58 protein-coding genes (2 of these 58 cut by a window edge) are annotated in these 53,330 nt (G+C 72.7%); 36 read left to right on the top strand and 22 right to left on the bottom strand.

Going from position 1 to position 53,330, the window contains the following annotated elements:
- A protein-coding gene (locus tag ACLIYP_RS03260; protein WP_412711619.1) for an MFS transporter crosses the window boundary here: on the bottom strand, positions 1-701 show its 5' portion. The gene continues 466 nt to the left of window position 1, outside the view; the window shows 701 of its 1,167 coding nt (coding positions 1-701); it begins with the start codon at positions 699-701; its stop codon lies off the left edge, out of view.
- A gap of 276 nt (positions 702-977) precedes the next feature.
- Between ACLIYP_RS03260 and ACLIYP_RS03255 the strand changes: the two genes are divergently transcribed.
- Positions 978-1,124, top strand: coding sequence for a hypothetical protein (locus ACLIYP_RS03255; RefSeq protein ID WP_412711618.1), 147 nt, complete (start codon positions 978-980; stop codon positions 1,122-1,124).
- A gap of 60 nt (positions 1,125-1,184) precedes the next feature.
- Here the strand turns inward: ACLIYP_RS03255 and ACLIYP_RS03250 are convergent, their stop codons facing one another.
- Together ACLIYP_RS03250 and ACLIYP_RS03245 are read right to left on the bottom strand one after the other, a co-directional pair.
- Complete coding sequence (locus ACLIYP_RS03250) at positions 1,185-1,460, bottom strand: hypothetical protein (protein ID WP_412711633.1); 276 nt, start codon at positions 1,458-1,460, stop codon at positions 1,185-1,187.
- A gap of 5 nt (positions 1,461-1,465) precedes the next feature.
- Positions 1,466-1,981, bottom strand: coding sequence for a hypothetical protein (locus tag ACLIYP_RS03245; RefSeq protein WP_412711617.1), 516 nt, complete (start codon positions 1,979-1,981; stop codon positions 1,466-1,468).
- 83 nt (positions 1,982-2,064) lie between these two features.
- Here ACLIYP_RS03245 and ACLIYP_RS03240 point away from each other — a divergent pair, with 83 nt between their 5' ends.
- From ACLIYP_RS03240 to ACLIYP_RS03230, 3 genes are all read left to right on the top strand, one after another.
- Positions 2,065-2,406 carry a PadR family transcriptional regulator gene (locus ACLIYP_RS03240; protein ID WP_412711616.1) on the top strand — a complete coding sequence of 114 codons (342 nt, stop codon included), beginning with the start codon at positions 2,065-2,067 and terminating at the stop codon, positions 2,404-2,406.
- Positions 2,403-3,095 carry a permease prefix domain 1-containing protein gene (locus ACLIYP_RS03235; RefSeq protein ID WP_412711615.1) on the top strand — a complete coding sequence of 231 codons (693 nt, stop codon included), beginning with the start codon at positions 2,403-2,405 and terminating at the stop codon, positions 3,093-3,095. The genes ACLIYP_RS03240 and ACLIYP_RS03235 overlap by 4 nt, the downstream gene beginning before the upstream one ends.
- 162 nt (positions 3,096-3,257) lie before the next feature.
- On the top strand, positions 3,258-3,614 hold the full coding sequence (locus tag ACLIYP_RS03230) for a hypothetical protein (protein WP_412711614.1): 357 nt from the start codon (positions 3,258-3,260) through the stop codon (positions 3,612-3,614).
- A gap of 79 nt (positions 3,615-3,693) precedes the next feature.
- Here ACLIYP_RS03230 and ACLIYP_RS03225 read toward each other — a convergent pair whose 3' ends face one another.
- Together ACLIYP_RS03225 and ACLIYP_RS03220 are read right to left on the bottom strand one after the other, a co-directional pair.
- On the bottom strand, positions 3,694-4,224 hold the full coding sequence (locus tag ACLIYP_RS03225) for a nucleoside deaminase (protein WP_412711613.1): 531 nt from the start codon (positions 4,222-4,224) through the stop codon (positions 3,694-3,696).
- Between the two features lie 129 nt (positions 4,225-4,353).
- Positions 4,354-5,358 (bottom strand): GlxA family transcriptional regulator, encoded by a 1,005-nt coding sequence (locus ACLIYP_RS03220; RefSeq protein ID WP_412711612.1) that lies wholly within the window; start codon positions 5,356-5,358, stop codon positions 4,354-4,356.
- A gap of 71 nt (positions 5,359-5,429) precedes the next feature.
- Here ACLIYP_RS03220 and ACLIYP_RS03215 point away from each other — a divergent pair, with 71 nt between their 5' ends.
- The 4 genes from ACLIYP_RS03215 to ACLIYP_RS03200 all read left to right on the top strand — a co-directional run bounded on the left by ACLIYP_RS03215 (position 5,430) and on the right by ACLIYP_RS03200 (position 9,020).
- Positions 5,430-6,818, top strand: a complete 1,389-nt coding sequence (locus tag ACLIYP_RS03215; protein ID WP_412711611.1) for an MFS transporter — start codon at positions 5,430-5,432, stop codon at positions 6,816-6,818.
- A 39-nt stretch (positions 6,819-6,857) separates the two neighbouring features.
- Positions 6,858-7,529 (top strand): signal peptidase I, encoded by a 672-nt coding sequence (gene lepB / locus ACLIYP_RS03210; protein ID WP_412711610.1) that lies wholly within the window; start codon positions 6,858-6,860, stop codon positions 7,527-7,529.
- Positions 7,530-7,661: 132 nt separating this feature from the next.
- Complete coding sequence (locus tag ACLIYP_RS03205) at positions 7,662-8,399, top strand: hypothetical protein (RefSeq protein WP_412711609.1); 738 nt, start codon at positions 7,662-7,664, stop codon at positions 8,397-8,399.
- Positions 8,400-8,795: 396 nt separating this feature from the next.
- The gene (locus ACLIYP_RS03200; RefSeq protein ID WP_412711608.1) at positions 8,796-9,020 is read left to right on the top strand and encodes a hypothetical protein; all 225 of its coding nucleotides are present in this window, start codon (positions 8,796-8,798) and stop codon (positions 9,018-9,020) included.
- Positions 9,021-9,333: 313 nt separating this feature from the next.
- Here the strand turns inward: ACLIYP_RS03200 and ACLIYP_RS03195 are convergent, their stop codons facing one another.
- Positions 9,334-9,597, bottom strand: a complete 264-nt coding sequence (locus ACLIYP_RS03195) for a GlsB/YeaQ/YmgE family stress response membrane protein (RefSeq protein ID WP_412711607.1) — start codon at positions 9,595-9,597, stop codon at positions 9,334-9,336.
- A 216-nt stretch (positions 9,598-9,813) separates the two neighbouring features.
- Complete coding sequence (locus ACLIYP_RS03190) at positions 9,814-11,901, bottom strand: PhoX family protein (protein WP_412711606.1); 2,088 nt, start codon at positions 11,899-11,901, stop codon at positions 9,814-9,816.
- A gap of 296 nt (positions 11,902-12,197) precedes the next feature.
- On the opposite strand from ACLIYP_RS03190, the gene metG reads away from it, so the two are divergent.
- From metG to ACLIYP_RS03170, 4 genes are all read left to right on the top strand, one after another.
- Positions 12,198-13,814 (top strand): methionine--tRNA ligase, encoded by a 1,617-nt coding sequence (gene metG, locus ACLIYP_RS03185; protein ID WP_412711605.1) that lies wholly within the window; start codon positions 12,198-12,200, stop codon positions 13,812-13,814.
- Positions 13,815-13,993: 179 nt separating this feature from the next.
- Positions 13,994-15,082 carry a helix-turn-helix domain-containing protein gene (locus ACLIYP_RS03180; RefSeq protein WP_412711604.1) on the top strand — a complete coding sequence of 363 codons (1,089 nt, stop codon included), beginning with the start codon at positions 13,994-13,996 and terminating at the stop codon, positions 15,080-15,082.
- A 1-nt stretch (position 15,083) separates the two neighbouring features.
- Positions 15,084-15,515 (top strand): hypothetical protein, encoded by a 432-nt coding sequence (locus tag ACLIYP_RS03175; RefSeq protein ID WP_412711603.1) that lies wholly within the window; start codon positions 15,084-15,086, stop codon positions 15,513-15,515.
- A gap of 224 nt (positions 15,516-15,739) precedes the next feature.
- On the top strand, positions 15,740-16,939 hold the full coding sequence (locus ACLIYP_RS03170) for a serine hydrolase domain-containing protein (RefSeq protein WP_412711602.1): 1,200 nt from the start codon (positions 15,740-15,742) through the stop codon (positions 16,937-16,939).
- A 31-nt stretch (positions 16,940-16,970) separates the two neighbouring features.
- Here the strand turns inward: ACLIYP_RS03170 and ACLIYP_RS03165 are convergent, their stop codons facing one another.
- Positions 16,971-17,447, bottom strand: a complete 477-nt coding sequence (locus ACLIYP_RS03165) for a hypothetical protein (protein WP_412711601.1) — start codon at positions 17,445-17,447, stop codon at positions 16,971-16,973.
- A 178-nt stretch (positions 17,448-17,625) separates the two neighbouring features.
- On the opposite strand from ACLIYP_RS03165, the gene ACLIYP_RS03160 reads away from it, so the two are divergent.
- From ACLIYP_RS03160 to ACLIYP_RS03150, 3 genes are all read left to right on the top strand, one after another.
- Entirely contained in the window at positions 17,626-18,153 is a 528-nt protein-coding gene (locus ACLIYP_RS03160) for a hypothetical protein (protein ID WP_412711600.1), read from the top strand.
- 158 nt (positions 18,154-18,311) lie between these two features.
- Positions 18,312-18,716: a hypothetical protein gene (locus ACLIYP_RS03155; protein ID WP_412711599.1), complete on the top strand. Its 405-nt coding sequence runs from the start codon at positions 18,312-18,314 to the stop codon at positions 18,714-18,716.
- A 137-nt stretch (positions 18,717-18,853) separates the two neighbouring features.
- Complete coding sequence (locus ACLIYP_RS03150; RefSeq protein WP_412711598.1) at positions 18,854-19,786, top strand: MBL fold metallo-hydrolase; 933 nt, start codon at positions 18,854-18,856, stop codon at positions 19,784-19,786.
- A 93-nt stretch (positions 19,787-19,879) separates the two neighbouring features.
- On the opposite strand, the gene ACLIYP_RS03145 is transcribed toward ACLIYP_RS03150, so the two are convergent.
- Positions 19,880-20,467 (bottom strand): TetR/AcrR family transcriptional regulator, encoded by a 588-nt coding sequence (locus ACLIYP_RS03145; RefSeq protein ID WP_412711597.1) that lies wholly within the window; start codon positions 20,465-20,467, stop codon positions 19,880-19,882.
- Between the two features lie 91 nt (positions 20,468-20,558).
- Between ACLIYP_RS03145 and ACLIYP_RS03140 the strand changes: the two genes are divergently transcribed.
- Positions 20,559-21,401 (top strand): alpha/beta fold hydrolase, encoded by an 843-nt coding sequence (locus tag ACLIYP_RS03140; protein WP_412711596.1) that lies wholly within the window; start codon positions 20,559-20,561, stop codon positions 21,399-21,401.
- 99 nt (positions 21,402-21,500) lie between these two features.
- Here ACLIYP_RS03140 and ACLIYP_RS03135 read toward each other — a convergent pair whose 3' ends face one another.
- Positions 21,501-21,998 (bottom strand): hypothetical protein, encoded by a 498-nt coding sequence (locus ACLIYP_RS03135; RefSeq protein ID WP_412711595.1) that lies wholly within the window; start codon positions 21,996-21,998, stop codon positions 21,501-21,503.
- Positions 21,995-22,426 (bottom strand): ATP-binding protein, encoded by a 432-nt coding sequence (locus tag ACLIYP_RS03130; protein ID WP_412711594.1) that lies wholly within the window; start codon positions 22,424-22,426, stop codon positions 21,995-21,997. Before ACLIYP_RS03130 ends, ACLIYP_RS03135 begins: the two co-directional genes overlap by 4 nt.
- A gap of 253 nt (positions 22,427-22,679) precedes the next feature.
- On the opposite strand from ACLIYP_RS03130, the gene ACLIYP_RS03125 reads away from it, so the two are divergent.
- The 4 genes from ACLIYP_RS03125 (at position 22,680) to ACLIYP_RS03110 (ending at position 24,798) form a co-directional block, all read left to right on the top strand.
- Entirely contained in the window at positions 22,680-23,531 is an 852-nt protein-coding gene (locus tag ACLIYP_RS03125) for a helix-turn-helix domain-containing protein (RefSeq protein WP_412711593.1), read from the top strand.
- A gap of 12 nt (positions 23,532-23,543) precedes the next feature.
- Entirely contained in the window at positions 23,544-23,741 is a 198-nt protein-coding gene (locus ACLIYP_RS03120; protein ID WP_412711592.1) for a DUF397 domain-containing protein, read from the top strand.
- Positions 23,742-23,762: 21 nt separating this feature from the next.
- Entirely contained in the window at positions 23,763-23,978 is a 216-nt protein-coding gene (locus ACLIYP_RS03115) for a DUF397 domain-containing protein (protein WP_412711591.1), read from the top strand.
- Positions 23,979-24,144: 166 nt separating this feature from the next.
- Entirely contained in the window at positions 24,145-24,798 is a 654-nt protein-coding gene (locus ACLIYP_RS03110; RefSeq protein WP_412711590.1) for a hypothetical protein, read from the top strand.
- Positions 24,799-25,141: 343 nt separating this feature from the next.
- Here ACLIYP_RS03110 and ACLIYP_RS03105 read toward each other — a convergent pair whose 3' ends face one another.
- Positions 25,142-25,522, bottom strand: a complete 381-nt coding sequence (locus ACLIYP_RS03105; RefSeq protein WP_412711589.1) for a winged helix-turn-helix transcriptional regulator — start codon at positions 25,520-25,522, stop codon at positions 25,142-25,144.
- 121 nt (positions 25,523-25,643) lie between these two features.
- Between ACLIYP_RS03105 and ACLIYP_RS03100 the strand changes: the two genes are divergently transcribed.
- On the top strand, positions 25,644-26,051 hold the full coding sequence (locus tag ACLIYP_RS03100; protein ID WP_412711588.1) for a RidA family protein: 408 nt from the start codon (positions 25,644-25,646) through the stop codon (positions 26,049-26,051).
- Positions 26,052-26,089: 38 nt separating this feature from the next.
- On the opposite strand, the gene ACLIYP_RS03095 is transcribed toward ACLIYP_RS03100, so the two are convergent.
- The 3 genes from ACLIYP_RS03095 to ACLIYP_RS03085 all read right to left on the bottom strand — a co-directional run bounded on the left by ACLIYP_RS03095 (position 26,090) and on the right by ACLIYP_RS03085 (position 27,960).
- On the bottom strand, positions 26,090-26,557 hold the full coding sequence (locus ACLIYP_RS03095) for an NUDIX hydrolase (protein ID WP_412711587.1): 468 nt from the start codon (positions 26,555-26,557) through the stop codon (positions 26,090-26,092).
- 121 nt (positions 26,558-26,678) lie between these two features.
- The gene (locus ACLIYP_RS03090; protein WP_412711586.1) at positions 26,679-27,176 is read right to left on the bottom strand and encodes an N-acetyltransferase; all 498 of its coding nucleotides are present in this window, start codon (positions 27,174-27,176) and stop codon (positions 26,679-26,681) included.
- 163 nt (positions 27,177-27,339) lie between these two features.
- Positions 27,340-27,960: a TetR/AcrR family transcriptional regulator gene (locus ACLIYP_RS03085; protein ID WP_412711585.1), complete on the bottom strand. Its 621-nt coding sequence runs from the start codon at positions 27,958-27,960 to the stop codon at positions 27,340-27,342.
- A gap of 109 nt (positions 27,961-28,069) precedes the next feature.
- On the opposite strand from ACLIYP_RS03085, the gene ACLIYP_RS03080 reads away from it, so the two are divergent.
- The 6 genes from ACLIYP_RS03080 (at position 28,070) to ACLIYP_RS03055 (ending at position 34,329) form a co-directional block, all read left to right on the top strand.
- Positions 28,070-28,954: an NAD(P)-dependent oxidoreductase gene (locus ACLIYP_RS03080; RefSeq protein WP_412711584.1), complete on the top strand. Its 885-nt coding sequence runs from the start codon at positions 28,070-28,072 to the stop codon at positions 28,952-28,954.
- Positions 28,955-29,180: 226 nt separating this feature from the next.
- A complete protein-coding gene (locus ACLIYP_RS03075; protein ID WP_412711583.1) occupies positions 29,181-29,378 on the top strand; it encodes a hypothetical protein in 198 nt (65 codons plus the stop codon).
- 74 nt (positions 29,379-29,452) lie between these two features.
- Entirely contained in the window at positions 29,453-30,142 is a 690-nt protein-coding gene (locus tag ACLIYP_RS03070; protein WP_412711582.1) for a hypothetical protein, read from the top strand.
- Between the two features lie 236 nt (positions 30,143-30,378).
- Positions 30,379-31,254 (top strand): TIGR02452 family protein, encoded by an 876-nt coding sequence (locus ACLIYP_RS03065; RefSeq protein WP_412711581.1) that lies wholly within the window; start codon positions 30,379-30,381, stop codon positions 31,252-31,254.
- Positions 31,255-31,372: 118 nt separating this feature from the next.
- Positions 31,373-31,972 carry a TetR/AcrR family transcriptional regulator gene (locus ACLIYP_RS03060; protein ID WP_412711580.1) on the top strand — a complete coding sequence of 200 codons (600 nt, stop codon included), beginning with the start codon at positions 31,373-31,375 and terminating at the stop codon, positions 31,970-31,972.
- A 128-nt stretch (positions 31,973-32,100) separates the two neighbouring features.
- On the top strand, positions 32,101-34,329 hold the full coding sequence (locus tag ACLIYP_RS03055; RefSeq protein WP_412711579.1) for an MMPL family transporter: 2,229 nt from the start codon (positions 32,101-32,103) through the stop codon (positions 34,327-34,329).
- Positions 34,330-34,653: 324 nt separating this feature from the next.
- On the opposite strand, the gene ACLIYP_RS03050 is transcribed toward ACLIYP_RS03055, so the two are convergent.
- A complete protein-coding gene (locus tag ACLIYP_RS03050) occupies positions 34,654-34,812 on the bottom strand; it encodes a hypothetical protein (RefSeq protein ID WP_412711578.1) in 159 nt (52 codons plus the stop codon).
- 96 nt (positions 34,813-34,908) lie between these two features.
- The gene (locus ACLIYP_RS03045; RefSeq protein WP_412711577.1) at positions 34,909-35,151 is read right to left on the bottom strand and encodes a DUF6411 family protein; all 243 of its coding nucleotides are present in this window, start codon (positions 35,149-35,151) and stop codon (positions 34,909-34,911) included.
- A gap of 205 nt (positions 35,152-35,356) precedes the next feature.
- Here ACLIYP_RS03045 and ACLIYP_RS03040 point away from each other — a divergent pair, with 205 nt between their 5' ends.
- Together ACLIYP_RS03040 and ACLIYP_RS03035 are read left to right on the top strand one after the other, a co-directional pair.
- Positions 35,357-37,621 carry an NACHT domain-containing protein gene (locus tag ACLIYP_RS03040; RefSeq protein ID WP_412711576.1) on the top strand — a complete coding sequence of 755 codons (2,265 nt, stop codon included), beginning with the start codon at positions 35,357-35,359 and terminating at the stop codon, positions 37,619-37,621.
- A gap of 78 nt (positions 37,622-37,699) precedes the next feature.
- Positions 37,700-38,938: a phospholipase D-like domain-containing protein gene (locus ACLIYP_RS03035; protein ID WP_412711575.1), complete on the top strand. Its 1,239-nt coding sequence runs from the start codon at positions 37,700-37,702 to the stop codon at positions 38,936-38,938.
- 79 nt (positions 38,939-39,017) lie between these two features.
- Here ACLIYP_RS03035 and aspS read toward each other — a convergent pair whose 3' ends face one another.
- Positions 39,018-40,793, bottom strand: a complete 1,776-nt coding sequence (gene aspS, locus ACLIYP_RS03030; RefSeq protein WP_412711632.1) for an aspartate--tRNA ligase — start codon at positions 40,791-40,793, stop codon at positions 39,018-39,020.
- A 140-nt stretch (positions 40,794-40,933) separates the two neighbouring features.
- On the opposite strand from aspS, the gene ACLIYP_RS03025 reads away from it, so the two are divergent.
- Positions 40,934-43,198, top strand: a complete 2,265-nt coding sequence (locus ACLIYP_RS03025) for a SpoIIE family protein phosphatase (RefSeq protein ID WP_412711574.1) — start codon at positions 40,934-40,936, stop codon at positions 43,196-43,198.
- Positions 43,199-43,217: 19 nt separating this feature from the next.
- On the opposite strand, the gene ACLIYP_RS03020 is transcribed toward ACLIYP_RS03025, so the two are convergent.
- Positions 43,218-44,171 carry a pirin family protein gene (locus ACLIYP_RS03020; protein ID WP_412711573.1) on the bottom strand — a complete coding sequence of 318 codons (954 nt, stop codon included), beginning with the start codon at positions 44,169-44,171 and terminating at the stop codon, positions 43,218-43,220.
- A gap of 146 nt (positions 44,172-44,317) precedes the next feature.
- Positions 44,318-44,875 carry an SseB family protein gene (locus ACLIYP_RS03015; RefSeq protein WP_412711572.1) on the bottom strand — a complete coding sequence of 186 codons (558 nt, stop codon included), beginning with the start codon at positions 44,873-44,875 and terminating at the stop codon, positions 44,318-44,320.
- A gap of 220 nt (positions 44,876-45,095) precedes the next feature.
- Between ACLIYP_RS03015 and ACLIYP_RS03010 the strand changes: the two genes are divergently transcribed.
- From ACLIYP_RS03010 to ACLIYP_RS02995, 4 genes are all read left to right on the top strand, one after another.
- The gene (locus tag ACLIYP_RS03010; protein ID WP_412711571.1) at positions 45,096-46,922 is read left to right on the top strand and encodes an acyl-CoA dehydrogenase; all 1,827 of its coding nucleotides are present in this window, start codon (positions 45,096-45,098) and stop codon (positions 46,920-46,922) included.
- A 176-nt stretch (positions 46,923-47,098) separates the two neighbouring features.
- Positions 47,099-48,388: a M18 family aminopeptidase gene (locus tag ACLIYP_RS03005; protein ID WP_412711570.1), complete on the top strand. Its 1,290-nt coding sequence runs from the start codon at positions 47,099-47,101 to the stop codon at positions 48,386-48,388.
- Between the two features lie 122 nt (positions 48,389-48,510).
- The gene (locus ACLIYP_RS03000) at positions 48,511-48,741 is read left to right on the top strand and encodes a DUF6458 family protein (protein ID WP_412711569.1); all 231 of its coding nucleotides are present in this window, start codon (positions 48,511-48,513) and stop codon (positions 48,739-48,741) included.
- Positions 48,742-49,037: 296 nt separating this feature from the next.
- Positions 49,038-49,802, top strand: a complete 765-nt coding sequence (locus ACLIYP_RS02995) for a glucose 1-dehydrogenase (protein ID WP_412711568.1) — start codon at positions 49,038-49,040, stop codon at positions 49,800-49,802.
- A 74-nt stretch (positions 49,803-49,876) separates the two neighbouring features.
- On the opposite strand, the gene ACLIYP_RS02990 is transcribed toward ACLIYP_RS02995, so the two are convergent.
- Positions 49,877-50,773, bottom strand: coding sequence for a ScbA/BarX family gamma-butyrolactone biosynthesis protein (locus ACLIYP_RS02990; RefSeq protein WP_412711567.1), 897 nt, complete (start codon positions 50,771-50,773; stop codon positions 49,877-49,879).
- Positions 50,774-50,963: 190 nt separating this feature from the next.
- Here ACLIYP_RS02990 and ACLIYP_RS02985 point away from each other — a divergent pair, with 190 nt between their 5' ends.
- Both ACLIYP_RS02985 and ACLIYP_RS02980 read left to right on the top strand, forming a co-directional pair.
- Positions 50,964-51,563 (top strand): ScbR family autoregulator-binding transcription factor, encoded by a 600-nt coding sequence (locus tag ACLIYP_RS02985; protein ID WP_412711566.1) that lies wholly within the window; start codon positions 50,964-50,966, stop codon positions 51,561-51,563.
- Between the two features lie 370 nt (positions 51,564-51,933).
- Positions 51,934-52,692: a response regulator transcription factor gene (locus ACLIYP_RS02980; RefSeq protein ID WP_412711565.1), complete on the top strand. Its 759-nt coding sequence runs from the start codon at positions 51,934-51,936 to the stop codon at positions 52,690-52,692.
- Positions 52,693-52,841: 149 nt separating this feature from the next.
- Here ACLIYP_RS02980 and ACLIYP_RS02975 read toward each other — a convergent pair whose 3' ends face one another.
- On the bottom strand, positions 52,842-53,330 hold the final stretch of the coding sequence (locus tag ACLIYP_RS02975) for an acyl-CoA dehydrogenase family protein (protein WP_412711564.1). Its footprint extends 732 nt past the window's final position; the window shows 489 of its 1,221 coding nt (coding positions 733-1,221); its start codon lies off the right edge, out of view — the gene reads right to left on this strand; it ends in the stop codon at positions 52,842-52,844.

Here is a 53,330-nt window from a genome sequence, read left to right as displayed (position 1 = left end):
AGGTCGCGGGAGACGACGTCGGCGGCGTAGGTGAAGTAGATGATGATGACCGCGAAGTAGACGGCGGAGTAGGCGGCCGGGACCCGCAGCGCCCTCGCGAGCGAGGAGGCCCCCTGCCGTCCGTCCGGCCGGGGGACCGGCCCGGTCCGCGGCGTCAGGCGGAGGTTCACCACGGCGGCGGCCGCGGCGGCGAGGGCGATGCAGCCCCAGACCAGGCGCCATGACCCCAGTGCGGCCAGGGCCGCCAGGCCGCCCAGCACCACCAGTCCGCCGCTGGTCCCGGTCGTGATGATCGCCAGCGCTCTCGGCCGCTGCCGCGGGGACACCGTACGCGTCACGATGTCGGAGTAGGGCGCCCAGACCCAGCCGCCGGCGCTGCCGGCCAGGACGGCGCCGACGGCGAGCAGCCAGGGGTGCTGCGCGAAGGTCACGGTCACCGCGCCCGCCGCGCCGCAGACCCCGCCCACGGTCGTCGGCGCCCGCGAGCCGCGGCGGGCGGCGAGCGGCCCCGCGAGCACCAGGCCGGCCAGATAGCCGGCGAACGTGGCGCTGGCGACGAGTCCGAGTACCAGCTCGGAGAGTTCCAGGGCCTGCCGGATGTCGGGCAGCGTCAGGCCGTAGGCGTACCGGGCCATGCCGAAGGCGACCCCCACCACCGCCGCTCCGGCCAGGCCGATCCGGTTGCCCGTGGAGAGCGTCAAGGCTGCCCCCTTCTCCTGTTGCCCTGCGGCGTGCACCGGAGCCGCTGCCCGACGCGGCGTCGGAAGGGACCGGAGGAGATCCGACCGTACGGTTCGTCCCGGTTTGAGATTACATCGACGACTCACCGGCCCCGAGGGGGCGGAACCGGCCCGGCGGACCCCTGTTCCTGCCGTTACCGCAGGTCGTCGTGCCGGTGCGAGGAAGCGGGCGGCCAGGTCGGCGCCGTCGAGGGCGAAGGACTGGTCGCCGTCGCCCTCCGGGATGAGCCCCGCGTCGTGCAGGACGCAGCCCAGGAAGAGGAGTTCGCCGTCGTGGCCGCGGCCGGGCGGCAGGCCGCGCCGCTCGCCAAAGGCGCGCCCGTGGAGGTAGGGCCGGAGGCTGTGGTTGAGGATCGCCGGATGCTCGGTCCCTTCGCGCGGTGAAGGGCCTCCGGCGCCAACTCGGTTCGCGGCAGCGTCAGTTCCTCGTATACGTCCGTCATGTCATCCCTTCTGGGTGCCGGACGCCGGGGCGGGGGTCTTGCGGACGCGGCGCAGGGCGAGCAGTCCGCCGACGCCGGGGACGAGGGTGTACCACCGTGCGCCCGCGTCCGCGGTGGTCGTGACCTGCCATGCGGCGGCGATGACGACCAGGTACGCGGTGCCGTGCAGCGGGCCGGCGAGCGAGGTGACCGGCCGCGCGTGGACGGTGAGCAGGTTGGCCAGCAGCACGGCCAGGGTGGCGGCCTCGGCGGCGGCGGCGATCCGCAGGGTGCGCACGCCGGTCACACCCCCGTGGTGGAGCCGGGACGGACGATCATCAGGACGACGACGACCGCCCACAGCAGGTTGAAGACGCCGGTGAGCATGGACAGCCGGGCCGCCGCCGAGCGCGCCTCTCCGTCATCCGCAGCGTCGTCCGCCGCCGTACGCGCCCCCGCGCCACCCGCCGACCGGAGCATCCGCCGCTGGCCGGGGACGATCGCCAGGACCAGGACGGCCGCGGCGATCGCGGTCAGGACGAGGGAGGCGACCAGCCAGGCGTCGGCGAGGACGCCGAGCCGCGCGCCCGTGGCGATTCCGAAGACCGGTACGGCGATGCCGGCGACGGCGTAGTTCCGGCAGATCCGGTGCAGGAACGCGGCGATCCACGCGTCCCGTCCCTCCCCCGGCTCCCCGGGCGCGCCCCCGGACCCGGCGGCCTGCCGCGCGTGGCGCGGGAAGAGGGAGGCGGCGACGGTGATCGGCCCGATCACCACGATCGCCGCCAGGACGTGGACGGACAGCAGCACCTTGGTCACCACGGTCTCCTCACCCCGATGATGAATATGTTGGCTGCCAATACATAGCACGCCCACACAAGCGTTGTGTAGGCTGCCTACTCATGAAGGCCGACGCCGTACGCGGACACCTGGACGGACTGCTGCTGGCCGTGCTGGAGCCGGGACCGCTGCACGGGTACGCGATCATCACCGCCGTACAGCGGCGCAGCGCGGGCGCGCTCGAACTGCGCACCGGCACGGTCTACCCCGCGCTGAACCGCCTGGAGCGGACCGGACTGCTGCGCAGCAGTTGGGACTCCACCGGCGAGCGGAAGCGGCGCCGCTACGAACTCACCGACGCCGGACGGCGCGCCCTGGCCGAGGAGCGGACGGCCTGGCAGGCGTTCACGGCGGCGATCGGCTCCGTCCTGGAACCGGCCCCGCACCCCGGGCACGCCGGATGAGCGGCGCCGGACGGCGGGCGGGCCCCACCGGGGAACGCCCCGAGGAGTACACCGACCGATACGCCGACGAGTACGCCGCGGCCCTGGCGTCCGCCCTGCGCGGCCCGGTCCGCGCCAAGGCCCGCCTGGTGGCGGAGATGCGCGACGGCCTGGCCGACACGGTGGCCGCGTACGCCGAGGAGGGGCTGCCCCGCGACCTCGCCGTCCGGCGGGCCGTGCGCGAGTTCGGCACCGTGGCGGAGGTGGCTCCCGCCTGCCAGCGGGAGCTGACCGTCGCCCAGGTCCGCCACACCGCCCGCGCCGTCGCCCTGGCCGCCCCGCTGCTGACCGTCTGCTGGTACCTGTTCCTGACCTCCGGGCACGGCGGCCAACTGCCCCTGGCCACCCGTCTGCTGGCGTTCTCCCTGGCCGGGTCCGCGGCCGTCGCCGCGCTGCTCGCGACGGCCGCGCTGGCCGCCACCGGCCCCCTCGCCCGGCGGCTGCCCACCCCGCGACGGCTCCCCCGGGCGACCGCCTGGGCCGGCACGACGGCCGGTGTGTGCCTGGGTGCGTCCGCGCTCACCCTCGCCGCGTCCTCCCCCCTGTCGGGGAACTGGCTCCCGGTCGCGCTCGCGGGCGCCCTCGCAGCCGCGCTCCACACCGTGGTGGCGTCCTCCGCCCGCGCCTGCCGCGACTGCGCCCGCGCATAGCCACCCCTCCGGCGGCGCCCGCAACCCCGTTCCCCGATTACCCCTTTCGTACTGTTCGCCGCCGAAAGCGAGAAGTCGACACATCTCCTTCCCAGACTTGAAGGAGCGGGCCGCCCGGCCCGTGTGCAACGCACCGACCGCAATCGACCGCAAGGGGGAAACATGACGAAGACGACCGGGAGGACGAGGAGAGTCGCGCGTACGGCCGCCGTGTTCGGCGGTGCGATCCTGCTGGCCCTGACCACCGCCACGTCCGCGTCGGCGACCGTGACGCTCTACCACGGCAGCGACGCCGCCCAGGCGACCGCCTACGCGATGCGCGCCTACGACGGCGAGCGCGACGGCAACGGCGTCTACGCCGACGCCTACCTGGCCAACGGCGCCCACGTCTCCCAGTGGGACGGCAACGGCGCGGACGGCAACTGGGGCCCGTGGGCGAGCTACAGCTCCCGCATCAAGCAGTTCCGGGTCTGCGAGGACCATGTGGGCTGCTCCGGCTGGTCCTACTGGCCGAGCTGACCGGCACGCTCCGGCCCCCGTGCACCACGGCCCGCCCCTCCCGGGGCGGGCCGCTCGCACACGCCCGGGGCCGCCCGCCTCAGCGGCGCCCCGCCGCACCGCCCACCGGGGCCTGCCGGGTGGCCTTCCGGGTGGTGAGGGGGAAGAGTTCCAGGCATTCGTCCCGGCGGACCCCCTCGTGCACCTCCAGCCGCGGGTGCCCGGCCCGGACCACGTCGCGGGCACGGAGGTCGATCTGCCGCCAGGTGAACGTCTCGTCGGGGTGCTCGGACGCCCAGCTCCGGGCGTCCTCCTGGGTGGCGCCGAAGGCGATGCCGCGCATCTTGGCCCAGATCGCGGCGGCGGTGCACATCGGGCACGGCTCCAGCGTCGTCAGCAGGAAGGCGCCGGCGAGGTAGCGGGAGCCGACCCGTTCGGCCGCCCGGCGGATGGCCTGCACCTCCGGGTGTGCGGTCGGGTCGTGGCCCTGGACGAGTCCGCTGCCCGACTCCCCGAGGACGACGCCGTCCCGGATCACCACCGCCCCCAGTCCGTAGTTTCCGGAGAGCGCCGCCTCACGGGCCAGCCGAAGGCACCTCAGCATCCCCGCGTCGATCTCCCGGTCCGTCATCCCGCCTCCACAGGGCGCTTCCGAAGCGGACATATGGAACCTCCTTTCACGGATGGGCGGAAAGGTACCGGCTCAACGGTGTCGGACGACGGCTTTCAGCCGCTCCGGGTGAACGGCGCGCAACCCCGGTCACACCCCGGCCGGGCGGGTGGCGGGGCCGCGGAAGGTGGCGCGGTAGCCGGTGGGGGTGACGCCGAGGGCACGCTGCATGTGCTGGCGCAGCGAGGCGGCCGTGCCGAAGCCGGTGTCGGCGGCGACCCGGTCGACGGACAGGTCGGTCTCCTCCAGCAGTTGCCGGGCCCGCTCGATGCGCTGCCGGTTCAGCCACTGGACGGCGGTGACGCCCGCCTCCTCCTTGAAGCGGCGGGTGAAGGTGCGCACGCTCATCGACTCGCGCGCGGCCAGTTCGGCCAGTGTGATGGGCCGGTCCAGGTTCTCCAGCGCCCAGGCGCGGGCGGCACCGGTGGAGGAGCGGCGCGGCTCGGCGACCGGCCGGGGGATGTACTGGGCCTGCCCGCCGTCGCGGTGCGGCGGTACGACCGTGCTGCGGGCCGCCCGGTTGGCGACGGCCGCGCCGTGGTCGCGGCGGATCATGTGCAGGCACAGGTCGATCCCGGCCGCCTCACCCGCGGAGGTGAGCACGTCGCCCTCGTCGGTGTAGAGGACGTTCGGGTCGAGCCGCACGGCCGGGTGGAGCCGCCGGAAGTGCTCGGCGGACTTCCAGTGGGTGGTGGCCCGGCGGCCGTCGAGGAGCCCGGCGGCGGCCAGCACGAAGGCGCCGGTGCAGACCGAGGCGATCCGGGTGCCGGGCCGGATGCGGGCGAGGGCGTCGGCGAGCTGGGCGGGCAGCCGCCCGCCGGGATACGTCCCGTCCTCCTCGTGGCTGGCCGGGACGATCACCGTCCCGGCCTCGGCCAGCGCCTGCGGGCCGTGCCCGACGAGGACGGGGAAGTCGGCGTCGGTGCGGACCGTGCCGGGCTCGGGCGCGCAGGTCACGACCTCGTACAGCGGTGTGCCGGAGGCCGACTCGGCCGCGCGGAACAGCTGGTGGACCAGGCCCAGCTCCATCGGCAGCACCCCGTGGCGGACCAGGACCGCCACCCGGTGCCGCCCCGGGTGCGTGAAGACGTCCATGGCCAGATTCTTTCAGATGTCGGCCATCCGGCCACTCGTTCGGCCCGGCCGGTCCGAACAGCATCGGAGGCATGACGCACACGACCCGCACCACCACCGAGCACGTCCCCACCGGCCGGGCCGCCCCGCGCACCGCCCGTGGGCGGGGCGTGCACCGGGCCTGGTGGGTCGCCGCCGTGGCCGCGCCGGCGGTCATGGGCGCGGGCGCCTTCGCCACCATGCCCGGGCTGCTGGTCGAGCCGCTCCACCACGATCTGGGCTGGTCGCGCGGCTCCATCGGTCTCGCGGTCTGGGTGAACATGGCGGCCTCCGGACTGGTCGCGCCCTTCGCCACCGCGCTCATGGGCCGCTTCGGGCTGCGGCGCGTCGCCGCCGGGGCGCTGGCGGCCGTCGCCGCCGGGGCGGCGCTCACCACGCTCATGACCCAGCCCTGGCAGCTGGCCCTCTACTGGGGCCTGCTGGTGGGGCTGGGCTGCGGTTCCGTGGCGATGGGCTTCGCGGCCGTGGTGGTGGAGCGCTGGTTCGCCGCCCGGCGCGGTCTGGTCACCGGTCTGCTGACGGCGGCGAGCGTATTCGGGCAGTTCGTCTTCCTGCCGCTGCTGTCCTGGTCGATCGAGCGGCACCAGTGGCGCCCGACCACGGTGACGGTCGCGCTGGCGGCGCTCGCCCTCGTCCCACTGGCGGGGCTGCTGCTGCGCGACCACCCCGCCGATCTCGGCCTGCGCCCCTACGGCGCCCGGGAGTACGTCCCGCGCCCGGCGCCGGCCCCGGGCGCGGCCCGCCACGCGCTGCGGGTGCTGCGCTCGGCGGCCCGTACCCGCCCGTTCTGGCTGCTGGCGGGCACCTTCGCCGTCTGCGGCGCCTCCACCAACGGGATCATGTGGAGCGGTTTCGTGCCCGCCGCCCACGACCACGGGATGCCGCCCACCGTCGCGGCCTCGCTGCTCGCGCTCATCGGGGTCTTCAACGTGGCGGGCACGGTCGTCTCCGGCTGGCTCACCGACCGCCACGACCCGCGCCTGCTGCTGGCGCTCTACTACGGGATGCGCGGGGGCTCGCTGCTGCTCCTGCCCTCCCTCCTGGGGCCCGAGGCCGACTGGCCGCTGATCGTCTTCGTGGTCTTCTTCGGGCTGCTCGACGTGGCCACCGTCCCGCCGACGATCGCCCTGACGGCCGTCCGCGGGATCTACGGGGAGGGCGGCGGTGCGATCGTCTTCGGCTGGACGCTCGCCTTCCACCAGCTCGGCGCCGGGGTGATGGCGTTCGCGGGCGGCGCCCTGCGCGACGTCCTCGGCTCCTACGACGCCGCCTGGATCGCCTCCGGCGCGCTGTGCGCGGTCGCCGCCGTGCTGGCCCCGGCGATCGGCGGGCCTGGACGTGACCGCAAGCGCCGGGCCGCGGCCGGCCGGGACGGTCACCGCGCGGGCCCTGGCGCGCCGTCCCGGCGCGGGGCCTCCTAACCTCTACCGGTACCCCGGAGGACGACGGCAGGAGACGCGGTGCGGGACACGGACGGGCGAGGAGCCGGACGGGGAGCGAGGCGGTGGACGGCCGGGCGCGTCGCCCCGGTCCTGCTGGTCGTGGGGCTGGGCACGGTGGTGGCGGGCGCCGTCTGGCTCCGCGCCGGCTACATCGTCGCCGTCCAGTCCGCCGACTCGATGTCGCCGGCGTACCGGCAGGGCGAGCGGATCGCCGCCGAGCGGATCGACGGGGACGGGGTCCGCGCCGGCGATGTGGTCCTCTTCGCCGACCCGCGGTGGTTCCCGAACGGGGAACTGGCGATGAAGCGGGTCGTCGGCACCGGCGGCGACCGGGTGACGTGCTGCGCCGGGGGCCGGGTGAGCGTCGACGGCGAGCCGCTGTCCGAACCGTACGTCAAGGACGGCGACCCGGTCGGCATGGGACCGAGCTTCGACGTGACGGTGCCCGAGGGGCGGCTGTTCCTGCTCGGCGACCACCGCGCCAACTCGCACGACTCCCGCTTCCGCCTCTCCGACGGGCAATCGGGCACGGTCGCCGCCGACGCCGTGCGCGGCAGGCTGCTGGACGGCGACGGCGCCGCCGGGCCGCTGCTCCCGCTCGCCACCGCGCTGTCCGGGGCGGTGCTCACGGTGGTCGCGGGGGTCCTCGGCGCCGTCGCGCTGATCGGCCGGCGGCGGGCCGCGGGGTAGACCGCCGCGCCTGTACGCGAGGCGGCGCAGCGGGGCCGGAGCCCGGTCCCGCTGCGCCGAACGGGCTCCGGCCCCGGCCCCGGCGGGCGTGCCCGGCCGGCTCCGTGCACGGGGCCGGTACACACTGCCCGCATGCCCGACGACCAGCACGGGGACGGAGCGCCCTCCGCCCCTCCCGAGCCGCTGCTGCGCATGATCGACAACCTCGCGCGGTTCCACCGCGAGCACGAGGAGTTCTACGCGCAGGCGCCCCTGCGGCAGGCGGCCGGGCTCCAGGCGCACTCGCGGGTGCTGAAGGCGCTCGCCGACCGGTGGAGCGCTGTCGGCGCAGGCGAGCCGGTGGAGGGCCTGGCGTTCACCGGCGCGGAGGACCTGAACGCCCCCGGGCTCGTCGCCGAGGCCGGGGTCCTCTTCATGGAGGGCGAGGAGGAGCCGACCGAGCTGAAGCGGCTCAAGCGCGACATCGGTCTGCTCGCCGACGACAGCGAGCAGACCGGCACCTGGCTGTCGGGCGCCATGGAGCGGTCGTGGGAGACGGCCGGGAGTCTGGCCGCCCATCCATCGCTCGCCGACCTGGCCGGGGAGCGGCACCGGATCATCGCCGACGACTGGCAGGCCGCCGGCCTGCTGTCCCTGATCGCACGGCTGCTGCGCCGCGCCCTGGAGCTGCTGGCCCGCGTCGACTTCTCCCCGGCCGCCCTCCGGTCCGACCTGGCCGGCGGGCGTACGGCGCCCGCCTACCTCTACTCGGCCTCCGAACTGCTCGACCGCGCGGCGGACCTGCTGGCCGAGTCGGCGGCGCTCGTCCACGGCAACGAGCGCCGCTGGCGGACCTTCCGCGCCCGGGTCCGCGAACTCCTCCCCGAGTAGGCCCGGATGCGGGCGCGGGGGCCGGGTCGGCCATGAGCGCAGCACCGGCCTGGTACCGGACCACCCCGCCCTGCCCGGTCTCCGGTAGGTGCGGGAAGGGAAGGGTTCCATCTGTGAGGGTTCCAAAGTTGGAACCCTCACAGATGGAACCCTTCCCCGCCCCCGTCTCCTCGGCCGTCCGTCCCGCGCGTAGCGGCGCCTGGCGGACGGCCGAAGCGGCTTCGGCGGCTCCGGCGGCTTCGCGGGCACGGGCGCTCCCCGGAGCGCGCGACGGGGCGCACAGCGGGGCACCGTAGGACAGATCCACAATCCGTTCGTAACTTTTCCGCTCACCGGCAGATATGCACGGCGGACGGCGTTCGGCCGTGACCGGATGAGGGCGAGAGGAGAAACACGGTGAGGCGGAACCGGACGATGCGCGGGTGCGTGGTGGCGGCGGGGGCGGCCGTGGTGGCGGTCGCGCTGCCCGGCGGGGCCTCGTCGGCCTGGGCCGACGAGACGAACCACGGGTCGCGCAACGGGCCCACCGTCGCGCTGATCTCCACGGGGCAGATCGACGACCCGATGGAGGACGTGCTGGAGCACGCCGCGCTCGTCCAGCGGGACCACCACACGGGCTGAGCCCGGATTCGGACACCGGCTCCGGGGCGAGGGAGCCGGTCCCGCCCGGTGGGTTCGGACGGAGCCGGGCGAGACCGCCGCGCCGGAGGCGGCGGAGGCCGGGGCGCGCACACGCACCGCCCCCGGCCTCCCGGCTGTCCGGGTCCGGAGGGCCGGAAGGCAGGAGGCCCGAAGGCCGCTAGCCCGGCCCCGGACAGCCGAGAGCCCGGCGGAAAGCGGCTGTGGGGGCCGCTTTCCGCCGGGCAGGTGCACCACCCGGGTTACGTGTCGGAGGGGTCGGCGACGCGGGACCCGCGTACCGTCCGGCCGTCCGTCAGGCGCGGACCTTGGCGCGGTCCACGGCTGCGACACCCACCGCGGCCAGGCCGATCTGGATGAACAGCTCGATCCAGTCGACACCGCGGGTGTCCGCGACACCGATTCCGGCCGCGATGAACGTACCGATCAGGGCGGCGGCGATACCGACCACGATCGTCCACAGGACACCGATGTGCTGGCGGCCCGGCAGGACCAGCCGCCCCAGCACACCGACGACGATGCCGATGATGATCGCGGTGATGATGCCGGTTATCTCCATGACTTCACCCTTTCGGGTCGGTTCCTTGCCTTCCTCCTTCCCTGTCCCGGCTCGGGCACACAAGGACATGTCAAGTCGTCAAAGAGGATCGCCGGGAACCGGCCGCCCCTCCGGCCGCCGTACCGGTCGGTACGGCGGTCGGAGGGGCGTGCTCGGACGCCGATGGCCTCGGACTCCGACGGCATCGAACTCCGACGGCATCGGACTCCGACGGCCTCAGACTCCGATGCCGCGGCCGTCCTCGCGCCAGACTGCGACGACCGACGGGCGGACGACCTTGCCCGGCCCGTCGGGCCAGGACGAGGCGGGCTGCTCGTAGCTGGCGCCGTCCACCTCGCCCGGGTGCTGCACCGCGACCAGCACCCGGCGGTCCTGGATGATCGGGCCGCAGGTCTCGGCGCCGGCCGGGACGGTGAGGAACTGCCGCACCTCGCCGCGCCGCCCGCCCGCCGTGGCCACGCCGAACAGGCCGTCGTGGGAGCCCAGCGCGTTGCCGTCCGTGGACAGCCACAGGTTGCCGTAGGGGTCGAAGGCGATGTTGTCCGGGCAGGAGATCGGGCTGACCTGGTCCTTGGGGAAGCCGCCGTAGTAGGTGGAGGGGTCCTCCGGGTCGCCGCAGACCAGGAACAGGCGCCAGGCGAAGCCGTCGGCCGCCGGGTCGTCCCAGTGCTCGGCCAGCTCCAGCACCTGGCCGTGCTTGTTGGCGTTGCGCGGGTTGGCCTCGTCGGCGGCCGGGTTGGAGTCCACGCCGCGCCGGGAGTTGTTGGTCAGCGCGACGTAGACGCGGCCGGTGCGCGGGCTGGGCTCGACGTCCTCGGGGCGGTCCATCTTGGTGGCGCCCACCTTGTCGGCGGCCAGCCGGGTGTGGACGTAGACCTCCTCGGCACTCATGCCGGGGACGTGGGAGGTGTTGCCGGTGGCCAGCGGGATCCACACGCCGGAGCCGTCGAACTCGCCGTCGGAGGGGAGCTTCCCGCTGCCGTCGATCTCGGCGGCCGGGCTGTCGCCGGTCAGCTTCGCCACGTAGAGGGTGCCCTCGTCCAGCAGCGTCAGGTTGTGCTCGCGGGCGGCGCGGCTGTCGCCCTTCATCATCCGCCTGGAGGAGACGAACTTGTAGAAGTAGTCGAAGCGCTCGTCGTCGCCCATGTAGACGACCGGGCGGCCGTCGGCGGTCAGGCGGGGCTCGGCGGCCTCGTGCTTGAAGCGGCCGAGCGCGGTGCGCTTGCGCGGCACGGAGTCGGGGTCGTACGGGTCCACCTCGACGACCCAGCCGAAGCGGTTGGCCTCGTTGGGCTCCTTGGTGAGGTCGAAGCGGTCGTCGAACCGCTCCCACTTGCGTCCCGACGCTCCGCCGCTCATGCCGTACCGCCTGAGCCTGGCCCTCACCTCCGGGTCGGCGACGGAGGCGGCATTGCCGAAGTACTGGTTGAAGTTCTCCTCGCCCGACAGGGCCGTGCCCCAGGGGGTGGTGCCGCCCGCGCAGTTGTTGAGGGTGCCCAGCACCTTCGTGCCGGTGGGGTCGGCGGAGGTCTTCAGCAGGTCGGACCCGGCGGCCGGGCCGGTGAGGCGGAACTCGCTGGTGGCGGTGAAGCGGCGGTTGAGGTGGTGGCGGGGCACGGCCGTGAGCCTGCCCGTGCGGCGGTCCTCCTCCACCACGACGACGGACAGGCCGTGCGCGGCCCAGGCGATCTCCACCTGCTCGCGCGTGGGGTCGGCCGCGTCGTAGCCGGGGAACATCAGCTCTTCGTCGGTGTACTCGTGGTTGGCGAACAGCACCTGGCGCCCGCGCTCGCCGTCAAGCGGCAGCAGGGTGAGGAAGTCGTTGTTGTAGCCGAACTGGCCGGCCTGCGCCTTCGCGCTCTGATTCTCCGGGTCGAAGGCGGGCGCGCCGCGCAGGATCGGGTCGCCCCAGCGGATGACGACGTTCTGCGCGTAGCCCTCGGGGACGGTCACCGCGTCGGCGGTGTTCGGCGCGACGGGCGCGAAGCGCAGGCCGCGCGCCGCCCCGCGGACCTTGCCGCTCCCCTTCTCCCAGCCCTTGGCCGGTACGGCGGCGGGCGCCGCGGCGGCGCCGGGCGCCTGGCCGAAACCGACCGCCGTGCCGGCAGCGGCGGCGGCGCCGACCACGGCGCCGGCGCGCAGCACCGAGCGGCGCGAGAGGGCGGCGGCGATGACGTCGCCGGCGTACTCGTTGCCGCTGGTGTTGGGCACCTCGTGGAAGCAGGCGTCGCCGCAGCGGTAGCGGCAGGTCAGGGCGGCTCTCCCGCCGGGGTGCGAACCGATCAGCGGCAGCAGCTTGCGCATGGTCCCCTCCGGATGTTCCGTGTCTACGCGTGTCGGACGCTAGGCGCGCAGGCACGACGGAGGGCGACCTCGCGGTGAACGCGGGGTGAATCCGGCCCGTGGAGTCGGCAGGCCGCCCGGCGGCCACCGGCGCGCCCGCCGTGGCCGGATCCGTACGGTGCCCGCACCGGCACACCCGGTGCCCGAAACCCTCTCCCCCGGCCGTCCCGGCACCCTTCCCGGGCCCCTTTCCGGCGCCCTCCGCGCACGGCGATATCCGGACCGGCGGCCGGCCCCGGACCGTTAGGATTTCTCCCATGGCGGCCACTGGAAAAGAGCAGCAGGGGGCGAAGGCGTTCTACGTCACGACCCCCATCTACTACGTCAACGACGCTCCGCACCTGGGCCACGCCTACACGACCGTCGCAGGCGACGTGCTCACGCGCTGGCACCGCCAGCGCGGCGAGAAGGTGTGGTACCTCACCGGCACGGACGAGCACGGTCAGAAGATCATGCGCACCGCCGAGGCCAACGGGGTCACCCCGCAGGAGTGGTGCGACAAGCTCGTGGAGGAGGCGTGGAAGCCCCTCTGGGAGCACCTGGAGATCGCCAACGACGACTTCATCCGCACCACGCAGGAGCGGCACACCGCCCGCGTCCAGGAGTTCGTGCAGGACCTGTACGACAAGGGCGAGATCTACAAGGGCGAGTACGAGGGCCCGTACTGCGTGGGCTGCGAGGAGTACAAGTCCCCCGGCGACCTGCTGGAGGGCGAGGGGGACTTCGCCGGCGAGAAGCTCTGCCCGATCCACAAGAAGCCCGTGGAGATGCTCCAGGAGGAGAACTACTTCTTCAAGCTCTCCGAGTACGGGCCCAGGCTCCTGGAGCACTACGAGAGGCACCCGGAGTTCATCCAGCCCGAGTCGGCGCGCAACGAGGTCGTCAACATCGTCCGCCAGGGCCTGGAGGACCTGTCGATCTCCCGCTCCACCTTCGACTGGGGCGTGAAGATCCCCTGGGACGACAAGCACGTCATCTACGTGTGGATCGACGCCCTGATGAACTACGCCACCGCCGTCGGCTACGGCTCCGACCAGAAGAAGTTCGAGGAGACCTTCCCCGCCGACGTCCACCTCGTCGGCAAGGACATCCTCCGCTTCCACGCGGTGATCTGGCCCGCGATGCTGATGGCGCAGGGCCTGCCGCTGCCGGGCAGGGTGGCCGCCAACGGCTGGCTGATGGTCGGCGGCGAGAAGATGAGCAAGTCCAACCTGACGGGCATCTCGCCGCAGCAGCTCACCGGGCACTTCGGCGTGGACGCCTACCGCTGGTACTTCCTGCGCGCCATCGCCTTCGGCCAGGACGGCTCCTTCTCCTGGGAGGACTTCTCCGCCCGCTACACCAGCGAGCTGGCCAACGACTACGGCAACCTCGCCTCGCGCCTGGCCGCCATGGTGAACAAGTACTTCGACGGGCTGCTGCCCGAGTCCAAGGCGGACGGCGAGGCCGAGCAGGCCGTCCGGGAGGGCATGGCGAAGGCCGTGGCCGAGGCCGACCGCCGCATCGGCGACGAGCTGGACTTCGCGGGCGGCATCGCGGCGGTCTTCGACTTCATCAAGCAGGTCAACGGCTACCTCACCGAGCAGGAGCCGTGGAAGGTCGCCAAGGACACCTCGCCCGAGGCCCAGGAGCGGCTGGCGACGATCCTCTACACCGCCGCCGAGTCGCTGCGCGCCTGCGCCGTCCTGCTCAACCCGGTGATGCCGCGCACCTCCGGCCTGCTGTGGGACTCGCTGGGCGCGGAGCCCGCGCTGGGCGCCCTGGCCGACCAGCGCGTCCAGGACGCCGGCGCCTGGGGCCTGCTCCCTGCGGGCACCCGGGTCACCAAGGGCCCGGCGCTCTTCCCGCGCCTGGAGGAGCCCAAGAACGCGTAGGGCCGCGCCCGCCCGCCCCCGCTTCCCGGCCCCCGGCCGCCCCGCTCCGGCGGGAGCGGCCGGGGGCCGCGGCGCGTCCGCCGGCCGCGCGCCCCGGACAACGCGCCCGCGCGCCCGTGCGCCTGCCGGAGTCCGCTTACGGCGGCGCCCCGCGCCGGGCGATGTGCCAAAATCGCACCATGGCGTCTGAGGTGAGCTGGCAGGACATCGGTGCACGGGTTGGCGAGGCCCGGCGAGCCGCCGCCCTCACCCAGGAACGGCTCGCCGAGCTGCTCGGCATGGAGCGGACGACCCTCTCCAAGATCGAGAGCGGGACCCGCAGAATCAGCGCCCTGGAGCTGACGAGCCTGGCGGACGCCCTGGATGTTCCGTTCTCCTACTTCGTCTGCGCCCCGGCACCGGTCCTGTCCAACCGGCAGCCCTTGGTGGAGGAGGACGAGTCGGAGGCGACCCGGTCCGCCTTCCAGGTCCGGGTGCGCCTGAACGCCTGGCTCCGGGACGTACGCCAGCTTCTGGACCTGGGAGTCCTGAGTCCGCGCCCGCCGTGGGCCTATCCCGGCCGGGCGACCGGCGTCGACACCTACAGGGACGCGGCCCGCTGGGTCCGCGACCGGCTGGAGGCGGGTGACGGGCCTCTCGGCCCGATGGCCGCGGTCTGCGCCGAGGCCGGGCAGTGGCCCCTGGCCACCGACATCCCCGGTGACGGCGCGTCGCTGATCGACGGGGACGTCGCGGTGTCCGTCATCAGCCTCCGGGGCGATCCGGGCCGCCGCCGCGCCACGGCCGCTCACGAGCTGGGGCACATGGTCATGGGGGACGCCTACTCCAACGACCTCGGTGTGCACGCCTCGGCGGAGGAGCGCGAGCGGGCGATCGAGGCGTTCGCCGCCGAACTGCTGCTGCCCGCCACCGCGATCGCCCGGGCCTGGTCCCCGGGCGAGGACGTCCGGGAACAGCTCGTCGGCCACGCCGCACGGTACCGGGTGTCCTGGACGCTTGCGCTGATCCAGGCGGAACGGGCCGAGGTGATCGACCGGTCCGCACGGAACGGGCTGATGGCGCGGAAGCCCACACGCGCCGAGTTCATGCAGGCACTGGGCTGGCTTCCGGAACCCGACCTGGAGGCGGTCAGGGTGGCACCGGACTACGCCAGTGCCGTGATGTCGGCGCTCGGACGCGGAAGCATCACCCGCGCCCGGGCCGTGGAGATGATGCACGGGCAGGTGTCGTTGGACGACCTGCCCGCGGGGGACGAGACCGACCTCTGACATGTCCGACACGCATCACGGCGTCCTCGTGCTGGACACGACCCTGCTGAACCACTCCGCCCGCGCGGACTACATCGACCTGCTGGGGAGTTACCTCCAGGATTTCGAGTGCTGGACGACCACGACCGTGGTCTCCGAGTTGCGGGCCGGGCTGCCCCGTTTCCCCGCTTTACAGCGGGCGATCACGGCCGACTGGCTACGGGTCGACGCTCTCGACACCATCGAAGGTCTGATGGCGTACGGCCGGTGGGGTGAGAGGGTCGGTGCGTCCGACAACCGACACCGGGGGGAGGCGAGTGTGTTCGCCTGCGCCGAGCTCCGTCACGGGACCGCCGTCACCGACGACCGGACGGCGGCGAGGACTGCCCGCGCGTACGGCGTCGAAGCCCACGGCACCCTGGGCCGCTCGCCCGCCTCGGCCGGGAGGGTGTGATGACCCTGGCGGCGGCCGGCAGCTACGTCGAAGCGCTCAGGGCCGAAGAGGCCCGGCTTCCCTGTCGCGGAAGCGGTTTCGCCCGGTGGTGCTCCATGCAGGGGATTCCGCTCCAGCGAAGCTGACCGGATCTGCGGCCGGGGAAAGCGGCAGGGCGGACCCGCGGACGGTTCCGGGGGCGCGCCGGATGGTCCGGCGGCCGGGGCGCCCCTACGGTCGGTTCCATGACGACGACCACACGGCGCAGAACCTTACGCCGGGCACCGGCGGCCCTGCTCGCCGCGCTCCTCGCGGCGCTCGTGCCCGCGCAGGCCGAAGCGGCCCCCGGCCACCGGCCCGACCCCCGCGCCGGTTCCCTCCAGGAGGGCGCCGACGCGCTGCGCGACGCCGGGGTGACCGGGGTGTCCGTCCGGCTGGACGCCCACGGCGGCGTCCGCACCGCCCGCAGCGGGGTGGGCGACCCGCGCACCGGGCGGCCCGTACCGGCGAACGGATACCTGCGGATCGGCAGCGCCACCAAGACGTTCACCGCCACCGTGGTGCTCCAGCTCGCCGGGGAGGGGCGGCTGTCGCTGGACGACACGGTGGAGCGGTGGCTGCCGGGCACGGTGCGCGGCAGCGGCAACGACGGCCGCCGGATCACCCTGCGCCGGCTCCTCCAGCACACCAGCGGCATCCCCGACTACGCCGCGACCGAGGAGACCGTCCCCGACCCCACCGCCGCCGGATACCGCGAGCACCGCTGGACCGCCCGCACCTCCGAGGAGCGCGTCGCCGTCGCCATGGCGTATCCGCCGACCTCAAAGCCCGGCGGTCCCATGGAGTACTCCAACACCAACTACGTCCTGGCGGGCATGGTGATCGAGGCCGTCACCGGCCGCACCTGGGAGGAGGAGGTACGGAGCAGGATCCTGCGCCCGCTGCGCCTGACCCGCACCACCGCCCCCGGTGACGACCCGTTCCTGCCGCGCCCCCACGCCCGCAACCACCAGCAGTTCGCCCCGGACGGCCCGATGACCGACACCACCGTCGCCTACCTCCCCTTCGACGGGGACGCCGACGGGGGCATGATCAGCACGGCGAGGGACGTCAACCGGTTCTTCGCCGCCCTGCTGCGCGGCGAACTGCTCGCCCCCGCCCAGCTCGCCGAGATGCGGCGCACCGTCCCCGTCCCCGACGGCCACGGCAGCCCGCCCGGCACCCGCTACGGCCTCGGCCTGAGCTGGACGCCGCTGTCCTGCGGCGGCGGGTACTGGGGGCACGGCGGCACCGGCTTCGGCTACGTCGTCCAGCCCGCCGCCACCGCAGGCGGGCGGGCGGCCGTCACCGTCTCCGCCCACAGCCGCCCAGGCGACCACGCCACCGCACTGCGGCAGTTGGAGGGCGTCACCGGTCTGGCCGACCGCGCCCTGTGCGCCGGCTGACGCGGCACCGGACGGACACGGTCCGGGCTCCTCAGTCGCCCGAGTAACCGAAGATCCCCAGGTGGGTCGGCTCGTCGCCGGTGTACAGCAGGACGTAGCGACCGGTCCACCGCATGGTGCACTCGTCCAGCAGCGTGCCGCCCGGCCCGGCCGGGGAGGCGTAGGTCCGGTAGGCGCGGTCGATCAGCTCCCGGAACCGGTCCGGTGACGGCCGCTCGGTGCCGAAGTGGTGCACGATCCGGTCGCGCGCCAGCGGGCGCAGCGTCCCGTAGTCCTCGACACCGCGCGGAGACGGAGTGTCGGAGGTGTGGACGACCCGCCGGATGTCGAGGACCGAGTGGGTCCCCTCCCCCCACATGTACTGCTCGTCCGCCCACAGCTCCTCGACCGAGCGGTACTCGCCGCCCTCGCCGTACTCCTCCTGGAAGACCCCCGCGTGGAGCGCCGCCAGCGACTCCTCGACCGTGCCCTCGTACGGGGTGACGTACTCCCAGCCGCTGGCGCCCATCCCGTTCCCGTCCCTCTCCGGTGTTGCCGCACGAACCGGCGCCACCCTAGACGCGGGCACCGACACCGCGACCCGGCCGCTTGCCCGAAATGATCATTTCCGCCGGTTTCGCGGCTCCGGTGTCCGGCTACTCCTGTACAGGCAGAGAGCCGCCGGCACGGTGAGAGGACCCGAGGACATGCGCCACAGCACGAAGAGCCGCCGACCGCGCGGGGCCGTCGCCCTGCCGTTCGCCCTTCTGATCGGCGTCACGGGTCTGGCGGGGTGCGGCGGCGGGGACTCGCCCGCGCCCGAGGCGTCCGTGCACGTCGAGGAGACGGACGGCGGCGACGAGTACGACTTCGTGTACGGGGACCTGGCCGACGCGGAGTTCTGGAACGACGTCAGCACCTGGGTGGGCAAACGGGTGACCATCAGGGCGGACGTCGACGAGGTCATCGACGAGCACGCCTTCAGCATCGCCGCGGCGGAGGACGACGCCGGCACCGACCGGAGGGTCAGGAGCCTCCTGGTCGTCTCCCGGGAAGCCCGGCAGGTGGAGGAGGGCGGCACCGTACGGGTGACCGGGACGGTCAGGGAGGGTTTCGTACCCGAGGACGTGGCGGAAGGGCTCGCCGTGGACTGGGAGGAGGACCTCTTCGGCGACTGGGAGCAGGAGCAGTACGTCGTGGCCACCTCCGTCGACACATCGGCCGACGGGGCATGAGGGTGCCCGGCCTCCCTGGCCGCGCCCTTCCCCACCGGCGCGACAGCGGTGGAGAACCACCGGAGGACGACCGGTCATCCGGCGCCCGCGGTCCGGCAGAACCCTGGAGGGAGACATAGATGTGGTGTACCCGAGGCCTTCGGCGACGGTCGGCGGCGGTGCTCGTCCTGACGCCTCTGCTCCTCGGACTGCCGGGATGCGGAGGCGGGGATCCCGAGGGCATCACCGAGATCCGCGACGCCTTCGAGAGCGGTGACGCCGGGTCCGTGATCGGACAGGAGCGCACGGTGGAGGGCTGGGTCCAGGAAGTCATCTCCCCGTGGGCCTTCACCGTCGGCGGTGAGGAGCCCAGCGACGTCGAACCGCTGCTGGTCATCGAGAAGGACATGCCGCCCGTCGACCAGGACGACCCGGTCCGTGTCACGGGCCCCGTGGGCGAGTTCGACCTCGACGAGGTCCAGGAGGAACTCGGGAGGGACCTCGCGGAGAACCTGTACGACCAGTACCGGGGCGAGCCCTACGTCATGGCCGAGAGCATCGCCGAGGACGTGGAGATCGACTGACCGGGCCTCGGGCTCCGAAGGACCCCGGGGACGCGGCCGGGGCCCGCGCGCCCCTCGCCCCCTTTCCCCGGCGGTACGGCGTGGGATACCCCTGGGGTGTGCGTCCGGTGGGCGGACGCGCCGGGAGGGGAGCGGACATGGCCGGGGAGCGGTTGGCGGACGGCTGGCGGGTGGACGAGCGGTGCACGAACTGCGACGTGGCGAGGCAGCTCGCGCCCGGTCTGATCGGCGAGGAGGGCGGCCGCTCGGTCGTACTGCGCGAGCCGCGCGACCGGATCGAGGCGAAGCGGCTCCACGCCGCCGCGCACGCCTGCCACACCCGGTCCGTCCACCCGCCGGGCGGGCGGCTGGAGGAGGTGCCCGACCCGTTCCCGATGCCGCTCGACGGCGCGGGCAGCACAAACGGCACGGACGACCCGGACGGCCCTGAGAGTGCCGTGTACCTGTGCGGGCACAACTCCCGGCAGACGGCCGGCGCCAACTCCTACCTGCTGCGCCGCCCCGACGGCACCGTGATGATGGTGGACACCCCGCGCTGGAGCCCGTCCCTGGCCAGGCGGTACGAGAAGCTGGGCCCCGTCACCGACGTGCTGCTCACCCACCGCGACCACGCCGCGCACGGCCGCCGGTACGCCGACGGCTTCGGCGCACGGCTGTGGATCCACGAGGGCGACCTCGACTCCGCCCCCGACGCCGACCGCGTACTGCGCGGCACCGACCCGGTGGAGATCGCCGACGGCGTGGTCGCCCACCCCCTGCCCGGGCACACCGAGGGCAGCGTGCTCTACCTGGCGGACGACCGCTACTGCTTCACCGGCGACAGCTTCCACTGGTCGCGCACCACGGGCGACATCGAGGTGTTCGACACCGTCACCTGGTACTCCGTCGAGGAGCTGGCCGCCTCCCTGGAGCGGGTGGCGGGGCGGATCAGCTTCGAGTGGCTGCTGCCCGGCCACGGCGACCGGCGGCGCCTGCCGGCCGGTGAGATGTCCGAGCGGCTGCGCCGACTGGCAGCCCGTGCAGGGGAGTTGAGGCAGCGCCCGGTGGACTTCAGGGCGATCCGCTGGTGACGACCGGGGACAGGCCCCGGCGGGCGTACGGCCCGGACGGCCGTACGCGCCCCGGCGGCCGGTGACGCACGCCCGCCGGGGCGCGCACGGCGCTCACGCCGCCGCGGCCGGCTCCCCGGCTCCGTCCAGCGCGCACCGGATGAGGGTGTCGGCGGCGGCGCGGGCGTGGCCCGCCATGGCCGGGTCGCGCGATATGGCGGCCGTGGTCTGGGCGCCCTCTGCCAGGAGCACGAGCTGGGGGGCGAGGTGGTCCGGGCCGCCCGCGGCACGGACCAGTTCGGCCACCTGGCGGCGGAAGGACTCCTTCTGCTCGCGCACGGCCCCTGCGATCCGGTCGCTGCCGCCGCCCAGTTCGCCGAACACGTTGATGAAGGCGCACCCGCGGAAGTCGTCCTCGTGGAACCAGCCGGCCAGGAAGTCGAAGACGGCCAGCAGCCTCTCGCGCGGCGTCCCGGCGCCGTCGACCGCATCGGCGACGCCCGCGTTCCAGCGGTCCGTCCGGTGCCGCAGCACGGCGACGATCAGGTCCTCCTTGGAGGGGAACAGCGCGTAGATGCGCTTGAGCGAGACGCCCGACTCGCCGCGGACGGCGTCCATCCCGACGGCCTGCACCCCCCGGGCGTAGAACAGCCGGTCGGCGGCGGAAACCACCCGTTCGCGCGCTGTCTGCTCATCGATCACGAGAACTCCCCTTGCAAAGAGAACCAACGTTCTCTACTGTAGTCGACAGAGCCGGAGAACGACCGTTCTCCGCAGTGGAGAGGATGTTCCCATGGGCTACGTCAAGGTCGGCAGCGAGAACACCACCGACATCGAGCTGTACTACGAGGACCAGGGATCGGGTCAGCCGGTCGTCCTCATCCACGGCTACCCGCTCGACGGCCACAGCTGGGAGCTCCAGACCAGGGAGCTGCTGGCGGCCGGATACCGCGTCATCACCTACGACCGCCGCGGCTTCGGGCAGTCCAGCAAGGCCGGCACCGGCTACGACTACGACACCTTCGCCGCCGACCTGAACACCCTGCTGGAGACGCTCGACCTGCGCGACGTCATCCTGGTCGGCTTCTCCATGGGCACCGGCGAACTGGCCCGCTACGTGAAGACCTACGGCCACGAGCGGATCGCCAAGCTGGCCTTCCTCGCCTCGCTGGAGCCGTTCCTGGTGCAGACCGACGACAACCCCGGCGGGGTGCCGCGCTCGGTGTTCGAGGGCATCGAGGAGGCCGCCCGCGCCGACCGCTACGCCTGGTACACCCAGTTCTTCAAGGACTTCTACAACCTGGACGACAACCTCGGCTCCCGGGTCAGCCAGGAGGCCGTCGACGCCGGCTGGAACACCGCCACCTCCTCCGCGCCCGTGGCCGCCTACGCGGTGGTCCCCGCCTGGATCGAGGACTTCCGCGAGGACGTGGCCGCCGTCCGCGCCGCCGGCAAGCCCTCCCTGATCCTGCACGGCACCGCCGACAACATCCTCCCGGTCGACTCCACCGGGCGCCCCTTCCACAAGGCGTTCCCGGAGGCGGAGTACGTCGAGGTGGACGGCGCGCCGCACGGCCTGCTGTGGACGCACGCAGCCGAGGTCAACGAGGCCCTGCTGGCCTTCGTCGGCAAGTGACCGTCCGACGGGCGGTCCGGGTGCGGGGTTCAGGGGCCGGGCTCGCCGCGAGGCGGGCCCGGCCTCCGGGCATCGGTGCACGGGCTTCGGTGCACGGCGTCAGCGCAGGGCGCGGGCGGAGAGCCGGTAGCGCAGGCCGTCCCCGTCCGAAGCGGTGAGGACGTGGAGGCCGCCGTCCTCCAGGACCCGCAGGGCCTCGCGGTCCGCGACCCCGTCCAGCGGCCGGCGCCGCAGCACGGCGGCCGGGTCCGGCCCGCCCGGGTCGTACGGCTTGCCGGGCTCGTACGGGCGGCCGGGCTCGTACGGGCGGATGGTGCCGGGCGCGGCCCAGGACGCGTCCGGGGGCGGGTCGATGCGGTCGGCCAGGCGCGGGGCCTGGGCGCGTATCCAGCGCAGGGCGCGGCGGGGGTTGCGGGCCCGGTGGCAGTCGAGCAGCCACTCCCGGTGGGTGTCCGCGTCCAGGACGGTCGCCTCGCACCACACGCCGGTGCCGCCGCCGGAGTTGCGGGCTGCGGCCACGGCGAAGCCGGTCAGCGCCGCACTGACGGTCATGATCAGTGCGCCCAGGCACAGGGCGGTGAAGTCCATCGCGCTCACGTCCCCTCGCGCGAGGCGCGCAGCTCGAACCAGACCCGTTTCCCGGCCGGTTCCGCCCCGCCGGTCCAGCTCACGCCCCAGGCGTGGCTGAGCGCCTCCACCAGGAACAGCCCGCGCCCACCGGTCTCGTCCTCGGCCGCCTGACGCGGGCAGGGTACGCCGCTCTGGTCGCCGTCCCACACGGAGACGACCGCGCCCAGCCGCGTGACGGCGGCCCCGACCCACAGGTGGGGTACGCGGGTGTGCACGACGACGTTCGTCACCACGTCGCTGACCAGCGTGCGTGCGGTGTCCAGCAGCCCGTGGTGCCCGGCCGCGCACAACCACGCCGCGACCGCGTCGCGGGCGACTCTCGGGGTGGTGGGCAGGGCGGGCGCGGTCAGCCGGTAGACGGCGGTGGCGGGTCTGCCGGGTGCGGTCACGGTCATCTGCGTCTTCTCCCAACGCGGTTCGCTTGCGTCTCGTCTGCGAAGCACGCGCGCCCACCACCGTGGCTCGGCTGCCCTCCCCCGCCCACGTCGGTGCGCGGGCAGGGGAGGCCAACTGCACTGCGGGTTCACTGGTGTTCACGCTGCGCTACCGAGGACCATAGGACACTCGGGATAAACATGACTACCGATTCACGAGGATCCATGTGGATCCCCTTGGACCACTTCACTCGTAAGAGGGCAGACTGTCGCCATGCCACCGAGGACAGTGACGACCGCCCGGCAACGGCGACTTGGCACCGAGCTGCGCAAGATGAGGGAGGCGGCCGGGTACAACGCCCGCGAGGCCGCCGCGATCCTCGGCATCGACCACACGAAGATCAGCCAGGTCGAGACCGCCCGCTTCGGCGTCAGCGCGGACCGGGTGCGCACCCTCGCCAACGCCTACAAGTGCGACGACCAGGCGTACGTCGACGCACTCGTCGCCATGGCGACCAACCGGACCAGAGGATGGTGGGAGGAGTACCGAGGTGTTCTGTCCGCAGGCTTCCTCGACGTGACGGAGCTGGAGCACCACTCCGCCTACCTGCGCACGTACCAGATCGTTCACGTGCCCGGCATCGTGCAGACAGAGGCATACGCACGCGCTGTTTTCGAGTTCGGGTTTCCCCGCCTCTCAAAACGCGATACGGAGGTCATGCTCGACCATCGGTCGCAGCGAGCCAGAGTCCTGGAGCGGGCGGAACTTTCCGGCTACACAGCGCTGATTCACGAGACGGCTCTACGGATGCGCTTCGGGGGCCGCGAGGTAGCCCAAAGACAACTCGACCACCTGTTGCAGATCTCGGAGCATCCGAAGGTCACCGTACGGGTGATCCCGTTCGACTCCGACGGCGTCGCCGGTTCAGGCCAGGCGGTGCTGTACGCGGGCGGGCCAGTCCCCCAACTCGACACGGTTCACCTCGACTCAGCGCACGGGCCGATCTTCCTGGATGCCGATGCCCAGCTCCGGTCGTACCGGCAGCTCCTCTCCGCCATGGAGAAGCGAGCCCTGAGCGTCAAGAAGTCGCGGGATCTCATCAGAGAATCCGCTCACCAACTGTGAAGGGACAGACGGGTGTCTGAGTTTTCCTGGCAGAAGTCGTCTTTCTGTGCCGGTGGCGGGAACAACTGCGTGGAGCTTCGCTCCGACGCCGGAGCGGTCCGGCTCCGCGAGAGCGAGCGGCCCGGGCAGACCATCGCCACCACGACCGCCGCGCTGCGGGCGCTGATACTCAGCGCCAAGGCGGGAGAACTCGACCACCTCACACGCTGACCCCCCGGAGGGCGAGCCGACATGTCCGCACCCATCGAGTGGCACAAGGCGACCTTCTCCGAAGGCGAAGGCGCCAACTGCATCGAGATCGCCCGGGACGGCGATCGCGTCCTCATGCGCGAGAGCAGCAAGCCCGACGAGATCGTCGTGACCACGCCCGCCAAGCTCGACGCCTTCCTCAAGGGCATCAAGGCCGGCGAGTTCGACCACTTCGTCGACCCGCCCGCCGATCACTGAGACCGGACCCGCAGAGCCGCAGATACGGGCCGTCGGCCGCCCGGTTCCCGCATGGTGGTGCGGCGAGCACGGTAACTTTGGCATGCTCCGGCAAAGGAGTGCGGGCGGACATGACTGTCCGCCCGCACCGGGGCCTGCACGGCTCCGAGGCAACAGGGGGATACTCATGACGGTCGGCCAGTTCGAGGCTGCTGTGGGGCCTGCTGACAACAGGCCACCGAAACAGCGGGGCAGAGCCGTCGCCGCACTCGTCGCGGTACTGGCCGTCGTGGTCCTCGCCGTGAGCGGGTGGGCCGGATGGTCCTTCCTCATGCCCGTGTACCAGGGCCGTGACGACCCCTACGACGAGTTGCCCCGGAGCGCGTCCCTCCTCAGCAGCGCGAACCGGGAGGCCGCCGGGCTGGACCACATCCTGTTCAAGCAGAACGACCTCCACCTGTCCACCAGCAGCTGGGCGCGGTGGACCTCGAACGGCATGGGCGACGTCCAGCTGGACGTGAAGTACGAGCTGCACGAGGCGACTTCCAGCGCCTCGGGGCGGGAGGCCGCCGCAGCCTGGCTGGACGACCGGATCGCTCATGGCGAGAAGAACTTCGCGGGATCCGCCGGGGTCCGCGGCGTCGGGGACGAAGCGGTGGAGAAAAGGGTGCCGTCGGGGTACGAGGTGTTCGTCCGTGCCGGAAACGCGACGATCACGGTCAGCTACTCCGTCTACGGGACGGACGGCACCAAGGAAGCGGAGCAGGTCCAGAAGACGGCCCGCCGGATGGCCGCCCTCGCCATCGAGCACTTCGACAAGGCGAACGCCGACGCGTCCTGACGACCCGCCCCGCCACGCCTCGCCAAAGCGGCGCGTGCCCTGGAAGGCCGCTGCGGCGGCCTTCCAGGGCACGGCACGTCGAATGGCCCGCGCCGCTCACGGCTGAGCGGGCCCGCACCCGGCGGGACCGGCCCATCGGGCCGTCAGCGCGCCGGGCCCTCCACCACGGGCTTCAGCACCTGCGCCGCCTCCCGGTCCCCGTCGCGCTCACGGCACGCACCCGTGAGCCCCCGTCAGGGGAACCGCCCTGCCGTGGGCGGATTCCACGGCCAACCTTTCCGCACGCGAGCGTAGCGAACGCCCCACAGGCGGACGAGTGATGCCAACGCCCTTGCCAAGCTGGTCAGTTGTCGAAGCGGCTGCGGGCGGTCTCGATGTGGCCGAGGTAGCGGTGGGTCCAGTCGCACATCACGTCGACCGCCTCGCGCAGGGCCCGGCCCGGCTCGGTGAGGGTGTACTCGACGCGCGGCGGCACGGTGGGGTGCACCGTCCGCTCGACCATGCCGTTGCGCTCCAGCATCCGCAGGTTCTGGGTGAGCATCTTGTGGCTGACGCCCTCGACCTCGTCCCGCAGCTCGCTGAACCGCAGGGTGCGCTCCCCCAGGGCCTCGATGATCAGCAGGGCCCACTTGTTGGCGATGTCCGAGAAGATCTCCCGCGCCAGGGAGTCCGCGCGCCGCAGGTCCGCGTCCTCGGGGGAGTCCCCGAACTGCTTGGTCACCATGAGGTTCCCCAGTCACTCAAAAGTGCGTTCTTCCAGGTCAGCCCAGACTCTCCTACGGTTTCCGGGTAACCGCAAGAGACCACAGGCGCCCATGGGCGCCCGGATGAGGAGACGGACTGACATGGCCATCACTCTGGTGAACCCCGAAGGACTGCCCGCCATCGACGTCTACCGGCAGGTGTCGGTCGCGTCGGGCTCGAAGCTGGTCTTCGTCGCCGGGCAGGTCGCCTGGGACGCCGAGGGCAACACGGTCGGCGCGGGCGACCTGGCCGCCCAGGTCGAGCAGTGCTACCTCAACGTCGCCACCGCCCTGGCCGGGGTCGGCGGGACCTTCGACGACGTGGCGAAGCTGAACGTCCACGTCGTCGACTGGACCCCCGACAAGATGCCCCTGCTCCTGGAAGGGATCTCCCGGGCCTCCGCGAAGCTGGGGACCACCCCCGTCCCGCCGGCCACGCTGCTGGGCGTGGCGGCGCTGGATGTACCCGAGCACCTGGTCGAGGTCGAGGCCACCGCCGTCCTGGACTGAGCGGACGGCATGGAGGACATGCGGAGGCCGGCACCGCCTCAGTGCTGGATCAGGCCGCCGACCGGGACGGGGGTGACGTGGCCGGTCGGCGGAAGGTCCCGCGCCAGCGCGAGGCCGACGTCGACCAGCGATGACCGGTGCAGGCCGGTGACCTCGGGGAGCGGGGTCCAGACCGACTCGACGATGTCGCCGTCCGGTTCGGGCCGGAGCCGGCCGCCGGTGATGCGGACCCGGTAGAAGACGCCGACGTTCTGGTGCACGACTCCCTCACGCGTGGCGGTCGCGGGAATCACCCGCGAGTCCACTCCCAGCAGGCGGTCCACCACCGCCGAGCAGCCGGTCTCCTCGGCGACCTCCCGGATCACCGCGTCGAACGGGTCCTCCGCGTGCTCGACCCCACCGCCCGGAAGAGTCCAGTTGCTCCCGCCGTCCGGCAGTAGGTGACGGGCGAGCAGCACCCGTCCGTCCTCGATGCACACGGCATACGCCGCCAGCCGGAAACTCATTCCCACTCCCCCCCGCCGGACCTTGTCCGGCTTCCATGGTTCGCGCATCACCACACGGAACGGAACCAGACGAGCGTGAACACCGCCAGACGGCCCCGCGCCTCGCCGTCCCGGGGACGTGTCACGCGACGGGCGGCAGGGCGAGCCAGTCCTGCCAGGTGATGTCGCGGCCCAGGTAACGGGGCCTGCGGAAGGGCCAGTCGGCGTCGATCCAACGCGGCACCAGCGCGTCAAGCGCGCGCTCCTCCTCGCCGCCGACGAGGTCGTCCACCACCCACCAGGAGATGTCCGCGTCGGAGCCGGTGCGCTCGGGCGGGTCGATGTAGACGCAGCCGTAGAGCGCCGTCTCCTCCGCGTTCAGCAGGGCGTAGTTGAACGACTGGTGCGCGGCGATCTCCTTCTCGTGCCGCAGCAGGTCGACGCGGTCCTCCTCGTAGGTCATCGTCTCGGCGGGCCAGCCCCAGGCGGGGCCGAAGATCTCCCACAGGCGCTCCCGGGAGCCCATCACGGCCGGGTAGTCGATGGGGGTGTCCGCCTCCCGGATCGGCCGCAGATGAAGTGCGGTGCCGGGCACGGGCACGTGGACGGGGTGGACGAAGTCGTCGGGCAGCCAGCTCATGAGAGCCGAAGCTACAGCCGGCCGGCGCGGGACGTCCCGGCATTTTCCGCGCCCCGGCGCCGGTCCGGGCGGCACGGGCACCACGGCGGGCGGCACGGGCACCACAGCGGGCGGCACCGGGCTCCGACGAGACCGTCCGCGTCGACCGACCACCCCGTGCGTCTCAGCGATCCGTCTCCGGGCCGGGTGATCCAGCGGGCAGACCCAGGCCCCGGGCCTCGTACGAGCGCACGAGGCGGGCCAGTTGCCGCCCCACCGTCAGCAGCGGCTCCTCGCTGCGGGTGACCTGGGCGGTGACTTCGGCGCCTTCCAGGGCGCCGATGACGGTGGTCGCCAGCTCCCGGGCGGTCTGGGGGGAGAAGCCGCAGCGCAGCAGCTTGTCGGAGACCAACCGCTCCCAGCCGCGCAGAGCGTCGGCGCACACCTGCTGGATCTCCGAATCGGTCCCGAGTGTCTCCAGGGCGGCGGCCGTGACGGGGCAGCCGTCGGTCCAGCCCGACTCGCGCAGATCGCCGGCCAGTCGCCGGGCGCACGATGTCACCGCCTCCGCCGGGTCGTCCTCGCTGTCCAGCGCCTGCCGCAGGAGCGTCGCGAACTCCTCGCCGCTGTGCCTGATCGCGGCCACGGCGACGGCCTCCTTGCCGCCCGGGAAGAAGTGGTAGACGGAGCCGAGGGTGGCCTGCGCCTCCTGGGCGATCTGCTTGATCCCCGTGCCGACGTAGCCCTGGCGCTGCAGGAGGCGCGCTGCCGCGACGACGATCCGGTCCCGTGTGCTGGTCTGCATGCGGCCACCGTACCGGCCGACTGAGTAGAGCGTTCGTTCCAGAGCCGTGGTACCTTGCCGCCACGCTCTGAATAGAGCGCTCGTTTTAGTGAGGGATGGAGATATCTTCATGAGCAGCACCGAGCAGCAGTCGGTCACCGTCATCGGGCTCGGCCCCATGGGGCAGGCCATGGCGGCGGCCTTCCTGGACCGCGGATACGCGGTCACCCTGTGGAACCGCACCGCGTCCCGCGCGGACGCCCTGACGGCCCGTGGTGCGGTCCTCGCGCCGAGCGTCGAGGACGCCCTCGCCGCGAACGAGGTGGTGATCCTCAGCCTCACGGACTACGCCGCGGTGTACGACGTGCTGGAGCCCGCCGCGACGGCGCTGTCCGGCCGGGTCCTGGTAAACCTCAGCTCCGACACCCCCGAGCGGGCCCGGGCCGCCGCCCGCTGGGCGGCCGGGCGAGGCGCCGTGCAGCTCACCGGAGGGGTCACGGTGCCGCCCTCCGGCATCGGGCAGCCCTCCTCGTCGACCTTCTACAGCGGTCCCCGGGAGGTGTTCGACAAGCACCGTCCGGTGCTCGAAGTCGTGACCGGCCGGACCGAGTACCGGGGGGAGGACCCGGGGCTCGCCGCGCTCTTCTACCAGATCGGCATGGTCATGTTCTGGACCTCCATGCTGAGCTACTGGCAGGCGATCGCCCTCGCCCACGCGAACGGCCTGACAGCGGCCGACATCCTGCCGCACGCCACCGACACCGCGAACTCGCTTCCCGGGTTCTTCGCCTTCTACGCCGAACGCATCGACGCCGGCCGGCACACCGGCGACGTGGACCGCCTGGCCATGGGGACGGCCAGCGCCGAGCACGTCCTGCACACCAACGCCGACGCGGGCGTCGACACCACCCTCCCGGCCGCGGTCGTCGAACTCTTCCGGCGCGGCATGGACGCCGGCCACGCCGCGGACAGCTTCTCCGCCCTGGTGGAGTCGATGAAGAAGGCCGAGGCGTAAGCACTCTTCTCCGCCTCTTCCGCACGGCACCACCACGGCTCTTATCCGGCCCTCCCCGACCCGCTCGGCCTCTTCCGCACCCGGGACGCCGACATCTTGAGGCTTCACGGCTTCTTGAGGCTTTCCGAACTTCGATCGAGCGGTAGAGGGGCATCCTGCCCGAAAAGTCTCACAGGGAAGTTCAACGAAACAATTCAATGAAGGCATCACGACAAGGAGGTCCGACGTGAAGTTCCGCCTTGAAGTCGACATCGACGACGCGGCGTCCGCCGATGAGTCCGCCCGCGAGCTGGGCCGGATCCTGCGGTACTGGGGAGGCAATCTCCACCACTACGGCCTGCGGCCCGGCGACGGCTCGGCCGTCCACGACTCCGGCCACCGCGAGGTCGGCCGCTGGAGCGTCGTCTCCGCCGAAACTCCCTGAACTTCCGTCAACTCGTCTTAACAAGGAGCACGTTCGGGTCAAGGAACGCCGCCGGTGCGCTAGGGTCGCGGGCCATGACGGGGCGGGCAGTGCGGTGGGCGGGGTTGGCCGGGGCGGTCGTATCGGCTCTGGCGGTGATGGTCGGCATGGCGCTGACCTGGGCGACGGGGCCCGACGGCTACCGGATCGTGGGGGCCGACGCCGCGTACCTGGAGGACTACCTCCCCGGCCTCGTCCATCCCGTCGCGCAGTTCTACGTGAACAACACCACCCAGTTCGCCGTCGCCGCCCTCCTGCTGGCGGTGACGGCGGGCGTGCGCGGCCCGCGCGCCCGCTTCGCGGCCTGCGGCGCGGCGGCGCTGGCCGCGGCCGTCCTCGTGCTGGCCGCCGTCGGGAGCCTCCTCGAACCGGAGAGCTACTGGGAGCCGTACGAGGTGCAGCGGTTCCGGCTGTACGCGGTGGTGTCCGCCGTGCTGGCGGTGGTGGTCCTGGCCGGGGCGGTCGCCCTGCTGATGCGGGCGTACGCCGTCCACCACGGCATCACCGTCGTCTTCCCGCTCGCCCTGTGCGCGCTCCACGTCTCCGCGCTCCTCGTCCTCTCCACCACGCTCGGCCCCGGCGCGACGCTGCACGCCGGGGCGTGGTTCGCGGCGCCCGCGTATCTGCTCACGGGGGCGTTCGCCGTGGTGGCCGCCTACGGATCGGGGCTGCGGACCGGGCCGGACGCCGGCGCGCGAGGGGCGGCCCCGGCGGCGTCCATGTAGACCGTTTCCCGGGAGGCTCCACCAGGCCGGCGGAACGCCGGGAGGGCTGGGAGGCGCACCGTGCCGTTCCGGTCGAGGTCGAGGGACTGGAGCCGTGCCGGGGGCTGTTCGGCGTGTGAGCGGGGCGCGAGGACGTGCGAGGCCCGGCGCGCGGAATTCCTTTGCGCGCCGGTCCGCCGGTCGCCGACCATCGGTCCGTCGTACGACACGGGGCACGGGGGAAACGGGGAGTGGACATGAGCGCACGGCTGCGCGGCATCGCGAAGCAGACCGAGGAGATCGTCGAGCGGGGCCGGTACACCGCTCCCGGCGGCCGGAAGGTGTCCATCGCCGGGGCCGTCGCCGCGGCGGTGGCGGGGACCGCTCTGTTCGGCCCCGAGCCGGTGCCCGTGCCCGGAACCGGGGCCGAGCCCGGGACCGGGGAACGGCTGCCCACCGTCTTCGAGGTGACGGAGGAGAGCAGCCTGGAGGCCGCCCGCCGGCTGGTCACCGGCGGTTCCGGCGGCGGCCCGGATTCCGGCGGCGGTCCGGTCGCCGTCCTCAACTTCGCCTCCGCGCGCAACCCGGGCGGCGGCTACCTCAACGGGGCCCAGGCGCAGGAGGAGGCGCTGTGCCGCGCCTCCGCGCTGTACGTCTGCCTGCTGCGCGCCCCCGGGTACTACGAGCACCACCGGGCCGAGCGCAGCCCCTTCTACAGCGACCGCGTCATCCACTCGCCCGGTGTGCCGGTCTTCCGCGACGACCGCGGGGAGTTGCTGGAGGAGCCGTTCGAGGCCGGTTTCCTCACCTCGCCCGCGCCCAACGCGGGCGTCATCGCGCGGCGCGCCCCCGAGGAGGCGGGCCGCATCCCCGGCGCGCTGCGCGTACGCGCCGAGCGGGTGCTGGAGGTGGCCGCGGCGCAGGGCTACCGGCGGCTCGTGCTGGGGGCGTGGGGCTGCGGGGTGTTCCGCAACGACCCGGCGGTCGTCGCGGGCGCGTTCCGTTCGCACCTGGCGGACGGCGGCCGGTTCGCCGGGCGCTTCGCGCACGTCGTCCTCGCCGTCCTCGACCGCCGCCCCGACTCGCCGACGCGGGCGGCCTTCCACCGCGCCTTCGCCGGGCTCGCCGGGTAGTCCCGGGCGGGACGGCCCGGCCGGGAAAACCGGATCGTTTCGATACTTTTGCGTTTCGCCCGGTCGGCTCATACACTCCTGCTGTACGAAACCGTTTCGTTTGCGTTGGAGAGCCAGGATGACCGACCAGCCGGCCGCAGCACCCGGCCGACGCACCCGGCTGACCCCCGAGCGGGAGCTGGAGCTGTTCACGGCAGTGGTCGACCTGGTGCGCGAACACGGCTACGAGGCGCTGACCATGGACGCGGTCGCGGCGCGCACCAAGTCCAGCAAGGCCACCCTCTACCGGCAGTGGGAGAGCAAGCCCAAGCTGGTCGCCACCGCCCTGCGCCACCTGGGCAAGAGCCACCCGGAGGACATCGACACCGGCTCCCTGGCCGGCGACCTCCGGCAGATGGTGAGCGACTTCATCTCCCACGCCAGCGAGGACACCGCCCTGCTGAACGGCCTGGCGCACGCCGTCTCCAAGGACCCCGAGCTGTGGCAGGCGCTGTACGAACTGCACATCCGGCCCGGCCTGGACGCGCTCGACACCGTGGTGCGCAGGGCCGCCGAGCGCGGGGAGCTGGATCCGGACAACCCTGCGATCGAGTTCGTCCCGCACCTGGTCATCGGGGCGCTGAGCACCCGCAGGCTGATCGAGAACCGGGACTCGGACGCCGACTACATGGAGCGCTATCTGCGGGCGGTGGTCTTCCCGGCACTCGGCATCTCCTGACCGGCACCGTCCCACGGCGCTTCCGGGCACCTACGGGCGCCTACGGGCACTTCCCAGCGCCTCCGGGCACCTCCGAGACCCAACACCTCCTTCCGACCACTTCCTCCGACTCAGGAGTCCTCACTCTCATGGCCACGTTCCTGTACCGGCTCGGCCGCCTCGCCTTCCGGCGGCGCGGGCTGGTCGCCCTGTTGTGGGTGGTGGTGCTGGCGGTCACGGGCGGCTTCGCCGCCTCCGCGTCGTCGGCGGCCTCCAGCAACATCACCATTCCCGGCACCGAGGCGCAGAAGGCGTTCGAGCTGCTGGAGGATCGTTTCCCCGGCAGCAGTCCCGACGGCGCCACCGCCCGGGTCGTCTTCAAGGCCCCCGACGGCGAGAAGATCACCGACCCGGAGAACAAGGCGGCCGTCGGCGAGGTCGTCGCCGAGCTGGCGAAGGGCGAGCAGGTCCAGCAGGCCGTCGACCCCTTCCGGGCCCGCGCCGTAAGCCCCGACCAGACCATCGCCTACTCCCAGGTCAGCTACGAGGTCTCCGGCTTCGAGCTGACCGAGGAGTCGCGCGACGAGCTCAAGGCCGCCGCCGAGGACGGCCGGGAGGCCGGACTGACGGTGGAGACCGGCGGCGACGCGATGGCGGCGATCCCGCACACCGGCGCCGCCGAGGTCATCGGCGTGGCCATCGCCGCGATCGTGCTGCTGATCACCTTCGGCTCGCTGGTCGCCGCCGGGCTGCCGCTGATCACCGCCCTGGTCGGCGTCGGCGTCACCGTCGCGGTCATCACCGCCGTGACCGTGCCCCTGGACCTCAACACCACCACCCCGATCCTGGCGACGATGATCGGCCTGGCCGTCGGCATCGACTACGCGCTGTTCATCGTCTCCCGCTACCGCGCCGAACTCGCCGAGGGCCGCGAGCCCCTGGAGGCGGTCGGCCGCGCCACGGGGACGGCGGGCTCGGCGGTGGTCTTCGCCGGTCTGACCGTCGTCATCGCCCTGGTCGGCCTGTCGGTGGTCAACATCCCGATCCTGACCAAGATGGGTCTGGCCGCCGGCGGTTCGGTCGTCCTGGCCGTGCTGGTCGCGCTGACGCTGATACCCGCCCTGCTCGGCTTCGCCGGGCAGAGGGTCCTGCCGCGCAAGCACCGTGCGAAGGACGGCGCGAAGGACGGCGGGGCGAGCGCGGCCGTCGAGACCAGGGACGGCGCGGGCACCCGCTGGGCGCGCTTCGTGCTGCGCCGCCCGATCGCGGTGCTGCTGGTGAGCGTCGTCGGGCTCGGCCTGCTGGCCGTCCCCGCCAAGGACCTCCAGCTCAACCTGCCCGACGACGGGTCCCAGCCCACCAGCACCACCCAGCGCCGCGCCTACGACCTGATCGCCGAGGGCTTCGGCCCCGGCACCAACGGCCCGCTGATCGTGACCGTGGACGCCCGGGACAGCGACGACCCCCAAGCCGCCGCCAAGGCCACCGCCGAGAGGCTCCAGGGCCTGGACGGGGCCGCCGCCGTCATGCCCGCCACGTTCAACGAGGCCGGCGACACCGCGATGATCACCGTCGTCCCGAAGTCCGCGCCCAGCGGCGGCGCGACCGAGGACCTGGTCCACGACATCCGCGGGCAGGCCGGCGGCATCGCCGACGCCACCGGCGCGAGCATCCTGGTCACCGGGCAGACCGCCATGGCCATCGACGTCTCGCAGAAGCTGGACGACGCCCTGCTGCCCTACCTGGTCCTCGTGGTCGGCCTGGCCTTCCTGCTGCTGACGGTGGTCTTCCGCTCGGTCCTGGTCCCGCTGAAGGCGGCGCTCGGCTTCCTGCTCTCGGTGGTCGCAGCCCTCGGCTCGGTCGTGGCGGTCTTCCAGTGGGGCTGGCTGGCCGACGTCTTCGGCGTGGAGCAGACCGGCCCGGTCATGAGCCTGACGCCGATCCTCATGATCGGCCTGGTCTTCGGCCTGGCCATGGACTACGAGGTCTTCCTCGTGACCCGGATGCGCGAGGCCCACGTCCACGGCGAGACCCCGCACGAGTCGGTCGTCACCGGCTTCAAGCTGGGAGCGCGCGTGGTGACCGCGGCCGCGCTGATCATGATCAGCGTCTTCGCCGGGTTCATCGGCTCCTCCGAGTCGATGATCAAGATGATCGGCTTCGGTCTGGCCGTCGCCGTCCTCTTCGACGCCTTCGTGATCCGCATGGCCGTCGTCCCGGCCGTCCTCGCGCTGCTGGGCAAGTCCGCCTGGTGGCTGCCGCGCTGGCTGGACAGGGCCCTGCCCAACGTCGACGTCGAGGGCGAGAGGCTCCAGCGCGAGCTGAGCGGCCCCGCGGCGAAGGCGGACGAGCGCGAGCCGGTGGCCGCGCGCGACTGAGCCGGGCCGGGTCCCGCCGGGACCCGCCGCGACCCGGGGCCGCCGCCGCGTGAGCGGAAGGCGCGGCGGCCCCGGCCGCACCGGCCCGTGGGGACGGGGAGCGGTGCGGCATCCGGGGCCCGGCAGCGGTCCTCCCACGGGGGAGGCACCGCTGCCGGGCCCCGGTCGCGTACGGGGGCGGGGACGCGGTGGGAGCGGGGACGCGGTCAAGGGGCGGGCCGGCCGCCGAAGTCCTTCGTGGCCACGAAGGACTTCGGCGGCCGGTGGTGGACGGGCCCACGCCCCGTCTCCCCTTAACCGACTTAACCGACCGCGTCCCCCGCGCTACCGCTGGGCGCTGCGCTTGACCAGATAGGCGGCGGCCAGGCAGGCGGCCGCGATGGCGAGGAACACCAGGGCGATGGTCAGTCCGCCGGGGAGGCTCGCCCCGTCGGCGAGGAGCGCGGGCTCGCCGCCCTGCGCGGTGTCGGTGTACCAACTCACTGCGGTCTCCCTTCCGGAGGAATCCACGTCAAGGGCTGCGGTGGCCGAGCCGGGCGCGTGCACGCCCGGGAGGCCGGATCACGACGGAACGAGGAGTCAGAACGGCAGCCGGCCGCGGGCGCGGCGGCCCGCGGAACCGCTGCGGCCCACCGCTCGGGAGCTCTTGTGGAACGGCTTGCTCAGCCAGCGCCCCAGGGGGCCGGGTGCCTTGCCTCCCGCACGGGCGCCCAGCCCCAGGGAGCGCTGTGTGCCGCGCTCGGGGTGGCGGGACAGGCGCGGCACCACGAAGGCCAGCACGGCCAGGACCACGCAGGCGGCTATCACAACGGCCACAACCACGGTCGCTCCTCACGTCGTTCCACATCCGGCGCACATCCGGTCGTACCGCTCCGTGTCGTCTGGACCACCGGAGCCGTGTGTTCGGTCCGTCTGCCCCGACTCGCGCCCGGCATCCCCGGGGAGCCGTCCCCGGTCCCCGGTCCGGGCGGCTCACGATTCGGTCACCGTGGGCCACGGGCCATGACTCCCCGGACACGATGGGGAGGTGACGACGAGTTGGCGACGCGCGGTGAGTTACACGGCGGCCTGGCTGTGCGGGCTGCTGTGCCTGGCCTCCGTGGCCTGGATGGCCGGTGCTCTGCGGGAGGGGAGCGGCAGCCCCGGGGACACCGCGGGCCTGCTCGCGGGGCTGGCCGGCGTGGGCCTCGCGGTGGGGGGTCTGTGGGCCGCCGTCCGGGCGTTGCGGGAACACCGGACCGCGGCGACGATCGCCGGGGAACTGGCGGAGGCGGTCCTGGCGGAGGAGGGCCGGCAGTACAAACAGCTTCTCGGCGGCGACCGCCAGGCCCTCAACGCCAGGATCGAACTGCGGTTCACCCGGGCCGCGGAGCCGGGTGCCGCCTCCGGCGGGGAAGGGGGCGGACAGGCCGGGGGCGGCATGCGGGACATCGCCGCGTACTACCGCTCCCTCTCCCCCGGCCGCCTGGTCGTCACGGGCTCCGCCGGTGACGGCTCCGCGGACGCCGGGACGGGGAAGACCGTTCTCGCCGTGGCGCTGATCCTCGGGCTGACGCGGGACCGCGCCCCCGGCGAGCCGGTTCCGGTCCGGCTGTCCGCGTCCTCCTGGCCCGGCGGCTCCGTGCGGGACTGGCTGGTCCGCCATCTGACCGAGGCGTTCCGGCTGCCCCGCCGGGAGGCCCGCTCCGTGGTGGACGCGAACCTCGTGCTGCCGGTCGTCGACGGCCTGGACGAGATGGACGCAGCCGCGCGGCCCGGCTACGACTCCCGGGCCGCGCGGCTGCTGCGCGCCGTCGAGGACCACCCCTGGCGGGGCGAGAAGGCCCCCGTGGTCCTCACCTGCCGCCGCCCGCACCACGAGGCGCTGGTCGCGGCGGAGGCCCAGCTCCAGGGGGCGACGCGGATCGAGATCGCCCGGGTGGCCGCCGGGGACGTCCGTTCCTACCTCCGGGCCAGGGTCGGCTACTCGGCGCGCAACCTCGCCCGCTGGGAGCCCCTGCTGGACGCGCTGGACGCGTCCTCGCCCCCCGCCGTGCCGGCCGATGCCCTCGACACCCCCTGGCTGCTGACGCTGGCGGCCGTCGTGTACGAGGAGCGCGACCCCTCAAGCGGCGCGTTCCTCCGCGACCCGGAGGACCTGGTGCGTCTGGCGGGGAGCGGCGAACTCCACGGCTACCTGCTGGACCGCTTCGTCAAGGCCGCCGTCAACGCACCGCCCGAGCGGGAGGGACGGCGGCCCCGGAAGCGCCCGGACCCGGCGGCCGTATGGCGTCACCTGGCGGTCCTGGCCGCCTATCTGCACGGCAACACGGCCACGGCGCCCCGCACGGTGGCGGGCCGCCGGCTGTCGGGCACGGACATCGTGCTCCACGAGCTGTGGCCGCTGGCCGGCCCCCGCAGGGCCCGTGTCGTCAGCGGGCTGCTCTTCGTACTGGTCCTCCTGCTGTTCATGGTGCCCTTCCTGCTGACCGACAGCTCCAACAGCACGACCGACAGCCTGGCCGCCTTCTCGGCGGCATGGGTGGCCGTGGCGGGCACGGCCGCCTACGCCGTCGCCTGGCCGCAGCCGGCGCGGTTGTCCCTGCGGCCCCTCACCACGCCCTCCGGGCTCCGGCGCACGGCGACGGCCGCCGTGGTGGGCGGAGCCGCCGGCGGGGTGGGCGGCGCCCTCTTCTACGAGCGGCTCGGCCAGTCCGGCTCCGGGACGTTCCCGTACCTCGCCGGGGAGATCGTCTACTGGCCGGTCGTACCCGGCTGGGTGGGCTTCGGCTGCCTGCTCTACCTCACGCTCGGCACCCGGCACCGCACCGCCGGCGATCCGCGCGGCGCGCTGCGCGGCGACCTGACCGCCTGCCTGGTCTCGGCCGCCCTCATCGGGGCGCTGGAGAGCGTGGAGATCCTGACGCTGCCCGACTACCAGCAGTTCTTCCTGTTCAGAGGCGCCGCCCTGATACCCACCATGGCGATCCTCGGGCTGGTCATCGTCATCGGATGGGGCTTCCTCCTGTCGCTCAAGGACACCGTCCCGGCCACCCGGGGACTGCGCGCCGTGCTGGGCGGGCCGGCGACGCTGCGCCACGTTTCGCTTCTGCTGTGCACACGGCGGAGGCTTCCGTGGCGGCTGGGGAAGCTGCTCCACCACTGCTACGAGATCGGAGTGCTGCGCGCCGCCGGGGGCGCCTACCAGTTCCGTCACCAGGAGCTGCTGGAGCACCTCGCCGCCCGGCCCCACCCGCCCGGCCTCCGGCCGGACGGAAGAAGCCGGGACCACGGCTCCGGAAGCGACCTGTGAGAAGCGGATCGGTGGGCATAAGCGGACCGAGAGGATTTTCGATTCGGCGGAAGTACGGGAGCCCGGGAGGAAGGGGCTATGGGCGTCGTGAACGACGGGGCCGTGGACGGCGGGGCCACGAGCGACGAGGCCACGAGCGACGAGGCCACGAGCGACGAGGCGGAGGAGCGCAAGCGGCGGCTGCGGCGGCGGCTGGAGCGGTTGATCGGGATCGCCGCCACCGAGGGGAACGAGGTGGCGGCGCTGCGCAACGGGGACGAGATCTTCCCCGCGATGCTGGAGAGCATCCGGGCCGCCGAGCACACCGTCGACATGATGACGTTCGTGTACTGGCGCGGCGAGATCGCCCGCGAGTTCGCCCACGCCATGGCCGAACGCGCCCGCGCCGGGGTGCGGGTGCGGCTGCTGCTGGACGGCTTCGGCAGCCGGCTGATCGAGGGCGACCTGCTGGAGATGATGGACGAGGCCGGGGTGCAGGTGGCCTGGTTCCGCAAGCCGCTGTGGCTCTCCCCGCTGAAGCAGAACCACCGCTGCCACCGCAAGGTGCTGGTGGTGGACGAGCGGACGGCCTTCACCGGCGGGGTGGGCATCGCAGAGGAGTGGTGCGGCGACGCCCGTGACGCCACGGAGTGGCGCGACACCCATGTGCGGGTGCGCGGCCCCGCCGTGGACGGCGTCGCCGCCGCGTTCGCCCAGAACTGGGCGGAGTGCGCGGAGGTGCTGTTCGACGAGCGGGACCGCTTCGTCGAGCACGAGCCGCAGGGGGACTCCGTGGTGCAGGTGGTGCGCGGTTCGGCCAGCTTCGGCTGGCAGGACATGCAGACGCTGCTGCGGGTGGTGCTGGAGACGGCCCGGGAGCGCGTACGGCTGGCCACGGCGTACTTCGCGCCCGACCCGTACTTCGTCGAGATGCTGTGCGCCACCGCGCGCCGCGGGGTGGAGGTGGAGCTGCTGCTGCCCGGCCCGCACACGGACCAGCGGGCCTCCCAGCTCTCCGGGCAGAACCACTACGAGGAGCTGCTGGCGTGCGGGGTGCGGATCTGGCACTTCCAGCCGACGATGATGCACGCCAAGATCGTGACGGTGGACGGGATCGCCTCGCTGGTGGGCTCCACCAATCTCAACCGGCGCTCGATGGACCACGACGAGGAGGTCATGCTCGTCGTCCTGGACGAGGAGTTCACCGCGGGGCTGGACCGGGACTACGACGCGGACCTGGGCCGGAGCGTACGCATCGTGGGCGCCCGCTGGCGCAGGCGGCCGACCGTGCAGCGGGTGCGGGAGGCCGCAGTCATGCCGATCCGCCGCTTCCTGTAGGACGCCGCTTCCCGCGCCACGCGCGGACGGGCCGGGACCGCGGTGCGGTCCCGGCCCGTCCGTACGGCCCATGTGCCCGTCAGTCGGCCTGCTTGACCTGCGGCGGCTTGCGCAGCGACAGGTGCAGTTCCCTCAGCCGGGCCTCGTCGACCTCGCTCGGGGCGCCCATGAGCAGGTCCTGGGCGTTGCCGTTGAGCGGGAAGGCGATGGTCTCGCGGATGTTGGGCTCGTCGGCCAGCAGCATCACGATGCGGTCGATGCCCGGGGCGATGCCGCCGTGCGGCGGGGCGCCGAAGTGGAAGGCGCGCAGCATGCCGCCGAACTCGCGCTCGACCTCCTCGCGGCTGTAGCCGGCGATCTCGAAGGCCTTGTACATGATCTCCGGCTCGTGGTTCCGGATCGCTCCGGAGGACAGCTCGACGCCGTTGCAGACGATGTCGTACTGCCAGGCCAGGATGTCCAGCGGGTCCTTGGTCTCCAGCGCCTCCAGGCCGCCCTGCGGCATGGAGAACGGGTTGTGGGAGAACTCGATCTGCCCGGTGTCCTCGTTCCTCTCGAACATCGGGAAGTCGACGATCCAGCAGAAGCGGAAGACGTCCTCCTCGAAGTGGCCGGTACGGCGCCCGGCCTCGACGCGGACCGCGCCCATGATCTTGGAGACCTCGTCGAACTCCCCCGCGCCGAAGAAGACGGCCGTGCCCGGTCCGGCGTCCAGGCGGGACAGCAGCGCGGAGACGTTCTCCTCGGTGAGGAACTTGGCGATCGGGCCGGTCAGCTTCCCGTCGTCCCCCACGCGCACCCAGGCCAGGCCCTTGGCGCCCTGCGAGACGGCGAACTCGCCCATCTGGTCGAAGAACTTGCGCGGCTGGTCGGCGGTGCCGGGCACGGCCAGGGCGCGTACGTGCCTGCCCGCGAACGCCTTGAACCCCGAGCCGGCGAAGACGTCCGAGACGTCGGCCAGTTCGAGCCCCACGCGCAGGTCCGGCTTGTCGCTGCCGTACTTGAGCATCGCCTCGCGGAAGGGGATGCGCGGGAAGGGCGAGGTGACGTGGCGCCCGTTGCCGAACTTCTCGAAGAGGTCGGTCATGACCTTCTCGATGACGCCGAAGACGTCCTCCTGCTCGACGAAGCTCATCTCCATGTCGAGCTGGTAGAACTCGCCCGGCGAGCGGTCGGCGCGGGCGTCCTCGTCGCGGAAGCAGGGCGCGATCTGGAAGTAGCGGTCGAAGCCCGCGATCATCAGCAGCTGCTTGAACTGCTGCGGGGCCTGCGGCAGCGCGTAGAACTTGCCCGCGTGCAGCCGGGAGGGCACCAGGAAGTCGCGCGCGCCCTCGGGGGAGGTGGCCGACAGGATCGGGGTGGCCAGCTCGTTGAAGCCGAGCGCCGTCATCTCCTGCCGGATGGTGGAGATGACCGCCGAGCGCAGCATGATGTTGCGGTGCATGCGCTCCTTGCGCAGGTCGAGGAAGCGGTACTCCAGGCGCCGCTCCTCGTTGACGCCGTCCTCGGTGTTGATGGTGAACGGCAGCGGGTCGGCGCCGCCCAGCACCTCGACCTCGGCGACCTCGACCTCGATCTCGCCGGTGGGCAGCTCGGGGTTGACGTTCTCCTCGCCGCGGGCGACGACCCGGCCGTCGACGCGGACGACGGACTCCTTGGAGATCGAGCTGAGCGCCTCGTAGGGGGCGGTGTCGGGACGGACGACGAGCTGGACGATCCCGTGGTGGTCGCGGAGATCGATGAAGAGGATGCCGCCCAGGTTCCGCCGATTGTGCAGCCAGCCGGAGAGGCGGACATCCGTGTCGATGTCCGCGGCACGGAGCTCGCCGCAGGTGTGGGACCGGTACCGATGCATCATTCGTCCAAGTCGTCAGGTTGTCGGGTGGTGTCGGGCCGCCGGCCGCTCGTCGGCGAGGGGGCGCACACGCCCCACAGACTACCGTCCGGCCCGCCTTCCGCCGGGTGCCCCCGGGAATGACCACATAAGGTGGAAAAGTGCACACCGAGGACATTCTCGCGGCCAACGGAGTCGGCCTGTGGCGCTGGGACAACACGGCCGGCGTCATCACACTGGACGCCGCCGCCGCCCGGCTGCTGGGCCTGCCCGCCGAGGAGACCGTCCTGACCGAGGGCGCCCTGCGCTCCCGCTTCCACGCACTCGACTACGCCGAACTGGCCAACGTCGCCGCCCTCGCCATCGCCGAGGGCACGATCGCGGAGGCGCTGCAGCGGGTGGTGGCGCCGGACGGCACCGTCCTGCGGATCGTGCGCAACCGGCTGGCCCTGGCCGGGCAGACCCTGATGGGAACGGAGCCGGGCCAGTCCTTCGTGCTGTACGGCCTGCTGACCGAGGCACCCTGGCCGGCCGGCCCCGGCGGGACCGGCCGGGACGTCGCGGAGATCCCCCTGGAGACGTATCCGGTGGAGATCACCTCCGAGCGGCCGCCGGGCGCGGCCACCCCCGCGGTGCGGTCCCCCGCCACCCAGATCCCGGCCGCCGCCGAGTGGCGGCACTCGCGCGAGGCGTTCCTGCTGGACGTGGGGAAGGCGCTGGCCGAGGCCCAGACCACGCAGGAGGTGCTGCGGGTGGTGGCCCAGATGTCGCTGCCCGGCCTCGCTCCCTCCTCCCTGGTCATCTACGGCGTCAAGGGCGACCGGCTGACCCCGATCGGCTACTACGGGCCGGACGTGGGCCGGCAGCAGGCCTTCGGCGAGACGACGCTGGAGAGCGACTACCCCGGCAGCGTGGCCGTCCGCACCGGCCGGGCCGTCTACCTGTCCTCACCCGACGACTACCGCCGCCGCTTTCCCGCCGTCTGGCACCTGGTCGAGGGCTACGGCCGCCGGGCCTGGGCCTATCTGCCGCTGATCGTGGGCGGCCGGACGATCGGCGCCTGGCTGCTCGCCTTCGACACCCCCGTCGCGTTCACCCCCGACGAGCGACACCTGCTGGTGTCGGTGGCGCGGATGCTGGCGCAGGCCCTGTCGCGGGTGTACGTACAGGAGTCCAAGCGGGAGCTGGCCGACAGCCTCCAGCGCACCATGCGGCCCGCCCACCGCACCGCCGTCCCGGGCATGACGGTGGTCAGCCGGTACCTGCCGGTCGGCGGCGGCCTCCAGGTCGGGGGCGACTGGTACGACGTGATCCCGCTGCCGTCCGGCCGCACCGCACTGGTGATCGGCGACGTGCAGGGGCACGACGTACGCGCCGCGGGGGTCATGACGCAACTGCGGATCGCGCTGCGCGCCTACGCCGCGGAGGGGCACCGGCCCGACGCGGTGCTCACCCGCGCCAACCGCTTCCTGGCCGGGATGGAGACCGGCGACCTGCCCGAGCCCGGCAGCGGCCACGAGGGGGCGGACGCCGCCGACGACCACCGCTTCGCCACCTGCCTGTACGTGGAGGCCGATCCGGACGGCGCGCTCGACATCGCCCGCGCGGGCCACCCCGACCCGGCGATCCGCCTGGCCGACGGCGCGGTGCTGACCTGCTCGGTGACGGCCGGGCCGCCGCTGGGGATCGTCATGGACGCCGACTACCCCATCACCCGGGTGGTGCTGGGCCGGGGCGAGACGCTGCTGATGTGCACCGACGGGCTCATCGAGGCCGGCGGCCTGGACTACGACGCCGGATGGGAGCGGCTGCGCAAGGTCCTGGGGCAGTACGGAGGACCGCCGGAGGACCTCGCCGACACGCTGATCCGCGCGATGCAGGGTGCTCCGGCCCGCCACATGACCGGCACCGGGCACGGCATGGAACCGCGCGCGGGCGGGCGCGAGGACGACATCGCGCTGCTGCTGCTGAGCCGCGAGGGCGGCGCCCCCGAGGCGCGACCGCGGCCCCTGGTGCGCCGTCTGGTGATGTCGGTGTCCCAGTCCGAGCAGGTACGGATCGCCGACGCCCGCCACCAGCTGCGCGAGCTGCTGTTCGACTGGGCGGTGGAGGACCAGGTGGAGGGCGCCGTCCTGCTGCTGTCGGAGCTGCTGACCAACGCCCTGGTCCACACCGAGTGGGACGCCACGCTCTCCGCCGAGCTGGAGGGCGAGCCCGGCTCGCGGCGGCTGCGCGTGGAGGTCGCGGACTCCAGCGACGAGCTGCCCCACATGCGCCACCCAGGCGAGCTGGCCTCCCGCGGACGCGGTCTGCTGCTGCTGGAGATGCTGGCGCACTCGTGGGGGGTGGAGCCCCGGGGCGCGGGGAAGAGCATCTGGTTCGAGCTCCACGAGGCGGACGAGGCGGACGAGGCCGCGGCCGCGTGAGGGCGCGGCCGCGGCCTCGTCAGTTGGCGTCGGCCGGGATCGCCCCCAGCCGCCCCGCCTTGAAGTCGTCGAACGCCTGGACCAGTTCGGCGTGGCTGTTCATCACGAACGGGCCGTAGTGGGCCATCGGCTCACGGATCGGCAGGCCGCCGAGCAGGACCACCTCGAAGTTCGCGCTGCGGGAGTCCTGCTCCTCGGCGGCGCGGACGGTGAGCGCGCCGCCGTCGCCGAAGACGACCGACTGGCCCATGCCGAAGGGCCGCCTCTCCGCGCCCGCGGAGCCCTGGCCCGCGAGGCCGTACGCGAGGGCGTTGAAGTCCGGCCGCCAGGGGAGCGTGATCTCGGCGCCGGGGCTGACCGATGCGTGGATCATCGTGATCGGGGTGTGCGTGACGCCCGGGCCCTGGTGGCCGTCCAGCTCCCCGGCGATGACGCGCAGGAGCGCGCCGCCGTCGCCCGACGCCAGCAGCCTGACGCTGCCGCCGCGGATGTCCTGGTACCGGGGATCGGTCATCTTGTCCCTGGCCGGCAGGTTGACCCACAGCTGCAGGCCGTGGAAGAGGCCGCCGGAGACGACCAGTTCCTCGGGCGGGGTCTCGATGTGCAGGAGGCCGGAGCCCGCGGTCATCCACTGGGTGTCGCCGTCGGCGATGGTGCCGCCGCCGCCGTGGGAGTCCCGGTGGACGAACGTGCCGTCGATGATGTAGGTGACGGTCTCGAAGCCCCGGTGCGGGTGCCAGGGGGTCCCCTTCGGCTCGCCGGCCTCGTAGTCCACCTCGCCCATCTGGTCCATCATGATGAACGGGTCCAGGTACCTGTAGTCGATCCCGGCGAACGCCCGGCGCACCGGGAAGCCCTCGCCCTCGAAGCCGGAGGGAGCCGTGGCCACGTGCAGGACGCGGCGGGGGCGGGTGTCCGCGGGAGCGGTGACACGGGGGAGTACGAGCGGGTTCTCAGCGGTGATCGCCGGCATCTGGACCTCCTCGGGAAGCCTGGGAGGTCCAGAGTATTTCAACGTTCAACAGAACGCCAGGATCGCGGGACGCGGGCGGTGTGACCTTCCACTCCCCGCGCGCCCCCGGGTGCCGCCGGCGGCACCCGGGCCGCGCCGCGGAAGGCTCAGCCGTACATCCGGCGCATCGCGAAGTCGACCATCTCCTCGACCGCCTTGGCGTCGAAGACGATCCGGTGGTCGCCCTCCATGTCCAGCACGAAGCCGTAGCCCGACGGCAGCAGGTCGAGCACCTCCGCGCCGGTGATCACGAAGTACTTCGACTCCTTGCCCGCGTAGGCGCGCAGCTCCTTGAGCGTGGTGAACATCGGGATCACCGGCTGCTGGGTGTTGTGCAGCGCCAGGAAGCCCGGGGTGTCGCCGCGCGGGCAGTACACCTTCGACGTGGCGAAGACCGCCTGGAAGTCCTCGGGGGTCATCACCCCGGTGGTGAAGGCCCGTACGGCCTCGGCCAGCGACGGCGGCGACGGCTCCGGGTAGAGCGGCTGCTGCTGGCCGTAGCCGGCCTGCGGCGGCGGCTGCTGCCCGTAGTGCTGTCCGGCGTGCTGCCCGGCGTGCGCGCCGTGCCCGGGGTGGCCGGGGTGCCCCGGATGGCCGGCGTGGCCGCCGTGACCGGCGTGCTGCCCCGCGTGCCCCGCGTTTCCGGTCTGGTCGTAGCCGTACATGGGCGCAAGCGTACCGATTCCGGGGCCCGCTCCCGCCCCTCGGTGGGCCGTTCCCGGCCGGGAGCCCCGGGGCCGGGGGAGGCGGCCCGGCGCCGGGGAGTTCCGTCACAGTCGCGCGGATCGGGTTGCTTCTTATTACCGGCGGGTAGCATGATGAGAGCTACTTTCTGGTACGCGTAGGGAGGAGTCTCCTCCCCCTATCCACTACGGAGCCGTCGCCATGGGGCACTACAAGTCGAATCTCCGCGACATCGAGTTCAACCTCTTCGAGGTACTCGGCCGCGACACGGTGTACGGCACCGGCCCGTTCGCGGAGATGGACGTCGAGACCGCCAAGAGCGTGCTGGCCGAGGTCGCCCGCCTGTCGGAGAACGAGCTGGCCGCCTCCTACGAGGACGCCGACCGCAACCCGCCGGTGTTCGACCCCGAGACCAACACCGCGCCGGTCCCCGAGTCCTTCAAGAAGAGCTACCAGGCGTACATGGACGCCGAGTGGTGGCGGCTGGGCATCCCGGAGGAGATCGGCGGCACCACCGTTCCGCGCTCCCTGCTGTGGGCCTTCGCCGAGACCATCCTCGGCTCCAACCCGGCCGTGTGGATGTACGCGTCCGGCCCCGCCTTCGCCGGCGTCCTCCACGAGGAGGGCACCGAGGAGCAGAAGAACATAGCCAGGCTGATGGCCGAGAAGCAGTGGGGCTCCACCATGGTCCTCACCGAGCCCGACGCGGGCTCGGACGTGGGCGCCGGCCGCACCAGGGCGATCAGGCAGGAGGACGGCTCCTGGCACATCGAGGGCGTCAAGCGCTTCATCACCTCCGGTGAGCACGACATGTCCGAGAACATCGTGCACTTCGTCCTCGCCCGCCCCGAGGGCCACGGCCCGGGCACCAAGGGCCTGTCGCTGTTCATCGTGCCCAAGTACGACTTCGACTGGTCCACCGGCGAGCTCGGCGAGCGCAACGGCGTCTACGCCACCAACGTCGAGCACAAGATGGGCCTGAAGGCCTCCAACACCTGCGAGATGACCTTCGGCGCCAACCACCCGGCCAAGGGCTGGCTGATGGGCGAGAAGCACGACGGCATCCGCCAGATGTTCAAGATCATCGAGTTCGCGCGGATGATGGTCGGCACGAAGGCCATCGCCACCCTGTCCACCGGCTACCTCAACGCGCTGGGGTACGCCAAGGAGCGCGTCCAGGGCGCCGACCTGGCCCAGTTCACGGACAAGACCGCCCCGCGCGTCACCATCACCCACCACCCCGACGTGCGCCGCTCGCTGATGACGCAGAAGGCGTACGCCGAGGGCATGCGCTCGCTGGTGCTCTACACCGCCGCCGTCCAGGACGAGGTCCTGGCCAAGGAGGCCGCCGGCGAGGACGCCTCCGCCGCCAAGCGCCTGAACGACCTGCTGCTGCCGATCGTCAAGGGCTACGGCTCGGAGAAGTCCTACGAGCAGCTCGCCCAGTCGCTGCAGACCTTCGGCGGCTCCGGCTACCTGCAGGAGTACCCGGTCGAGCAGTACATCCGGGACGCCAAGATCGACACCCTCTACGAGGGCACCACCGCGATCCAGGGCCAGGACTACTTCTTCCGCAAGATCGTCCGCGACCAGGGCCAGGCGCTGACCGCCCTGTCCGAGGAGATCAAGAAGTTCCTGGCCGAGGCCGCCGGCGGCGAGGACCTGGCCGGCGCCCGCGACCAGCTCGCCAAGGCGGCGGGCGACCTGGAGGCCATCGTCGGCACCATGCTGACCGACCTGGCCGCCACCGAGAAGGACGTCAAGTCCATCTACAAGGTCGGCCTGAACACCACCCGCCTGCTGATGGCCTCCGGCGACGTCGTCGTCGGCTACCTGCTCCTCAAGGGCGCCGCCGTGGCCGCCGACAAGCTGCCGGGCGCCTCCGCCAAGGACAGGGCGTTCTACGAGGGCAAGATCGCCGCCGCGAAGTTCTTCGCCGCGAACATCCTGCCGGGCGTCGGCGTCGAGCGTCAGATCGCCGAGGCCACCGACCTGTCGGTGATGGAGCTGGACGAGGCCGCCTTCTGAGCGGGTCCCGGCCGGATCCGTGAGCGGCGGGCCGGCCGGGCCTCCCGGCCGGCCCGCCGCTCCGCACGGCACCCGGCGTCCGCCCGCCCTCGGGGGCGGGCGGACGCCGGGCGGGCGGTGGCCCCGTTCCCAGGTCAGGGGGGAGCGGGGCCACCGCCGTTCGTATGCTGGGACGCATGAGCACTTCCCGCCGCTTCGACCGTGGCCACACCGACGACCTGGCCTCCTTCCTCACGGCCTCGCCCACCCCGTACCACGCGGTCGCGACCGCCGCCGAGCGGCTGGAGAAGGCGGGCTTCCGGCGGCTGGCCGAGACGGACGCGTGGGACGGCGACAGCGGCGGCAGGTACGTGCTGCGCGGCGGCGCGATCATCGCCTGGTACGTGCCCGGGGGCGCCGTGCCCGCCACCCCCTTCCGGATCGTCGGCGCCCACACCGACTCCCCGAACCTGCGCGTCAAGCCCGTGCCGGACACCGGCGCGGCCGGCTGGCGGCAGATCGCCGTCGAGATCTACGGCGGCACCCTGCTCAACACCTGGCTCGACCGCGATCTGGGCCTGGCCGGACGGCTGGTGCTGCGCGACGGCTCCACCCGCCTGGTGAACGCCGACCGCCCGCTGCTGCGCGTCCCCCAGCTCGCCATCCACCTCGACCGGCAGGCCAACGAGGGCCTGAAGCTGGACCGGCAGCGCCACATGACGCCGGTCTGGGGCCTGGGCGAGCCGCGCGAGGGCGATCTGGTGGAGTTCCTCGCCGCCGAGGCCGGCCTGGAGGCCGCCGACATCGCCGGCTGGGACCTGATGGTCCACAGCGTCGAGCCGCCCGCCTACCTGGGCCGCGACCGCGAACTGCTCGCCGGGCCGCGCATGGACAACCTGCTGTCCGTCCACGCAGGGACCGCCGCCCTGATCGCGGCCGCCGAGGCGGGGGACCTGCCGTACGTCCCGGTGCTGGCCGCCTTCGACCACGAGGAGAACGGCAGCCAGTCCGACACCGGCGCCGACGGCCCGCTGCTGGGCAACGTGCTGGAGCGCTCCGTCCTCGCCCGCGGCGGAGGCCCCGAGGACCGCGCGCGGGCGTACGCGGGCACCGTCTGCCTCTCCTCCGACACCGGCCACGCCGTGCACCCCAACTACCCCGAGCGCCACGAGCCGGGCCACCACCCGATGCCCAACGGCGGCCCGATCCTCAAGGTCAACGTCAACCAGCGCTACGCCACCGACGGCACCGGCCGCGCCGTCTTCGCCGCCGCCTGCGAGCGGGCCGGGGTGCCGTGGCAGTCGTTCGTCTCCAACAACGCCGTCCCCTGCGGCACGACGATCGGCCCCATCACCGCCGCGCGGCACGGCATCGCCACCGTGGACATCGGCGTGGCGATCCTGTCGATGCACTCCGCCCGCGAACTGTGCGGCGCCGACGACCCGTTCCTGCTGGCGAACGCCCTGACGGCCTTTCTGGAGGCCTGACGGGAGCGCCCGGGCGGGGCGGACCACGAGGGGCTGCGCACGGTGCCCCGAATGCAAGTCCCGCCCAGGGGTACCCGGTTGGTTGAACGAGCCCTCAACCAGCCGGACGGAGGCGGTTTTTCATGGGCATGGCACTGACCATCGTACTGATCGCGGTGGGCGCGATCCTGACCTTCGGGGTGAGCTGGGAGCTCTCCGGGGTCAACCTCGATGTGATCGGCCTGATCCTCATGGCCGTCGGCTTCATCGGGCTGGCGTCCTACGTGGCCATCTTCAAGCGCCGCCGTGTGCAGCCGCCGAGCCCCGCGGCCCCGGTCATCGAGGAGAACCACCGCCACCAGTGGCGCGCCTGACCGGCCGGGGTGCGCTCCGCGCCACGGGAGGAGAGACGATTCCGGCCACCCGGACGCGGCCGGGCCGCCCGGGAAGGCGCCGGGCCGCGGCGGCGCGAGCGCGCCCGAGGCGGGCGCTGAGCGCCCGCCGGACCGCCGCAGCGCGGTGGTGCCGGGCTTCCGGCGGGCGGAACCCGCAGCTCCGGGACTGCCGCACCGCACCGGAGGCCCGCATGGGTCGGTTCCTCGCCACCGCACGGCGTCTGAGGCCCGTTAGCGTCTCTTTCCGGCCCCGCCCGCGCAGGAACAATGCCGCCATGGGCAACGGACTTCTCACCGACAAGACGATCCTCATCACCGGAGCGAGCAGCGGCATCGGCGCCGCGGCCGCGAACGTCTTCAGCCAGGAAGGCGCGGCCGTGGTCCTGGTAGCGCGCCGGGAGAGACGGTTGGCGGCCATCGTGGCCGAACTCAGAGACAAGGGAGCCGAGGCTTCCTACGTGGTGGGCGACATGACGCTCGCCGCGGACGCGGCACGGGCGGTGGACTTCGCCGTGACCGAGTACGGACGGCTGGACGCGGCCTTCAACAACGCCGGGATCGGTGGTGACCGCACCCCGTTACACCTGATGCCGGACGACGTCTACGACGCCATCATGGGTGTCAACGTGCGCGGCCTGTGGAACTGCCTGCGTCAGGAGATAGCCGCGATGCTGCCGCGCGGTGGCGGGGCGATCGTCAACAACAGCAGCGTGGCCGGCCTGGTGGCCGTTCCCGCCGCCGCCCCCTACATCGCCTCCAAGCACGCGGTCATCGGCCTCACCAGGGCGGCGGCGGACGAGTACGCGCGGCATGGCGTCAGGGTGAACGCGGTGGCCCCCGGCACCACCCGCAGCGAGATCACCGCCGACTGGTTCTCCCGCAATCCCGGCATGGAGGAACTGGCGCACGCCGTGACCCCGCAGGGGCGTACCGCGGAGCCGGAGGAGATCGCGGCCGCCGCGGCCTGGCTGCTCAGCGACCGCTGTCCCTTCCTGACCGGGGCGGTGGTGCCGGTGGACGGCGGCTTCGTCAACCGCTGACCGTGGACGACGCCCGTGGACGGCGTTCCCGGGCAGCGCTCCGGCAACGCCGTCCACACGGCCGATCCGCACGGCTACGCGCGTAACCCCGTCAGCCGGGCCCGGAACACCGCGCGTCCGCCCTGATGGCCCGTGACGCCGATCGTGAACCGGCCGGCCGGGACCGCCGGACGTACCTCGGCCTCGATCCAGCACGGCTCGCCGAACTCCACGTACCGCGTGTAGCGGATGGCGACGTCGGTGAGTTCGACGGACTCGGGGTGGACGGCGGCGTGCGCCGCCTGCTGGGCCGCCTCCAGCAGGACCAGGCCGGGCACGTGGTCGACCGGGTGGTCGAAGAGCAGCGGGTTGGACACGTCGTTGCGCAGCCGCCACCGGCAGCCGCCGCCACCGTCCGCCAGGAGTACGTCGTCCGGGCTCACCCTGCCGACCAGCCGGGGCGCGACGGGGACCGGCAGGTGCCAGCGCCCCCAGTCGGCGGGCGTGTGCTGTCCGCGCACCCGGCGGTAGGCCGCCGGAGAGATCCAGCCGAATTCCGTGTCGGCCAGGCAGATGTCGGCACCGTCGCGCCGGACGCGGAATGCCATGGTGAGGCGCGTGGCGCTTCCGGGAGCCCGGGTGACCGTCACCACGGCCTCGAACTCCCCGCCCTCGTCTGCCCGGAGCCCGGACTCCATCGTGATGTTCAGGGTGTGCAGCAGTGTGTGGTGGCCCGTGGGAACCCCGTACGCGGCATGCGCCACGAAGAGCCCGCACTGGCGGATGACCTGTGCCAGGAGCCGGGGATCGTACCCGCCGGTCCCTCTGCCGGCGGGTCTGCGCACGCCGAGCACGAAGGTGTCCCGGCCGGCCGCGCGCCAGTCCTTTATGAGGATCGTCGCGCTGTGCCTGAGATGCGTGTACTCGCCCAATTCGGCCGGTGAGCAGAGCTCGGGAAGACCGGGAGAGACTGGGAGTGCGTCGATGGACATGAGACTCCTTCCGGACAGATGACTGACGGTGGTGCCCGCTCCCGCGCCTCACGTTGATAACCTACAGATGGTTCTGTTTTTTGACTGGTTCACCGTGCGGCTACCGCGGGAGCAGGTGGAGAGGTTGTCGGAGGTTAGGATGGCGAGACAGGAGCGCGCTATTCGCACTCGCAACCGCATCCTGGAAGCGATGGCCAGCCTTTTCAACGAGGTCGGCTACGACGCCGCGACCGTCGCGGCGCTGGTGGAGCGAGCCGGACTGACCAGAGGGGCGCTTTACTTCCACTTCGCGTCGAAAGAGGACATCGCGCGGGCCGTGCTGGACGAGGCGGTGACCCGGCAGGGGCTGCGGCCGCAGCCCTTCAAGGTGCAGGAGTGGGTGGATCTGGGGCTGCTGCTGGCCTACCGCGTACCCCGGGAGCCGGTGCTGCGCGCGGCCATACGCCTGTCCGTCGACCCCAAGGCACGCCGGCTGTTCGGCACCCGCTGGCCGGACTGGGTGACAGTCGGCCGGGAGTTGCTCGTCGAGGCGAAGGAGCGGGGCGAGCTGCTCCCGCACGCCGATCCGGCGGCGGTCTCACGCGCGGTCGTGGGCTCGTGGACCGGGGTGCAGCTGGTGACGGAGGCGCTGGGGGACGGGCTGGAGCTAACCGGGGAGATCTCGATGCTGTACCAGCTGGTGCTGCCCAACATCGTCACGCCCGCGGTGCTCGCCAGGGTCGACTCGTCCCCCTACCGGGCCGAGCGACTGTTGCGCGAGGAGAACCCCGAGGCCGTCGACACGCAGTGAACGGCTCGGGGCGTGGCGGGCTTCCACGCTGGACGTCATACCAGGAATTCTCACTTGCACACCCCCCGTGATGCAGTGACCCGAAACGACGGCGCGTTGGGGCCGTCGGCCAGCGGCACGCTCCGGCGCAGCCGATGGAGCCCCCGAAGGAGGGGCTGCCGCTGTCGAGGAGAAGAGTACTTGTATGGCGTTCGGTTTTCCAGTGTCTCGACGTCGGCAAAAAGTCGCTTTTGTGAGGCATGAGCATTCCAGCTCCGAGCAAATATGCCCGACTTAAGCGCTTTAGTTGGTACTAATGGCGATTGTCGGGCTGTACAAATAACAGGACGTGTGTTCTTTTAATGGAGTCAGAGCGTGCGAAGGGGGAGTGATGACAGTGCACGCTGCGCCACTGGCTCCTGCTGGACCCGAGCGGCATCGCGCACACAGCGGCACTCCGCGCGCCGAGCCGGCCGCCGGGACGAGGATGATCCGCGTGCTGGTCGTCGGGGACAGGGCCGAGGTGGCCGATACGTGGGTGCGGGAGCTGCGCAGGCAGGGGTACACCGCGAACAGCGTGGACACCGGCGCCAAGGCCCTGAACACCCATCAGCACGCCGACTTCGTCCTGCTCGACCTCGACCTGCCCGACGTCGACGGCCTGGAGGTCTGCCGGTCGATCAGGAAGCACGGCGACAAGCCGATCATCGCCGTCACCACCCGCGACACCGAACTGGACCGCGTCCTGGCCTTACAGGCCGGCTCGGACGACTGCGTCGTCACCTCGTGCGGCTGGCGGGAGATCCTGGCCCGTATCGAGGCGGTACTGCGCCGGACGCATCCGCGGCCGAAGCCTGCCCAGATCATTTCCGTCGGCCCGCTGCGCATCGACGGAAGAACCCACGAGGTGAGCCTGCGCGGAAATCCGGTGAACGTCACGGCCAAGGAATTCCAGCTGCTGCGCGTGCTGGCCGAGAACGCGGAGGACGTCGTCTCCCGCAAGGAACTGATGTCCCGCGTGTGGGGCACCAGCTGGATGGATTCCAGCCGCACCATCGACACCCATGTGCGCAGCTTACGGGCCAAGCTCGGATCGAATAACTGGGTCATCACCGTACGCGGCGTCGGATACCGCATGGGCCACGGTTAGGAAACGACCCGGCGGAGAACCGCAACGACGCGGGGCGGCCGGGGCCACGGCGAGGGCGGCGGCAGACGGCACGGTTCCGGCCGCCCCCCACCCGCGGTGCGGTGGAGGGCGGCCGGAACCGTCGTCGGTGTGAGGCCGTGCGGTCGGCGTCAGGCGGCCTCGGCCTGCTGGAACAGGCCGCTCAGCCCCACCGGATCCTGCCCGAGGCCGCTCGGCTTCAGCCAGTCGAAGGCCTGGTAGACGGCCGAGCCCAGCCCCATCGCCTCGGCGACCTGCTCGCGCAGCCGGTTCGAGGCGAAGGCGCCGATGACGTTCATCTGGGCGTCCCGGTAGAGACGCGCCACCTCGTGGCCCTCGGTCACCCCGCTGGCCCCGTGGATCTGCACGGCCCGCGCGGTGACCTCGACCGCCATCTCCGTGGCGTAGATCTTCAGCATGGCGATCAGGGTCCGGGCCGAACGGCCCGCCGCGCGCTCCGTCGCCGCCCGCCGGGCCAGCAGGCGAGCGGCGTCGATCTGGGCGCGCGACTCGGCGATCTGCGCCTGGACCCCTTCCATGTGCGCCAGGGGCCGTCCGAACGAGACGCGGTCCCGGGCGTGCCGTACCGAGGCCGCCAGCGCCGATTCGGCGATGGCGAC

This window comes from Streptomyces nanhaiensis, assembly GCF_046614825.1.
Classification (GTDB): domain Bacteria; phylum Actinomycetota; class Actinomycetes; order Streptomycetales; family Streptomycetaceae; genus Streptomyces; species Streptomyces radiopugnans.
Note: the sequence above shows the minus strand (reverse complement) of the source record. Positions and strands in the feature narration are given on the sequence as shown.

Excerpts from the sequence above, each read along its gene's own strand:
- ACLIYP_RS03240 (WP_412711616.1), top strand. The coding sequence starts at position 2,065 with ATGAAGGCCGACGCCGTACGCGGACACCTGGACGGACTGCTGCTGGCC.
- ACLIYP_RS03235 (WP_412711615.1), top strand. The coding sequence starts at position 2,403 with ATGAGCGGCGCCGGACGGCGGGCGGGCCCCACCGGGGAACGCCCCGAG.
- ACLIYP_RS03230 (WP_412711614.1), top strand. The coding sequence starts at position 3,258 with ATGACGAAGACGACCGGGAGGACGAGGAGAGTCGCGCGTACGGCCGCC.
- ACLIYP_RS03225 (WP_412711613.1), bottom strand. The coding sequence starts at position 4,224 with ATGACGGACCGGGAGATCGACGCGGGGATGCTGAGGTGCCTTCGGCTG.
- ACLIYP_RS03220 (WP_412711612.1), bottom strand. The coding sequence starts at position 5,358 with ATGGACGTCTTCACGCACCCGGGGCGGCACCGGGTGGCGGTCCTGGTC.
- ACLIYP_RS03215 (WP_412711611.1), top strand. The coding sequence starts at position 5,430 with ATGACGCACACGACCCGCACCACCACCGAGCACGTCCCCACCGGCCGG.
- ACLIYP_RS03205 (WP_412711609.1), top strand. The coding sequence starts at position 7,662 with ATGCCCGACGACCAGCACGGGGACGGAGCGCCCTCCGCCCCTCCCGAG.
- ACLIYP_RS03195 (WP_412711607.1), bottom strand. The coding sequence starts at position 9,597 with ATGGAGATAACCGGCATCATCACCGCGATCATCATCGGCATCGTCGTC.
- ACLIYP_RS03190 (WP_412711606.1), bottom strand. The coding sequence starts at position 11,901 with ATGCGCAAGCTGCTGCCGCTGATCGGTTCGCACCCCGGCGGGAGAGCC.
- metG (WP_412711605.1), top strand. The coding sequence starts at position 12,198 with ATGGCGGCCACTGGAAAAGAGCAGCAGGGGGCGAAGGCGTTCTACGTC.
- ACLIYP_RS03180 (WP_412711604.1), top strand. The coding sequence starts at position 13,994 with ATGGCGTCTGAGGTGAGCTGGCAGGACATCGGTGCACGGGTTGGCGAG.
- ACLIYP_RS03175 (WP_412711603.1), top strand. The coding sequence starts at position 15,084 with ATGTCCGACACGCATCACGGCGTCCTCGTGCTGGACACGACCCTGCTG.
- ACLIYP_RS03170 (WP_412711602.1), top strand. The coding sequence starts at position 15,740 with ATGACGACGACCACACGGCGCAGAACCTTACGCCGGGCACCGGCGGCC.
- ACLIYP_RS03165 (WP_412711601.1), bottom strand. The coding sequence starts at position 17,447 with ATGGGCGCCAGCGGCTGGGAGTACGTCACCCCGTACGAGGGCACGGTC.
- ACLIYP_RS03160 (WP_412711600.1), top strand. The coding sequence starts at position 17,626 with ATGCGCCACAGCACGAAGAGCCGCCGACCGCGCGGGGCCGTCGCCCTG.
- ACLIYP_RS03150 (WP_412711598.1), top strand. The coding sequence starts at position 18,854 with ATGGCCGGGGAGCGGTTGGCGGACGGCTGGCGGGTGGACGAGCGGTGC.
- ACLIYP_RS03140 (WP_412711596.1), top strand. The coding sequence starts at position 20,559 with ATGGGCTACGTCAAGGTCGGCAGCGAGAACACCACCGACATCGAGCTG.
- ACLIYP_RS03130 (WP_412711594.1), bottom strand. The coding sequence starts at position 22,426 with ATGACCGTGACCGCACCCGGCAGACCCGCCACCGCCGTCTACCGGCTG.
- ACLIYP_RS03125 (WP_412711593.1), top strand. The coding sequence starts at position 22,680 with ATGCCACCGAGGACAGTGACGACCGCCCGGCAACGGCGACTTGGCACC.
- ACLIYP_RS03115 (WP_412711591.1), top strand. The coding sequence starts at position 23,763 with ATGTCCGCACCCATCGAGTGGCACAAGGCGACCTTCTCCGAAGGCGAA.
- ACLIYP_RS03110 (WP_412711590.1), top strand. The coding sequence starts at position 24,145 with ATGACGGTCGGCCAGTTCGAGGCTGCTGTGGGGCCTGCTGACAACAGG.
- ACLIYP_RS03105 (WP_412711589.1), bottom strand. The coding sequence starts at position 25,522 with ATGGTGACCAAGCAGTTCGGGGACTCCCCCGAGGACGCGGACCTGCGG.
- ACLIYP_RS03100 (WP_412711588.1), top strand. The coding sequence starts at position 25,644 with ATGGCCATCACTCTGGTGAACCCCGAAGGACTGCCCGCCATCGACGTC.
- ACLIYP_RS03095 (WP_412711587.1), bottom strand. The coding sequence starts at position 26,557 with ATGAGTTTCCGGCTGGCGGCGTATGCCGTGTGCATCGAGGACGGACGG.
- ACLIYP_RS03090 (WP_412711586.1), bottom strand. The coding sequence starts at position 27,176 with ATGAGCTGGCTGCCCGACGACTTCGTCCACCCCGTCCACGTGCCCGTG.
- ACLIYP_RS03085 (WP_412711585.1), bottom strand. The coding sequence starts at position 27,960 with ATGCAGACCAGCACACGGGACCGGATCGTCGTCGCGGCAGCGCGCCTC.
- ACLIYP_RS03080 (WP_412711584.1), top strand. The coding sequence starts at position 28,070 with ATGAGCAGCACCGAGCAGCAGTCGGTCACCGTCATCGGGCTCGGCCCC.
- ACLIYP_RS03070 (WP_412711582.1), top strand. The coding sequence starts at position 29,453 with ATGACGGGGCGGGCAGTGCGGTGGGCGGGGTTGGCCGGGGCGGTCGTA.
- ACLIYP_RS03065 (WP_412711581.1), top strand. The coding sequence starts at position 30,379 with ATGAGCGCACGGCTGCGCGGCATCGCGAAGCAGACCGAGGAGATCGTC.
- ACLIYP_RS03060 (WP_412711580.1), top strand. The coding sequence starts at position 31,373 with ATGACCGACCAGCCGGCCGCAGCACCCGGCCGACGCACCCGGCTGACC.
- ACLIYP_RS03055 (WP_412711579.1), top strand. The coding sequence starts at position 32,101 with ATGGCCACGTTCCTGTACCGGCTCGGCCGCCTCGCCTTCCGGCGGCGC.
- ACLIYP_RS03035 (WP_412711575.1), top strand. The coding sequence starts at position 37,700 with ATGGGCGTCGTGAACGACGGGGCCGTGGACGGCGGGGCCACGAGCGAC.
- aspS (WP_412711632.1), bottom strand. The coding sequence starts at position 40,793 with ATGCATCGGTACCGGTCCCACACCTGCGGCGAGCTCCGTGCCGCGGAC.
- ACLIYP_RS03020 (WP_412711573.1), bottom strand. The coding sequence starts at position 44,171 with ATGCCGGCGATCACCGCTGAGAACCCGCTCGTACTCCCCCGTGTCACC.
- ACLIYP_RS03015 (WP_412711572.1), bottom strand. The coding sequence starts at position 44,875 with ATGTACGGCTACGACCAGACCGGAAACGCGGGGCACGCGGGGCAGCAC.
- ACLIYP_RS03010 (WP_412711571.1), top strand. The coding sequence starts at position 45,096 with ATGGGGCACTACAAGTCGAATCTCCGCGACATCGAGTTCAACCTCTTC.
- ACLIYP_RS03005 (WP_412711570.1), top strand. The coding sequence starts at position 47,099 with ATGAGCACTTCCCGCCGCTTCGACCGTGGCCACACCGACGACCTGGCC.
- ACLIYP_RS03000 (WP_412711569.1), top strand. The coding sequence starts at position 48,511 with ATGGGCATGGCACTGACCATCGTACTGATCGCGGTGGGCGCGATCCTG.
- ACLIYP_RS02995 (WP_412711568.1), top strand. The coding sequence starts at position 49,038 with ATGGGCAACGGACTTCTCACCGACAAGACGATCCTCATCACCGGAGCG.
- ACLIYP_RS02990 (WP_412711567.1), bottom strand. The coding sequence starts at position 50,773 with ATGTCCATCGACGCACTCCCAGTCTCTCCCGGTCTTCCCGAGCTCTGC.
- ACLIYP_RS02985 (WP_412711566.1), top strand. The coding sequence starts at position 50,964 with ATGGCCAGCCTTTTCAACGAGGTCGGCTACGACGCCGCGACCGTCGCG.
- ACLIYP_RS02980 (WP_412711565.1), top strand. The coding sequence starts at position 51,934 with ATGACAGTGCACGCTGCGCCACTGGCTCCTGCTGGACCCGAGCGGCAT.